50 protein-coding genes (2 of these 50 only partly in view) are annotated in these 57,131 nt (G+C 62.6%); 29 read left to right on the top strand and 21 right to left on the bottom strand.

What is annotated here, in order from left to right; translation table 11 throughout:
* Nucleotides 1–524: the 3' portion of an AraC family transcriptional regulator gene (locus KVP70_RS23620; protein ID WP_217944879.1), read on the top strand. It extends 403 nt beyond the left edge of the window; the window shows 524 of its 927 coding nt (coding positions 404–927); the start codon falls outside the window, past its left edge; it ends in the stop codon at nt 522–524.
* Here KVP70_RS23620 and KVP70_RS23625 read toward each other — a convergent pair.
* The gene (locus KVP70_RS23625) at nt 514–663 is read right to left on the bottom strand and encodes a DUF1993 family protein (RefSeq protein WP_262311776.1); all 150 of its coding nucleotides are present in this window, start codon (nt 661–663) and stop codon (nt 514–516) included. The genes KVP70_RS23620 and KVP70_RS23625 overlap by 11 nt on opposite strands.
* 89 nt (nt 664–752) lie before the next feature.
* Here KVP70_RS23625 and KVP70_RS23630 point away from each other — a divergent pair, with 89 nt between their 5' ends.
* A complete protein-coding gene (locus KVP70_RS23630) occupies nt 753–1,142 on the top strand; it encodes a BPSL0067 family protein (RefSeq protein ID WP_217944881.1) in 390 nt (129 codons plus the stop codon).
* 2 nt (nt 1,143–1,144) lie between these two features.
* A complete protein-coding gene (locus KVP70_RS23635) occupies nt 1,145–1,588 on the top strand; it encodes an STY0301 family protein (RefSeq protein WP_217944883.1) in 444 nt (147 codons plus the stop codon).
* Here the strand turns inward: KVP70_RS23635 and KVP70_RS23640 are convergent.
* Nucleotides 1,572–2,096: a DUF1993 family protein gene (locus tag KVP70_RS23640; protein WP_217944885.1), complete on the bottom strand. Its 525-nt coding sequence runs from the start codon at nt 2,094–2,096 to the stop codon at nt 1,572–1,574. The two genes, KVP70_RS23635 and KVP70_RS23640, sit on opposite strands and share 17 nt — an antisense overlap.
* Before the next feature lie 13 nt (nt 2,097–2,109).
* Complete coding sequence (locus KVP70_RS23645; protein WP_217944887.1) at nt 2,110–3,033, bottom strand: LysR family transcriptional regulator; 924 nt, start codon at nt 3,031–3,033, stop codon at nt 2,110–2,112.
* Nucleotides 3,034–3,156: 123 nt separating this feature from the next.
* Between KVP70_RS23645 and KVP70_RS23650 the strand changes: the two genes are divergently transcribed.
* Nucleotides 3,157–3,804 (top strand): NADPH-dependent F420 reductase, encoded by a 648-nt coding sequence (locus KVP70_RS23650; protein ID WP_217944889.1) that lies wholly within the window; start codon nt 3,157–3,159, stop codon nt 3,802–3,804.
* An 11-nt stretch (nt 3,805–3,815) separates the two neighbouring features.
* On the opposite strand, the gene recQ is transcribed toward KVP70_RS23650, so the two are convergent.
* The 3 genes from recQ to KVP70_RS23665 form a co-directional block, all read right to left on the bottom strand.
* Complete coding sequence (recQ, locus tag KVP70_RS23655) at nt 3,816–5,639, bottom strand: DNA helicase RecQ (protein ID WP_217944891.1); 1,824 nt, start codon at nt 5,637–5,639, stop codon at nt 3,816–3,818.
* A gap of 40 nt (nt 5,640–5,679) precedes the next feature.
* Entirely contained in the window at nt 5,680–6,516 is an 837-nt protein-coding gene (locus KVP70_RS23660) for an undecaprenyl-diphosphate phosphatase (protein WP_217944893.1), read from the bottom strand.
* A 178-nt stretch (nt 6,517–6,694) separates the two neighbouring features.
* On the bottom strand, nt 6,695–8,812 hold the full coding sequence (locus KVP70_RS23665) for a M36 family metallopeptidase (RefSeq protein WP_217944895.1): 2,118 nt from the start codon (nt 8,810–8,812) through the stop codon (nt 6,695–6,697).
* 198 nt (nt 8,813–9,010) lie between these two features.
* Here KVP70_RS23665 and KVP70_RS23670 point away from each other — a divergent pair, with 198 nt between their 5' ends.
* Nucleotides 9,011–9,346: a hypothetical protein gene (locus KVP70_RS23670; protein ID WP_217944896.1), complete on the top strand. Its 336-nt coding sequence runs from the start codon at nt 9,011–9,013 to the stop codon at nt 9,344–9,346.
* A gap of 2 nt (nt 9,347–9,348) precedes the next feature.
* Here KVP70_RS23670 and KVP70_RS23675 read toward each other — a convergent pair whose 3' ends face one another.
* Complete coding sequence (locus KVP70_RS23675; RefSeq protein WP_217944897.1) at nt 9,349–11,874, bottom strand: cation-translocating P-type ATPase; 2,526 nt, start codon at nt 11,872–11,874, stop codon at nt 9,349–9,351.
* A gap of 387 nt (nt 11,875–12,261) precedes the next feature.
* On the opposite strand from KVP70_RS23675, the gene KVP70_RS23680 reads away from it, so the two are divergent.
* Nucleotides 12,262–12,945: a hypothetical protein gene (locus tag KVP70_RS23680; RefSeq protein WP_217944898.1), complete on the top strand. Its 684-nt coding sequence runs from the start codon at nt 12,262–12,264 to the stop codon at nt 12,943–12,945.
* Nucleotides 12,946–13,026: 81 nt separating this feature from the next.
* Here the strand turns inward: KVP70_RS23680 and KVP70_RS23685 are convergent, their stop codons facing one another.
* The 3 genes from KVP70_RS23685 to KVP70_RS23695 form a co-directional block, all read right to left on the bottom strand.
* Nucleotides 13,027–15,432, bottom strand: a complete 2,406-nt coding sequence (locus tag KVP70_RS23685; RefSeq protein WP_217944899.1) for a TonB-dependent receptor — start codon at nt 15,430–15,432, stop codon at nt 13,027–13,029.
* Nucleotides 15,433–15,527: 95 nt separating this feature from the next.
* A complete protein-coding gene (locus KVP70_RS23690) occupies nt 15,528–17,693 on the bottom strand; it encodes a glycoside hydrolase family 88 protein (RefSeq protein WP_217944900.1) in 2,166 nt (721 codons plus the stop codon).
* Between the two features lie 19 nt (nt 17,694–17,712).
* Complete coding sequence (locus tag KVP70_RS23695) at nt 17,713–18,534, bottom strand: NAD-dependent epimerase/dehydratase family protein (protein ID WP_217944901.1); 822 nt, start codon at nt 18,532–18,534, stop codon at nt 17,713–17,715.
* A 156-nt stretch (nt 18,535–18,690) separates the two neighbouring features.
* Here KVP70_RS23695 and KVP70_RS23700 point away from each other — a divergent pair, with 156 nt between their 5' ends.
* The 4 genes from KVP70_RS23700 (at nt 18,691) to KVP70_RS23715 (ending at nt 25,847) form a co-directional block, all read left to right on the top strand.
* Nucleotides 18,691–19,683, top strand: coding sequence for a LacI family DNA-binding transcriptional regulator (locus tag KVP70_RS23700; protein ID WP_217944902.1), 993 nt, complete (start codon nt 18,691–18,693; stop codon nt 19,681–19,683).
* A gap of 86 nt (nt 19,684–19,769) precedes the next feature.
* The gene (locus tag KVP70_RS23705; protein ID WP_217944903.1) at nt 19,770–21,617 is read left to right on the top strand and encodes a hypothetical protein; all 1,848 of its coding nucleotides are present in this window, start codon (nt 19,770–19,772) and stop codon (nt 21,615–21,617) included.
* Nucleotides 21,618–21,720: 103 nt separating this feature from the next.
* Entirely contained in the window at nt 21,721–23,622 is a 1,902-nt protein-coding gene (locus tag KVP70_RS23710) for a glycoside hydrolase family 2 protein (RefSeq protein WP_217944904.1), read from the top strand.
* The gene (locus KVP70_RS23715) at nt 23,619–25,847 is read left to right on the top strand and encodes a glycoside hydrolase family 3 N-terminal domain-containing protein (RefSeq protein ID WP_217944905.1); all 2,229 of its coding nucleotides are present in this window, start codon (nt 23,619–23,621) and stop codon (nt 25,845–25,847) included. Before KVP70_RS23710 ends, KVP70_RS23715 begins: the two co-directional genes overlap by 4 nt.
* Nucleotides 25,848–25,878: 31 nt before the next feature.
* Here KVP70_RS23715 and KVP70_RS23720 read toward each other — a convergent pair whose 3' ends face one another.
* Together KVP70_RS23720 and KVP70_RS23725 are read right to left on the bottom strand one after the other, a co-directional pair.
* Nucleotides 25,879–26,592: a substrate-binding periplasmic protein gene (locus KVP70_RS23720; protein ID WP_217944906.1), complete on the bottom strand. Its 714-nt coding sequence runs from the start codon at nt 26,590–26,592 to the stop codon at nt 25,879–25,881.
* A 58-nt stretch (nt 26,593–26,650) separates the two neighbouring features.
* Nucleotides 26,651–27,547, bottom strand: coding sequence for a LysR substrate-binding domain-containing protein (locus tag KVP70_RS23725; RefSeq protein ID WP_217944907.1), 897 nt, complete (start codon nt 27,545–27,547; stop codon nt 26,651–26,653).
* A 152-nt stretch (nt 27,548–27,699) separates the two neighbouring features.
* Between KVP70_RS23725 and KVP70_RS34680 the strand changes: the two genes are divergently transcribed.
* Both KVP70_RS34680 and KVP70_RS23730 read left to right on the top strand, forming a co-directional pair.
* A complete protein-coding gene (locus tag KVP70_RS34680) occupies nt 27,700–27,825 on the top strand; it encodes a hypothetical protein (protein ID WP_255575861.1) in 126 nt (41 codons plus the stop codon).
* 130 nt (nt 27,826–27,955) lie between these two features.
* Nucleotides 27,956–29,569 (top strand): M64 family metallopeptidase, encoded by a 1,614-nt coding sequence (locus tag KVP70_RS23730; RefSeq protein WP_217944908.1) that lies wholly within the window; start codon nt 27,956–27,958, stop codon nt 29,567–29,569.
* 24 nt (nt 29,570–29,593) lie between these two features.
* Here the strand turns inward: KVP70_RS23730 and KVP70_RS23735 are convergent, their stop codons facing one another.
* Genes KVP70_RS23735 through KVP70_RS23750 form a run of 4 tightly spaced genes read right to left on the bottom strand, consistent with a single transcriptional unit; the run spans nt 29,594 to nt 32,650 of the window.
* Nucleotides 29,594–29,872: a YkgJ family cysteine cluster protein gene (locus KVP70_RS23735; RefSeq protein ID WP_217944909.1), complete on the bottom strand. Its 279-nt coding sequence runs from the start codon at nt 29,870–29,872 to the stop codon at nt 29,594–29,596.
* A 12-nt stretch (nt 29,873–29,884) separates the two neighbouring features.
* On the bottom strand, nt 29,885–30,649 hold the full coding sequence (locus tag KVP70_RS23740; RefSeq protein WP_217944910.1) for an alpha/beta fold hydrolase: 765 nt from the start codon (nt 30,647–30,649) through the stop codon (nt 29,885–29,887).
* Complete coding sequence (locus KVP70_RS23745; protein ID WP_217944911.1) at nt 30,646–31,662, bottom strand: M14 family zinc carboxypeptidase; 1,017 nt, start codon at nt 31,660–31,662, stop codon at nt 30,646–30,648. The genes KVP70_RS23740 and KVP70_RS23745 overlap by 4 nt, the downstream gene beginning before the upstream one ends.
* A gap of 55 nt (nt 31,663–31,717) precedes the next feature.
* Nucleotides 31,718–32,650: a LysR family transcriptional regulator gene (locus tag KVP70_RS23750; protein WP_217944912.1), complete on the bottom strand. Its 933-nt coding sequence runs from the start codon at nt 32,648–32,650 to the stop codon at nt 31,718–31,720.
* Nucleotides 32,651–32,745: 95 nt separating this feature from the next.
* Between KVP70_RS23750 and KVP70_RS23755 the strand changes: the two genes are divergently transcribed.
* Together KVP70_RS23755 and KVP70_RS23760 are read left to right on the top strand one after the other, a co-directional pair.
* Nucleotides 32,746–33,183 carry an ester cyclase gene (locus KVP70_RS23755; protein WP_217944913.1) on the top strand — a complete coding sequence of 146 codons (438 nt, stop codon included), beginning with the start codon at nt 32,746–32,748 and terminating at the stop codon, nt 33,181–33,183.
* 16 nt (nt 33,184–33,199) lie between these two features.
* On the top strand, nt 33,200–33,772 hold the full coding sequence (locus KVP70_RS23760; protein ID WP_217944914.1) for a flavodoxin family protein: 573 nt from the start codon (nt 33,200–33,202) through the stop codon (nt 33,770–33,772).
* A gap of 59 nt (nt 33,773–33,831) precedes the next feature.
* On the opposite strand, the gene KVP70_RS23765 is transcribed toward KVP70_RS23760, so the two are convergent.
* From KVP70_RS23765 to KVP70_RS23775, 3 genes are all read right to left on the bottom strand, one after another.
* Nucleotides 33,832–34,749 carry a hypothetical protein gene (locus KVP70_RS23765; RefSeq protein WP_217944915.1) on the bottom strand — a complete coding sequence of 306 codons (918 nt, stop codon included), beginning with the start codon at nt 34,747–34,749 and terminating at the stop codon, nt 33,832–33,834.
* 210 nt (nt 34,750–34,959) lie between these two features.
* Nucleotides 34,960–36,396: a sensor histidine kinase gene (locus tag KVP70_RS23770; RefSeq protein ID WP_217944916.1), complete on the bottom strand. Its 1,437-nt coding sequence runs from the start codon at nt 36,394–36,396 to the stop codon at nt 34,960–34,962.
* Nucleotides 36,393–37,202, bottom strand: a complete 810-nt coding sequence (locus tag KVP70_RS23775; RefSeq protein WP_217944917.1) for a response regulator transcription factor — start codon at nt 37,200–37,202, stop codon at nt 36,393–36,395. Before KVP70_RS23775 ends, KVP70_RS23770 begins: the two co-directional genes overlap by 4 nt.
* A 466-nt stretch (nt 37,203–37,668) precedes the next feature.
* Here KVP70_RS23775 and KVP70_RS23780 point away from each other — a divergent pair, with 466 nt between their 5' ends.
* The 14 genes from KVP70_RS23780 to KVP70_RS23845 all read left to right on the top strand — a co-directional run bounded on the left by KVP70_RS23780 (nt 37,669) and on the right by KVP70_RS23845 (nt 54,700).
* Nucleotides 37,669–41,556, top strand: coding sequence for an RHS repeat domain-containing protein (locus tag KVP70_RS23780; RefSeq protein WP_217944918.1), 3,888 nt, complete (start codon nt 37,669–37,671; stop codon nt 41,554–41,556).
* Between the two features lie 41 nt (nt 41,557–41,597).
* The gene (locus KVP70_RS23785; RefSeq protein WP_217944919.1) at nt 41,598–43,847 is read left to right on the top strand and encodes an NBR1-Ig-like domain-containing protein; all 2,250 of its coding nucleotides are present in this window, start codon (nt 41,598–41,600) and stop codon (nt 43,845–43,847) included.
* Nucleotides 43,844–44,443, top strand: coding sequence for a hypothetical protein (locus KVP70_RS23790; RefSeq protein WP_217944920.1), 600 nt, complete (start codon nt 43,844–43,846; stop codon nt 44,441–44,443). Before KVP70_RS23785 ends, KVP70_RS23790 begins: the two co-directional genes overlap by 4 nt.
* Before the next feature lie 266 nt (nt 44,444–44,709).
* Nucleotides 44,710–45,309, top strand: coding sequence for a hypothetical protein (locus tag KVP70_RS23795; RefSeq protein ID WP_217944921.1), 600 nt, complete (start codon nt 44,710–44,712; stop codon nt 45,307–45,309).
* 85 nt (nt 45,310–45,394) lie between these two features.
* A complete protein-coding gene (locus KVP70_RS23800) occupies nt 45,395–45,994 on the top strand; it encodes a hypothetical protein (protein WP_217944922.1) in 600 nt (199 codons plus the stop codon).
* A gap of 207 nt (nt 45,995–46,201) precedes the next feature.
* Entirely contained in the window at nt 46,202–47,338 is a 1,137-nt protein-coding gene (locus KVP70_RS23805) for a type II secretion system F family protein (RefSeq protein ID WP_229225055.1), read from the top strand.
* Nucleotides 47,335–49,008 carry a GspE/PulE family protein gene (locus KVP70_RS23810; RefSeq protein WP_217944924.1) on the top strand — a complete coding sequence of 558 codons (1,674 nt, stop codon included), beginning with the start codon at nt 47,335–47,337 and terminating at the stop codon, nt 49,006–49,008. Before KVP70_RS23805 ends, KVP70_RS23810 begins: the two co-directional genes overlap by 4 nt.
* Nucleotides 48,995–50,266: a hypothetical protein gene (locus KVP70_RS23815; protein ID WP_217944925.1), complete on the top strand. Its 1,272-nt coding sequence runs from the start codon at nt 48,995–48,997 to the stop codon at nt 50,264–50,266. Before KVP70_RS23810 ends, KVP70_RS23815 begins: the two co-directional genes overlap by 14 nt.
* Entirely contained in the window at nt 50,263–50,865 is a 603-nt protein-coding gene (locus KVP70_RS23820) for a hypothetical protein (RefSeq protein ID WP_217944926.1), read from the top strand. The genes KVP70_RS23815 and KVP70_RS23820 overlap by 4 nt, the downstream gene beginning before the upstream one ends.
* Nucleotides 50,862–51,398, top strand: a complete 537-nt coding sequence (locus KVP70_RS23825) for a hypothetical protein (RefSeq protein WP_217944927.1) — start codon at nt 50,862–50,864, stop codon at nt 51,396–51,398. Before KVP70_RS23820 ends, KVP70_RS23825 begins: the two co-directional genes overlap by 4 nt.
* 10 nt (nt 51,399–51,408) lie before the next feature.
* Nucleotides 51,409–53,316 carry a secretin GspD/PilQ domain-containing protein gene (locus KVP70_RS23830; RefSeq protein WP_217944928.1) on the top strand — a complete coding sequence of 636 codons (1,908 nt, stop codon included), beginning with the start codon at nt 51,409–51,411 and terminating at the stop codon, nt 53,314–53,316.
* Nucleotides 53,316–53,801 (top strand): type II secretion system protein, encoded by a 486-nt coding sequence (locus tag KVP70_RS23835; protein ID WP_217944929.1) that lies wholly within the window; start codon nt 53,316–53,318, stop codon nt 53,799–53,801. Before KVP70_RS23830 ends, KVP70_RS23835 begins: the two co-directional genes overlap by 1 nt.
* A 4-nt stretch (nt 53,802–53,805) precedes the next feature.
* Entirely contained in the window at nt 53,806–54,195 is a 390-nt protein-coding gene (locus KVP70_RS23840) for a type IV pilin protein (RefSeq protein WP_217944930.1), read from the top strand.
* On the top strand, nt 54,182–54,700 hold the full coding sequence (locus KVP70_RS23845) for a type II secretion system GspH family protein (RefSeq protein ID WP_217944931.1): 519 nt from the start codon (nt 54,182–54,184) through the stop codon (nt 54,698–54,700). Before KVP70_RS23840 ends, KVP70_RS23845 begins: the two co-directional genes overlap by 14 nt.
* Before the next feature lie 106 nt (nt 54,701–54,806).
* Here KVP70_RS23845 and KVP70_RS23850 read toward each other — a convergent pair whose 3' ends face one another.
* Together KVP70_RS23850 and KVP70_RS23855 are read right to left on the bottom strand one after the other, a co-directional pair.
* The gene (locus KVP70_RS23850; protein ID WP_217944932.1) at nt 54,807–55,697 is read right to left on the bottom strand and encodes a hypothetical protein; all 891 of its coding nucleotides are present in this window, start codon (nt 55,695–55,697) and stop codon (nt 54,807–54,809) included.
* Nucleotides 55,698–56,690, bottom strand: a complete 993-nt coding sequence (locus KVP70_RS23855; protein WP_217944933.1) for an MOSC domain-containing protein — start codon at nt 56,688–56,690, stop codon at nt 55,698–55,700.
* A 268-nt stretch (nt 56,691–56,958) separates the two neighbouring features.
* Between KVP70_RS23855 and KVP70_RS23860 the strand changes: the two genes are divergently transcribed.
* Nucleotides 56,959–57,131, top strand: partial view of a DNA adenine methylase gene (locus tag KVP70_RS23860; protein WP_217944934.1) — the beginning only. The gene runs 496 nt beyond the window's last position; 173 of the gene's 669 nt are visible here — the first part of the coding sequence; the start codon lies at nt 56,959–56,961; its stop codon lies off the right edge, out of view.

Here is a 57,131-nt window from a genome sequence, read left to right on the forward strand (position 1 = left end):
AGCCGCGCGAGATCACGCTGGCCGACCGCACCTATTTTGAAGATGAACGCATCGGCCGCCTGTGTGCGGACTTGGCGGGCATGTCGTGGGAAGGCGCGGACGGTCAACTGCGCGCCAACGAGACGGCGCACGAAACCCTGAGCCACCTGCTGCTGTCGCAATCGATGCCGCAGCACCAGCAGCGTGTGCGCGGCGGCCTGGCGCCAGTGGTGCGGCGCCGTCTGGCCGACTACATCGAAGCGAACCTGGCGCAGAATATCTCGCTGGGCATGCTGGCGCAGCTGGCGTGCATGTCGGAGTACCACCTGGCGCGGATGTTCCGGATCTCGTTCGGCATGCCGCCGTCGGCGTGGATCGCGGCGCGCCGCGTGGAGCATGCGCGCCAGCTGCTGAAGACCACCGAGCAGCCCTTGCAGCAGATCGCCGACGCCTGCGGCTACGCGGACCTGAGCCACTTCAGCCACCGCTTCCGCGACAGCGTCGGCGCGCCGCCCAGCCGCTACCGCAGCATCGTTAGGTCGTAGGCTTTTCGAACGAGAAGCCAGGCGCGTACAGGTGATAGCCGTCGAAGTCCTGCTTGCCGATGGCCGCGCCATGGCTGCGTGCGATCGTGTAGACCATGCTGAAGTGGAAGTGGCCGTGCGACCAGCGTATCGGTGCCACTGGATTCTATCTTTTTTAGCCCAAGTCAAAGCTAAGACTGTACCTCTGCGAGATAGTGTGCATTCGCCTTCTCACCACAGGATACTGCCATGTCATACGTCTATTCTAAAGTCGATGATCTCAACGGAGAGGATAAAGTTGGTACTCACCAGTGTGTCGCGCTGGTGCAGAAATATACGAACGCCGGCCCTACCAGTGGCTGGCGGCAGGGAGAAGCCGTGCTGGGTAATCAGCTGATTAGGAAAGGTACCGCTATCGCCACCTTCGTCAATGGCCGATATCCCAATCACCGGCATGGGAACCACGCCGCGTTATTTTTGCGTCAGGCGCCCAATGGTATTTACGTGATGGATCAATGGGTGGGCGGAAAACGAAAACATATAGAAGAGCACTTTTTGCCATCGCGCGGAAAGAACAAAGATGGTACGTTTAAAAATCCAAGTAACAATGCCGATGCCTATTTTGTGATCGAGTATTGACCATGAAAAGAACCGTGGCGATCGCGTTTGGCATGGCTTTCGCGTTTGATGGATGGGCTGTGGAGAGGCCTGTTCAGCAGATTGAATGTCCGGCGGCGCTTCCTGTTTCCGCTATTCAGTCCGTAGCCCCGCCTGAGGGATGGAAAGCACGGCCGACCGCCCCATTCTTGCTCAGCTCTGCAGGATTCAATGGCGGGCCGCCTGAAATGATAGCGGACTTGGTGCCGTACTCGGTTGTGGAGAAGCGCGCTCAGCAGATGGTCGAAACGTGGAAATTTGATCCTGACAGCTTTCCTGATGGTTTATGGCTAGCGTGTGGCTACGGCGGGGCAGGTGGAGAAATTACTTTGTCGAGGCAAATTGACAGTACTTTCTCCGTCTGCGTGGTGAAAAGCAGCCCAGGGAAAAAAGCCGGCTCGCGTCAAGTCGTCATCTCCTGCCGTTAATTATTCCATCCGTAGGTTTTTCGAACGAGAACCCCGGAGCGTACAGGTGGTAGCCGTCGAAATCCTGCTTGCCGATGGCCGCGCCGTGGCTGCGTGCGATGGCATAGGCCATGCTGAGGTGGAAGTAAAAATTCGGCAGGATGTACAGGTTCAGATATTCGTCGCCGGGCAGCGCGATGTCGGCGAAGCCGGCGCGGTCATGGCACAGGCGTTGTGCCGCGCCGTCGAAGCGCTGCGCATCAATCGCGGCGATGTAGGCGATGGTGTCGGCGATCTGCTTGGCCAGCGCTGCCAGGGACAGCTCCGCGCCTTCGAAACTCACCGGCGCCAGGCCCGCCAGCGGACAGCAGCCGCGCAGCGCGAAGTTGCAGCTGGCCCGCACCTGCGACGCAAACGGCAGCATTTCCGCATGCAGCCGCGCCGTGAGGATCTCCGGGTGTGGCGCCACTTTATCGACCATGCCGGCCAGCTGGCGGAGATAGCGGGTGAAAATAATTGGTGTGTGCATAGTCAAAACGAGGTTATTTGGCGGAGAGGATTTGCGGTAGATTCTGCACCCGAAACGCCTCGACAACAAAATCGATAAACACGCGCGTCTTCGCCGGCAGCAGTTTCTGGCTGGTGAAATACAGGGAGATCGCCCCGACGTCGCCGTACCAGTTTGGCAGCAGGCGCACCAGCGCACCGCTTTCCAGATGCGGCGCTGCGTGCGGCACCGGTATCAAGCCGACTCCAAGGCCCAGCACCACGGCGCGGCTGAGTGCATCCGGATCGTTGACCAGCATGATGGCCTGCTGCTTGGCCGTGACCTCGGCGCCGGCGTGATTGCGCATGACCTGCGTCCGCTGACGGCCAGTCACCGGAGAACGTATCACCACACTGGGGAACTCGGCAAGTCCAGAGGGGTCTTTGGGACGACGCTTGCCCTCCAATAGCGCCGGCGCCGCCACCGCGATCAAATGGATGCGCGCCAGTTCGCGCGCCACCATACCTGGCGGCAGCTCAAAGCCGGCGCCGATCGCCGCATCAAAGCCGCCCGCGATCAGGTCCAACGGACGGCTATCGAACACCCAGTCGGGTATCACGCCCGGATACCGTTCGAGGAACGCCGGCATCAGCGGCAACAGATAGTCCATGCCGAAGCCCGGCGCCGCGCTCAGCTTCAGCACGCCGGCCGGTTGCCCGGCATTGACCTTGATGTCGGCGATCGCTCCCTGAATGCTGTCGAGGCCGCCCTGTACCGATTGCTGAAAGCGTTCACCCGCTTCGCTCAGCGTCAGGCCACGCGTGCTGCGCATGAACAGCCGCACGCCGAGATTGCGCTCCAGTAGCGCGACGTTGCGGCTCACCGCCGCCGGCGTCAAGCCCAGCCGGCGGGCCGCTGCGGAAAAGCTCCCGCTCTCGGCGCTGCGCACGAAGGATTCCAGGTTGGCCAAGGTCTCCATGACTTTACCTTCAAGTGATGATTGAAACTGATTATAGCCGGTTGCTACTAACGCTGGAAGCTGGCTGGCCCTAGAATTCAACTCAGCAAACAGTTTATCCACTTAATCTCTAAAGGAAACATCATGACTATCGGCATCATTGGTTCGGGCGCCCTCGGCTCCAACTTCGCTCGCATTCTGGCCAAACAAGGTATCCCGGCCACCATCTCCAACAGCCGTGGGCCTGCCTCGCTGGCCGACCTGGTCAAGGAGCTGGGACCGTCCATCAAGGCTGGCACGGTGGAAGAGGCGGCAAGCGCCGACATGGTGCTGGTGGCGGTGCGCTGGGTCGATGCGGAGAAAGTGCTGGGCAGCCTGCCGGCATGGAATGGCCGCATCGTGATCGACGGTACCAATCCGGTGGAGTTCTTCGACCCCGCGACGTCGCCGGATGCGAACGACGCCAGCAATCCGCTGGCGGCCTATGGGATCAAGGCGGTCGATCTGGGTGGAAAGCACTCGAGCCAGATCATCCAGCAATTGGTGCCTGGCGCACGCTTGGTCAAGGCGTTCAACCACAACGACGTCAACGTGTTGAAGGAGCCGGAAACGGCAGGCGGCAAGCGCGTGTTGTTCTACTCGGGCGACGATGCTGCCGCCAAGGCGCAAGTGCGCGCCATCATGGAAGCCGCCGGCTTCTTCCCGGTCGACCTGGGCACGCTGGACGTTGGCGGACCGTTGGCGTCGCTGCCTTTCGGCCCGCTGTCGACGCACAACTTGGTCCGTATCTGACCGCTTGCGGCCTAGTCCATCTCGCTGATCATGGCGACGATCTCGTCGCCGTAGGAAGCGAGCTTCTTCTCGCCGACACCCGATATGCCGCGCAGGTCCGACAGCGTGGTCGGACGCGCCTTGGCGATCTCGCGCAGGGTGGCGTCGTTGAAGATGATGTAGGCCGCCACGTCGTGCGCGCGCGCCGTCTCCACCCGCCACCAGCGCAGCTTGTCGAAGATGGCCTGCTCGCGCGGCGACAGGTCGCTCTCCACATAACCCTTGGAGGCGCGGCTCGCGCTCTTCTGCTTGACCGGCTTCTGGTACTGGCGCAGCTGCACCTTCTGCCCGCCCTTGAGCACCGGCCGCGCGGCGTCGGTCAGTTTCAAGGAGCTGTATTGCTCATGGTCGACCGTCACCAACCCGAGCGCGATCACCTGGCGCAGGATGGCGCGCCATTCCTGCTCGCTGCGGTCGGCGCCGATGCCGAACACCGACAGCGAATCGTGATGCCAGGTCTTGATGCGGTCCGTCTCGACGCCGCGCAGCACTTCGATCACGTGGCCGGCGGCGAAGCGCTGGTCGACCCGGTACACCGCCGACAGCAGCTTCTGCACCGGCACCGTGCCGTCGAACGACACCGGCGGGATCAGGCAGGTGTCGCAGTTGCCGCAAGGGCCGGAGGCTTCGCCGAAATAATCGAGCAGGCGCACGCGCCGGCAGCTCAGCGTTTCGCACAGGCCCAGCATCGCGTCGAGCTTGGTGCCCAGCACGCGCTTGAAGGTCTCGTCGGCCTCCGATTCGTCGATCATCCGGCGCTGCAGCACCACGTCCTGCAGGCCGTAGGCCATCCAGGCGCTGGACGGCTCGCCGTCGCGGCCGGCGCGGCCGGTCTCCTGGTAGTAGCCCTCGATACTCTTGGGCAGGTCCAGGTGGCAGACGAAGCGCACGTTGGGTTTGTCGATGCCCATGCCGAAGGCGATGGTGGCGCACATGACGATGTTCTCTTCGCGCAGGAACTTGGCCTGGTTGGCCGAGCGCTTGGCGTGGTCCATGCCGGCGTGGTAGGCCATGGCCCGCACGCCGTTCTCGTTGAGGAATTCGGCGGTTTCCTCGACCTTCTTGCGCGACAGGCAGTAGACGATGCCGCAGTCGCCGCCATGTTCGGTGGTGATGAAGTCCAGCAGCTGCTTGCGGCCGTTGGCCTTCTCGACGATCTGGTAGCGGATGTTGGGGCGGTCGAACGAGGACACGAACTGCATCGCGTCGCCCAGTTGCAGGCGGTGGACGATCTCGGCGCGGGTCTGCTGGTCGGCGGTGGCGGTGAGCGCGATGCGCGGCACGTTGGGGAACTGCTCGTGCAGCACCGACAGCTTGATGTACTCGGGCCGGAAGTCATGCCCCCATTGCGACACGCAGTGCGCCTCGTCGATGGCGAACAGCGCGATCTTCGACGCCTGGAACAGGTTCAGGCAGCGCTCCGTCATCAGCCGTTCGGGCGCCACGTAGACCAGATCGATCTCGCCGGTGCGCACCAGCCGCTCGATGCGGTTGGCTTCCTCGTAGGTCTGGGTGGAGTTGAGGAAGGCGGCGCGCACGCCCACTTCGGCCAGCGCGTCCACCTGGTCCTGCATCAGCGCGATCAGCGGCGAGATGACCACGCCGACGCCGTCGCGCACCAGCGCGGGGATCTGGTAGCACAGCGACTTGCCGCCGCCGGTGGGCATCAGGACCAGCGCGTCGCCGCCAGCGCTGACATGGCCGACGATCTCCGCCTGCTGTCCGCGGAAGACTGGGTAGCCAAACACGGTTTGCAGCAGATGAAGGGCGCGCTCGTTATTTTCCTGATGATCCATTTCTACTACTCGATTCCGACAACAAAATGACGACTAAGGTTTAATCGGCCCAGACGATGACGCCGGTGTAACCGGTGACCAGCACCATCAGGCCGAAGGCGATGCGGTACCACGCGAACGCGGTGAAGGTGTGCGAGCTGATATAGCGCAGCAGCCAGCGCACGCACAGGAAGGCCGAGACGAAGGCCGCCACGGTGCCGATCGAGAACAGCGGCAGGTCGGTGGCCGACAGCAGCGCGCGCTCCTTGTACAGCGAATACACGGTGGCGCCCAGCAAGGTGGGGATCGCCAGGAAGAACGAGAACTCGGTCGCCACCTTGCGCGACAGACCGAAGATCATGCTGCCCATGATGGTGGCGCCGGAGCGGCTGGTGCCCGGTATCAGCGCGAACGCCTGGGCGATGCCGATCTTGAGGGCGTCCATCGGCGTGATGTCGTCCACCGAATTGATGCGCGACATGGCCGGATTTGCCTTCTCGCGCTGTTCCACCCACAGGATGACGAAGCCGCCGACGATGAAGGCCAGCGCCACCGGCACCGGCGCGAACAGCTTGGCCTTGATGGCCTTGTTGAACAGCACGCCCAGCACGGCGGCCGGCAGGAAGGCGATCAGCACGTTGAGCGCGAAGCGCCGCTGTTTCGGGTCGCCCAGGCCGGTCAGCACGGCGGCGATGCGCGCGCGGTACTCCCAGCAGACGGCAAAGATCGCGCCCGCCTGGATGACGATCTCGAACACTTTCATTTTTTCTTCCATGCCCTGGAAGCCCAGCAGGTGTTCCGCCAGAATCAGATGGCCGGTCGACGAGATCGGCAGGAATTCCGTGAAACCTTCAACCAGGCCCATGATCAGGGCTTTGAGTGCGAGAACGATATCCATGAAGTAAGTTATAAGTTGGTGGGAAGGGAGGCTCTGTCACAGCGCCGGGGTCGAAGCTTACCATGTTCGCCGCCTGCTATTCTGAATCTCACTCAAGCGTAATGCGGTTTTCGGCGGTCAAACGAAAAAACGCCCCGGAACGGGGCGTTGAAAGGAAGAATTTTCGACCGCGGAAGGCTTACCAGCTGGCCTTGAGCGTGTATTTGCCGCTGGTGGCGCCGGTGCCGCCGCCGTAGTAGATCACCTTGGCGTACAGCGTGCCGGCGCTGCCGTAGCTCAGGCTGTCGACCGCGCCGGTGCCGTTGACGCTGGACGCGACCTTGGTGCCTGCGCTGTTGTACAGCTCCAGGTCGTAGTCCGAGCTGGCGTTCGGGGCCAGGCTCAGGGCCAGCGTTTTACCCGACGGCAGCACGATCTTGTAGTAGTCGACGTCCGACGAGGCGCTCATGGTGCCGTTGACGGTGGTGCCGGCGGTGGTGATCGCTTGCGCGGTGGCGGTGGTGTTGTTGCTCTCTACTTCGCTGATGGTCGGGCCGCTGACCACCGACGACAGGATGTTCTGCGCCTCGAACTTGGCCTGGAAGGTGTTGGCGTAGCTCAGGTCAGCCGGGAACAGCGTCTTGGCCGCGTTGACGATGGCGGTGGCCATGGCCGGCATCTTGACGTTGCTGCCCAGGCCGAAGTGCGCCTCCAGGATGATCTGGTCGATATTGGCGCGCGGCTTGCCGGCGGCGATCAGCGCCACCATCGACTGATACAGCGGCGCCGACCACAATTCATCCGACTGGAACGTCACGCCGCCCTCGGTCACCGACTGGTGCGCGGCGTAGGTCTTGCTGGCGTTGTACTTGGCGTCGGTGCGGTTGAGCATGCGGCCGTCCCAGCAGGCGCCGTGGCCGTCCCAGCTGAAGGCCCACTCGGGGTGGTAGATCTTGCCGTTCGGCGTGCTGTAGGAGTAGGACGCGGCCCAGTAGTCGCCGAAGCCTTCGCCCATGGCGCCGGTGTCGCCGCCGGTCCAGCTGCTGTCGATGTTGGCCTGGATGCCGTGGCCGTATTCGTGCAGGATCACGTCGGCGTCTTCGCTGTCGTTCACGCAGCCGTGGCCGAAGGCCAGGTAGTCGGAACCGGCCGCGCCGCCGCTGTAGTGCGAGTTGTCGTCGCCGTTGACGCCGTCGGTGTCGACGTCCAGCGGACGGTTGATGATGGACTTGGTGCCGGTGAAGCCCAGCGACTGGATGTAGCGCTGGCTCTGGTCCAGGTGGAAGTAGACGTTGGTGTCGTCGAAGGCGTTGTTGCCGCGCTTGGCCGTCCACACGCCGTTGCTGGTGGTGCTGGGCGCGGTGGCCGGGGATTCGATGTTCTTGATGTTGACGAACGGGCCGCTCAGTTTGTAGACGCCGCTGGTCACCGTCAGGTCGCGCAGGGTCTTGGTTGAGTAGGCGGCGTCGAAGGCGGAGGCGGCCGAGGTGTCGGTCAGCGCGTCGGTGTTGAGCACCGTGCGTGGATCGGGATCGAAGGCGTAGCCGGAACCGTTGATGCCGGACGGCGTGACGGCGGCCACGGCGCCGCCTTGCACGGTGCGCGTGTGCGAACCCTGGCTGTCGCTGACCGCCTTGGTGGCGGCGTGGCGGTCCAGCACGGGGCCGGCCAGCTCGGCGCGGGCGTCCAGCGTGCGCTTGCCGCGGCGCGGCAGCGAGGTGGAGTAGGAACCGATGACGGCGCCGTCATGCGCGTTGAGGAATTGCACGAAGCCGCCGGTCGGCATCTGCGCTTCGATGCGCACCTTGCGCGCCAGTTGCACGCCGTCCTTGGTGGTGACCCACACCAGTTCGGAAGTCGGGGCGGCCACCAGCGGGTGCTGCACCTTCATATTGGTCCAGGCCTTGTCCAGCGCCAGGTCTTCGCTGATCTGGGCCTGGTTGTACAGCTGGTTGACGGCGCTGGCGTCGACCTTGTCGGAGATGTGGCGGGTTTCGTTGAAGATCTTTTGCAGCTGGCCGCTCTTGCTGATGGAGACGATGATCTCGGCCCGGTCCACCGGCAGGCCGCGCAGCATCTGCTGGTAGTGGTAGTGCTTGCCGGTGAGCGATTCCTGTACCTTCACCAGTCCCAGGTTGTTCAGCGATGCCGGCAGGCCGAACTGGGCCGCGTTCTGGCGCAGCGCGTCTTCGGCCGTGGTGGCGGCGGTGCTCGAGTACAGCGTCAGGTTGTCAACGGAGTAACTGCCGGCGTGCGCGGAACCCGCGTAAGCCAGGACGATCAGGGATGCAATCAGGGGACGGGCGAATTGGCGCATGCTGCATGAACTCCTATAGGTTTTGGATTATTCGGTCTGCGAGCCTTGTGGGTGCCAAACGAGTATATCCACGCTTTTTTGCCATTTGTAAAATCGGGCGTTTTTAGACAGTTTTCCGGATTCTGTTAAAAATGAGACATAGCGGCGCGGCGTGCGCGGCGCTAAGATGGACCCCAAACCACCGACGAAAGGTCAATTATGCACAGGCTGTTTTCCCTGCTCTTGCCGGTCGCGCTGGCGTCCGGCTGCGCGATGGCGCAGGCGCTCAAGCCGATCGAGGATGTGGAGCCGGAGGTGACGAAGGAAGTGGCCGCCGCCGTGGCGCACATGGCGGTCGATCCGGCGGCCGAGGCTGCGCCGCTGCTGCGCGCCTGTCCGGCCCAGGCCGCGCCGCCGCTGGAGCTGCTGCAACGCACGGTCGACGGCGAGGAGCGCAACTATCTGTACCGCACCCGCTGCGGCAAGGCGCTGCTGGTGTCGGCCACTTACGGCAAGAGCCGGGCGATCAAGCGCCTGACGGTCAAGGCGGAGTAAAACTATACACGCGAAGACCAGTGTTTGATGAGTTCGAACCAGGCGATGCTCAACGCCGTCGCCACGCCGCACGCCAGCAGTAGTCCCAAGCTGGGCCGTGAAAAGGCGAACAGCGCGCGAATGGTGTCCAGGCACAGCACGGCCGCCAGCAACAGCGTGGTCGCCAGGCTGATCCAGGCGAACGGCCGGCCCGATGCCGGCCGCCATTGCCATGACGTCTGCGACCAGCTGCGGTTGGTATGGATCAGCCCCAGGTTGGACAAGACCAAGCTCAGGAAGGTCGTGGTGCGCGCCATGTCGTCGGACTGGCCCGACCATTTGACGGCCAGATAAAAGCCGATCAGCATGGCCAGCAGGCCGCCTCCCTGCAGCAGGCCGCGCACCAGGATTTGGCGGTCGAACAGATGCATGTCCGGCCGGCGCGGCGCGCTGGTCATGGCGCCCGCTTCGATCGGCTCGGCCTCGAACACGATCGAGCAGGCGGGGTCGATCACCATTTGCAGGAACAGGATGTGCACCGGCATCAGCAGCATCGGCCAGCCCAGCAACACCGGCAGGATGGACAGGCCGACGATGGGCACGTGCACCGCGACGATGAACACGATGGCCTTGCGCAGATTGGTGAACAGGCGACGGCCGTGCCGGACCGCCAGCAGCAGCGACGAGAAGTCGTCCTTGAGCAGCACCAGCGCGGCCGCCTCGCGCGCGACGTCGGTGCCGCGCGCGCCCATCGCCACGCCGATGCTGGCCGCCTTCAAGGCCGGCGCGTCGTTGACGCCGTCGCCCGTCATGGCGACCACCTCGCCGCCGTGGCGGAACGCCTGCACCAGGCGCAGTTTCTGCTCCGGCGCGATGCGGCAAAAGACGTCGGTGTTCTTCAGCCGCAGCTGCAGCGTCGCGTCGTCCATTTCCGCCAGGTCGACGCCCGACAGCAGGCCGCCCTGGTCGCCGGTGATGCCGGCCTGGCGCGCGATCGCCAGCGCGGTGGTGGGATGGTCGCCGGTGATCATCACCACCCGCATCCCGGCCGCGTGGCATTGCGCCACCGCCTGCGGAACTTCCGGCCGCAACGGGTCCTGCAATGCGACCAGGCCGAGGAAGACAAAATCAAACACATGCTGGTTGTCCGGCAGGCTGGTCGCCGGGAAGATGGCGCTGGCGACGCCGATCACCCGCAAGCCGTCATTGGCCATCGCCGTGACCTGCTTCGCGATGGCGGCCGCGCGCGCCGGTTCCAGGTGGCACAGATCGACGATGGCTTCCGGCGCACCCTTGGCGGCGATCAGGTATTCCGAACGGTCCGGCGATTGCCAGACGCGCGACATCGCCAGCATTTGCCGCGACAGCGGGTAGTCGTCGATCAGCGCCCAGTCCGAATGCAGGTGTTCGGTGTTGGCCAGCAGACGGGCGCCGGCCTGGCCGATGGCGGACTCCATCGGATCGAACGCTTGCCGATGGCTGGCCAGGACGGCGTATTCCAGCAGGCCGTGCAGCTCCTCCTGCAAAGCGGCGGCGCCTGGCGCCTGGCAATCATAGTGCGCCTGCTCCGACCACAGCTGGACCACCGCCATGCGGTTGACGGTGAGCGTGCCGGTCTTGTCGACGCAGAGGATGGTGGTCGCCCCCAGCAGCTCGATCGCGGGGATGCTGCGCGCCAGCACTTGTTCGCGTCCCAGGCGCCACGCGCCCAGGCCGAGGAACAGCGTCAGGATGACCGGCAATTCCTCGGGCAGGATGGCCATCGCCAGCGTCAGTCCGGCCAGCAGGCCCTGCAGCCAGTCGCCGCGCTGCCACCAGTAGGCCAGCGCCAGGGCGGCGGCCAGGCACAAGCCGCCGGTGGCGACGACCTTGACCACGCGTCGTGTTTCCAGCTGGATCGGCGTCAGCTGGCCGCCCGTTGCGGCGAGCGAGGCGCCGATGCGCCCCAGCGCGCTGTTCGGCCCGGTGGCGATCACCAGGCCGCTCGCCGTTCCTTGCGTGATCAGCGTGCCGGAATACAAGCGGCGTTCCCCGGCATCGAGCGCGTCGGCGCCGTGCTTGGTCACCGGCACGGATTCTCCCGTCAGCATGGATTCGTCGACGGTCAGGTTCGATGCGGTGAGCAGGTCGATATCGGCGGGAACGCGATCGCCTTCGGCCAGCAGCACCAGGTCGCCGAGCACCAGCTCGCGGCCGGCGACGCGTTCCTGCCTGCCGTCCCGTATCACCAGCGCGCGCGGGGAGGACAGGTCGCGCAGGGCGTTCAGCGAGCGCTCGGTGCGCCGTTGCTGGAAAAACGTCATGCCGATGACGATGCCGACAAAGGCCAGCAGCATCAGCGCTTCGTTGCGATCACCCAGCACCAGGTAGATGGCGCCGCAGGCGACGAGCAGCAGGAACATCGGTTCGGCAACCACGTCCAGCAACAGGCGCCAGGCGCTCTGCGGGCGTGAGGTGGGAAGTTCATTCGGGCCGTCGGCGCGCAGTTTTTCCGCTACTTGCGCAGCTGTCAGGCCATCGCTGTTCTGCTGCGCCGCCGTGGTGTCCATGTTGTTCGCGATAGAGGGTGGGAAGACAAGGTCGTAGCAATATCGTTATCTTAAGTGACTTTGCGAAACCATGAAAAAAAAGGTTCATCGCGGATTGCCGGGATGAACTTCTTGCCGCGCCATCGGTATGTGCAGGGCGGTCCCGTTTTTTCGGCTTTTACTAAAACGCTATAACCACTACTACCCAATGCTAACCACCGATATTTCGTGCGAATCCACGATATTTTCGGAACTAAAATCCACGAATCTCCTCTAACGAATATAGGCCGAAAAAATATCGGCATTTAGCATTCAGCAAAGAATTTTTAGTAGGTGATAGCGCGCTGTAGTACTGGTCAGTAGTGGTTAGCAGCGCTTAGTAAAAACCGATTTTTGGGAGCCCCCACCATGTCCAGGTATAGCCTTCACTTCCCGATCCGCGTGCCCGACGATGTGCTGGTTGAATTGGGCGAATTCACCGGAAAATTCTGGTCGGATTCGCTGGGCCAGGAGCCCTTCGTGATTGAGGCAATTCGCAACTACATCAAGCCCGCGCCGCCGGCCCCGCAGCAGCCCGTTGAGGCGACCGAGGCGGGATACCAATGGAAGCAGGTTTTTCTTCCCGAGGGGACAAGACTGCGCGCCAGCTTCGGCCGTCAGCCCTATTTCGCCACAGTGGTGGGGGCGGAAATCAAGTACGACGGGCACGCGGTATCGCCGTCCTGCTTTGCCAATCTGCACGGCAGCGGCAACCGCAATGCCTGGAAGGCCGTCTGGCTGCGCCTTCCCGGCAGTAATGAGTGGCTGCTGGCCGACGTCTGCCGGTCGGCGCGGAAAGCGGCGATAGCGCGGTTGCACGGGGATGGCGCGCAGGCAGACAGCCAGCGTTCACGGGCGCCAGAGCGGCTACCGCAAGGTCTGGACCAGCCGCCGCCGGCGGCGCGCCAATTCGTGCCGCGCCAAACTGAAATCCGCTCGCCCAGCGTATCGGCAGCGCCGAAAGGCAATGGTGCTCAGCCCAAGTCCAGCTCTGGACGCAGCGCCCGCCGCAGGAAGCGCCGTGCGGCGAAACAATCTCCCGGAAATCCGTGAAGAACCCAAAAAAAGCCCCCGCTCTTGTTGAGCGAGGGCGAAAGAGCGACCCGATGGCAGGGTCGCGAGGAGATGCAAGCTTTAGAACGTCATGTCGAGGCGGGCGCCGAAGTAGCGCTGGAAGTCGCGCGGCGGCAGCCACTCGGTGGTGTTGACCACCAGCGGCACATTGGGCGCCTTGCTGCTCCAGTTGCTGCTGGCGTAGCCGTTGTTCAGGCCGGCCGCATAGCGCTTGTCGAACAGGTTGTTGACCAGGAAGGTGAACTTGTAGCGGTCCTGCTTGTCCTTCACGCCGAAGCTCAGGTTTGTGATGCTGAAAGCGCCCTGTACCGTCATCGGATCCTGGTTCAGCGAGAACTGCGTGCGGCTCTGGTAGCGCGTGGTGGCCGCGACGAAACCGTTAAAACTTTGCGACGGCAGCACCAGATCGTACTGCCCGCCCAGGTTAATCTTGATCTTGGGCGCGTTCGGCAAGGTCTTGCCGGCCAGGTCTTGCACATTGCTGTTGTTGTACTTCGGGCTGACCACGCAGCCAGGCCCGGTCACGGTGCCGGTGCCGGTGGCGTTGAGCACGTTGTAGCACGGGCCGTTCTCGAAGGACTGGATGGTGGCCTCGGTGTAGGCGAAGCTGCCGTTCAGCTGCAGCTCGCGCGTGACGCGGATGCTGCCTTCCGCCTCCACGCCCTGCGTGCGCAGGCCGCCGATGCTGTTCAAGCCGGTGCGGTAGGTGCCGTCGGCGTCGAAAAAGCTCGACGACTGCTGGAAGTTCGAGAAGTTGGTGCGGAACAGCGCCAGGCTGAGCATCGCGCGGTTGTCCAGCAGGCTTTGCTTGAGGCCGATTTCGTAGCTCTTCGCGGTTTCCGGCTTGACGGCCGGCAGTTTGGCGGTGGCCGCCGTGAAGCCCGACGTCAGGTCGTAGGCCACGCCCTTGTGCCCGGTCGAGGCCATGGCGTAGACCATGCTGTCCTGGTTGATGCGGTGTTCCAGGCCCAGCTTGCCGGTGTAGCTCTTGTCGTTGTCTTCCTTGTGGTAGTACTCGGTCAGCGCGTGCGCTTGCGGCGGCACCGTGTAGCGGCGGAAGTTGTAGCCGGTGTCTTCGTCGTTGTAGCGGCCGCCCAGGATCAGGCTGGTGTTCGGCACGAAGTCCCACGAGCCCTGGCCGTAGATGGCCTTGCTGATGTTCCAGGCGTCGGCGCCGTAGGAGGTGCCGTAGGCCTGGATCAGCGGCGCCTTGGTCAGCTCGCGGTTCAGCCAGTTCTTGCCGTACCACAGGCCGGCAACGTAGCGCACCGCGCCCTTGTCCGGCGAGGTCAGGCGCAGTTCCTGCGTGGTCGAGTGGACGTCGAACGAACCGTACTGGAACAGGCCGCCGTGCATGCCGGTCGGCTGGCCGTTGGGCAGCAGCAGGAAGGGCAGGATGTCGATGTCGGTGTTGTCGTTGTCCTGGTAGTCGTCCATGTGGTAGCGGCTGTAGGACGAGATCGAACTCAGCGTATGGCCGGCCAGCGGACCGTTGGGGTCGAACGCCCAGTCCAGCTTGACGCCGGTGCCGATGTCGTGGAACTTGCCGCCGGTCGGGTAATCGTTGCGCACGTCGCGGTTGCCGGGGCCGATGGCGATGCCGGCCAGTACCAGCGAGGCCGGCAGCTGCGGCGCGTTGCGGTAGATGCCGCCCGGCGACATATAGCTGTAGGCGTTGGAGCAGCAGAACTTCTCGGTGCGGTTGTAGTGCGGCGTCAGGGTCACGGTCAGCTGGTCGGTCGGGGTCCACTCCAGTTTGCCGCTGAGGTTGTCGCCCTTGCTGCCGTTCAGGTGGCCGCCGGTGCTCAGGTCGTTGAGCGTGCCCTGGTAGCTGGTCTTGCTGGCGGCCAGGCGCATGCGCAGCGTGTCCGACACGGCGCCGCCGACGCTGAAGCCGGCCCGCCATTCATGGTCGTCGGTCAGGTAGGTGCTGACGGTGGTCTTGAGCGGGCCGCCGATCGGCTTGGTGGTGATGTTCAAGGCGCCGGCGATCGAGCTCTTGCCGAACAGGGTGGACTGCGGTCCCTTCAGCACTTCGATGCGGTAGACGTCGGCCAGGTCCTTGAAGGCGCCGGCCTGCATGCCCTGCGGGATATCGTCGACGATGACCGAGACGTCGGCCTCGACGCCGATGCCCAGCGAGAAGGTGCCGATGCCGCGCATATTGATGCTGAAGTTGCCCGGCTGGCTGCCGTAGGACAGCGTCAGCGCCGGCGACAACGAGGGGATGTCTTCCAGGTCGCGCACGTTGGAGCGTTGCAGCACGGCGTCGCCCAGCACGGTGATCGAGGCCGGCACGTCTTGCAGGTTCTGGGCGCGCTTGTTGGCGGTGACGACCACCGATTCAAGCTTGCCGCTGTCGGCCGGGGCGGCCTGTTGGGCGGAGGCGGCGCCGAGGCCGAGCAGAGGTAGGGCGAGGGCGACGGCGGCCGTGATGGGCCGCAGCGCAGGGATGGCAGGTTTCATGAGGTCTCCAGTTTTTATTAATTGCTATGTGGAATCGCTTCCACTTATGGTCAAAAAAACGCCGGCGGCTTTTGGGCGGCCGGCGGTGCTACGATTTATTGCGTGGTGACGGACAGCGGCGCCTTCAGTTTTTGCGCATAGTTGCGCACGTAGGCCTGCCATGCCGCGCCGTCGGCGAAGTCGCCGCTCTTGTTCCAGCCGGCGCCGAAGTAGTAGACGAAGGGCTTGCCCGCTTGCGCCGTGCCCAGCGTCAGCTGCTGGCCGTCGGTGATGGCGTAGCCGCTGGCGCCGGCCGGCAGGATCACGCCGCAGCCGATGATGCCGTCGTCGCCGTGTTGCGGTTCCCAGTAACTGGCCCAGCCGCCTGCGGCATCGGTCACGTAGTCGCCCTGGCCGTCGCGCTGCACGATGCCCACGCCGACCGTCAGCGGGCCTTTGCCGCCAGCGCTGTAACGGCTTTCGACGCGGGTCATGTTGGAGCCGGCGTCGATCGAGAAGCGCTTCACCTCGGAGACCATGCGGCCGTTGCCCGCGTCCCACTTGCCGAAACTGAGTTCGAACACGGAGCGCAGCGGTCCGTCGGCCAGCACCTTCCAGCTCTGGTAGTTGGACGAGTTATGCAGCGCGTTGTCGGCGTAGATGGTGGTGCCGCCGCAGCCGCGGTTCTGGCCCACGTGGTAGTAGTCCAGGCCTTCGCCGGCATCCTTGTGATAGGCGCCGGTCTTGTACCACTTGTCCAGCACCGGATAGCGCACCCGCTTGACCCACACGTCCACGCCGCTGCTGACCAGGTGTTCCTGCGGGTCCTTGATGATGGCCGGCCCGTAGACGCGGTGCACGGTGCGGTCACTTTCCCACGCGAAGTCGTCCAGCCGTTCCGGCACGAAGCGCGCGTGCGTTTTCACATCGGCCGGCGGCGTGGCGGCCAGGCGTTCGGCCGGCAGCACCAGGTAGCGGCGCGTGTCGCCGGCCGGCACGTTCACGGAGAACAGCAGCTGCTTGCCCATCACCTGGGAATTGAGGATCGCCGAGGTCGCGGCATCCATCACCACCGGCGCCTTGACGCCTGGGGTGACTTCCACCAGCTCGTCGCCGCGCAGGCCGTCGGTGCCGTTGGCCACGCTGACCGTCTGCGGTTTGGCCTTGTCCAGCACCGCCATGCGATACACCTCGCTGCCGGCCAGCAGGAAGCCGCCGACGCCATAGACTTCGGTGGCGTCGTCGTCGAACGATTTGGGGTCCTGGCCGATCGGCTGCACGTGGGTCAGCTTGCCATCGGCCTGCACGTTGGCCACCAGCGCGCTCCACACCTTCCGCACGGCGGGCTTGTAGGTCTTGGCATCGAGCAGGCCCTGGTTGACACCCCATGCGAAGGCATACGCATACAGCGCCGAGCCGCTCGATTCCTTCAGCGGATAGCTGGCCGGGTCCAGCAGGCTGGCGCGCCACAGGCCGTCCGGCTGCTGCAGCGTCAACAGCCTGGCCGACATCTCCTTGTACTGCTGCTCGAAGCGCGCACGGGCAGGGTGCTTGGCCGGCAGGTATTGCAGCATGCGCACCAGGCCACCCATCACCCAGCCGTTGCCGCGTCCCCAGTAGACCTTCTGGCCATTGGCCTCGTGCTTGTCGAAGTATTTACTGTCGCGGAAGTAGAGGTGCGCTTCCTTGTCGTACAGGTAGTCGGAGGTCGCCCACCATTCGCTGACGGCGAAGTCCAGGTAGCGCTGGTCGCCGGTGACGGCCCACAGGCGCAGCCAGGTCGGAGGCCCCATGAACAGCGCGTCGCACCACGACCAGCGTTCCTGGTTGCCCGGCACCGTGAAGTCCAGCGTGCCGCTGCGGCGGTTGGCCAGGATGTCGTCGAAGCTGGCGCGCATGGCGGCGATCATCTTCGGATCGTGCAGTTGCAGATACAGCTCGGCGTAGGTCTGGCCGATGATGTGGTCATCCGCGTGGTAGTGGTTGGGGCCCAGCTTCCATTGGTTCTTGTCGCCGATGGCGAGCATGGCGTCGCGGTATTTGCGGTCGCCCGAAATGCCCACCAGGGCCATGAAGCCGGTATCGCCCACCGCCTGGGTCCAGTCGTCGGCGCGGTGGGTGCTGGGGTTGGCCAGCTGCCAGTCGGCCACGCGCTCCATCGCGTTCAATACCGCTTTCGGATTGATGGCGGCCGATGGCGCCTCGCCGGCGAAGACTGGTGTTGCGGGCAGCGCGGCCAAAAAGGCGGCCAGCACGGCGGCGTGCAGATACGTTGGTTTCATGTAGGCGTCTCGTTGAGTTTTATTTGTACATCGGTCCTGCGGTGACGAACGGGCCTCCCTGGTAGATGGTCGGCGCATCGCCGGCCGCCGGGTAGGCCGCGCTGTCGGGGAACTGGCCGGCGAACTGGCCGGAGCTGTGCTTGGGCACGTAGCCCAGGTGCGAGGCGTGCTTGTTGTCCCACCACTTGGTCGGATTGTCCGAAGTGCCGAAGGTGATGGTGTGGCCCACGCGTGGCGTGAACAGCGAGCAGCGGATCAGTTCCACCAGATCGTCGTAGGCCAGGTAGGTGACCATCATGCGGCTGTTCTTCGGCTCCGGGAAGGATGAGCCGATGCGCAGGCAGACGGTCTCGGTGCCGAAGCGGTCGTAGTAGTAGCGCGACAGCGCCTCGCCGAAGGCCTTCGATACGCCGTAGAAGCCGTCGGGGCGCAGCGGCATGCTGGCGTCGACCAGTTGCGTGGTTTCGTAGTAGCCCACCACGTGGCTGGAGCTGGCGTAGATCACGCGCTTGACGCCGCACTTGTGCACCGCCTCATACAGATGGTGCAGGCCGAGGATGTTGGCGTTCATGATGGGTTCGAACTTGTCCTCCACCGAGATGCCGCCGAAGTGCAGCACGGCGTCCACGCCTTCCATCATTTTCAGCACGCCGTCGCGGTCGCCCAGGTCGCCGATGACGATTTCCTCGCCTTCGCGCGCCGGGCCCAGGTCCTTGACGTCGTTCAGGCGCACCACATCGGCCCAGGCCTTGGCGCGCTCGCGCAGGACGGTGCCCAGGCCGCCGCCGGCGCCGGTCAGGAGGATGCGTTTGAATGGTTTTGCGCTGGAGGTAGTGGTCATTGGGTACTTTGTAGTTAAACGTTTAATCGCAAGTATATCGAATTTATTTTCGGGGTCAATCGCTTTCGTGTCATTTAGCGCATGGTGTGTGGCGGATTTGCCGTGCTAAGATCGAAGCGGATGGACCATTAAAATAAAAATCGATTGACTGGATTGATGAAAAAACCGATACCCACCATCCGCGACGTGGCCGCCGCCGCCGGTGTTTCCACCGCCACCGTGTCCAAGTTCGTCAACGGCGCGCAGCGTTTCTCGGCGGGCGTGGAGGCGACCATCACGCAAGTCATCGCCGACCTGGGCTACCGTTCCAACCCGCTGGCGGCGTCGATGATCACCGGCCGTACCAGGAGCATCGGCCTGTCGGTGCTGGACGTGGCCAATCCGCACTTCACCAGCGTGGTCAAGGGCGCCAACCGTGTGGCGCAGCAGCACGGCTACAACCTGCTGCTGGTCGACACCGATGAAAACCCGGACCGCGAACGGCCCTTGCTGGAGGCGCTGAGCCGCCGCGTGGACGGCATGTTCGTCATCTCGCGCATACCGGAATCGGAGATGGGCTGGATGATGGAGCTGGGGAAGCCGATGGTGTTTTTTGGCCATCTGGCGCAGCATGATATCCCCTGGGTGGCGGGCGACGACCGGCGCGGCGCCCGCATGCTGGCGCGGCACCTGGTCGCGCAGGGACACCGCAAGATCGCCTACCTGGGATTCTCCAAGTCGCGCCGCGACGAGGAGCGCCTGGCCGCCATCCGGGAGTGTTTGGCCGGGCACGGTCTGCCGCTGGTGGTGCATGACGCCGGGGCGCCGTCGGCGCGGGAAGGGGAGCGCGTGTGCTCGGCCATCATGCTTGGCGCCGACCATCCGGATGCGCTGATCTGCTACAACGACCTGATGGCGTTGGGCTTCATGAAAGCCGCGCAGACGCTGGGCTTCCGCCTGCCGGACGACATCTCGGTGGCCGGCTTCGACAACATCCAGTTCGGCGCCTACACCTCGCCGGCGCTGACCACCGTCGACCTGCAAAGCGAACGATTGGGCGCCGCCGCGATGGAGCTACTGATAGGCCGGATCGAAGGCAAGCCCGCCGCCACATTCAACATGATCGAGCCGCAGCTGATACTGCGCGGTTCCATCGCCAACCGCGTTTAGCCGCGGCTTTTCCACATGGCGCTTTACGTTTCCGGAAAAATCACATAACATCGGTTAAACGTTTTCCAAAAAGAGTATTCCACCTCATGATTTCATCCCGATTCCGCCTGCCTGCGATCGCACTGGCCGCCACGCTTTCTGCCGGTGGCGCAGTGGCGCAGGCGCCCACGCCGATGAACCGCGTCGTGCAGGACAACGCCTATCGGCAGCTGGATTACTTCTTCAGGAAGCTGGTGGCGGAAAAGAAGGCCATCGTCATCGACGGCTACGCGCCGTTCAAGGCCGGCGACAAATTCTTGCCGGGTAAAGTGGCGGCGGGCCTGGGCCACGTGCTGCTCAATAGCGCCAGGGACGACCCGGCGCTGCCGCAGCGGCTGCGCGATTACCGCGACATCGCCGATATGACGGTCGGCATGGACAACCACACCTGGGGCATCTACTACTACATCGGCGCGCTGGTCAAACTGAAGGATGCTGGCCTGCTGGAGCAGGCGGTCAGCCCGGCCACGCTGACGCAGCTGCGCAAACAGCTGGACTGGCGCAGCTTCGTCACCGTGCCGCAGTACGACTTGATCAACCTGCCGACCAACTACTACGGCGTGGCGTTCAGCATCGCGCGGCTGCGCATGTTGATGGGCTGGGAGGACGACAGCAGCAGCAAAATCCTGCTCGACAAAATGCTCGCGCATTACAAAAAATACTCGGGCAAGTTCGGCTTCTCCGACGAGACCGACGGCGAAGGACGCTTCGACCGCTACAGCATCCTGTTGATCGCGGAAATCTGCGAGCGCTTCCTGGAAACCGGCATGGAACCCACCCCGGAGCTGAAAGGCCTGCTGCGCAAGGCGGCCGACATCGCGCTCAACGTCGGCAACGCCGCCGGCGACGGCTTCAGTTTCGGCCGCAGCCTCGGGCCATATGGCGAGACGGCGCTGGTCGAGATCCTGTCCGTGTCCGCCTACCTGGATGTGCTGACGGCGGAAGAGAAGCAGTACGCGTATGCCTTCTCGTCGCGCGTTGCCGCCCGCTACATGGACTTCTGGTACGACCCATCGATGCATTCGGTGGACATGTGGGGCAAGGGCCGGCGCACCGACGCCTATCGCGGCAAGCACCGCATCCTGGGTGAGAACTTCTCACTGCTGCATCAGCTAATCTACACCAACGACACCTGGAACAAGGCCGGCATGAAGGACGCGCCGCCCAAGGCCGACCTGCAAGCGTGGCTGGACAAGACCCGTCCACAGTTCAGCACCACCACGTTCGCGCAGGGCGAGTACGACCGCGCGCTGACCGTTTTCCGCGACGGCAAACACGTCGTCAGCCTGAACATCATCAACGGCGGCATTGGCCAGCATGACAACAGCCCATACTACCCGCTGCCGTTCGCGCCGGGCATCGTCTCTGGCATCGCCGACAGTGGCGGTGCGCATCCGCAGCTACTGCCCAAGTTCACCATGGCCGACGGCGCGCAGTTGATCGGCACGGCGTGGATCAAGGACATCAAGACCAGCCAGGCCGGCCCGCGCCACACCGTCAGCTATCGCCAGGATGAGCTGGACCGGCTGGGCGGAAAAAGCCCGGTCAAGGACGGCCGCATCAAGCTGCAAACCACCTACACGCTGGAACACGGACAGTTGACCCGCAACGACGTCTACACGCCGGTGGGGACGCAGGAGGTGGAGACGATCACGCTGGAATTCGCGTCCTTCTCGGAACAGCCGGCCATCGACGGCGGCACCGTCTCCTTCGCCACGGGCGATGTGGACGAGTACAGTGTCTCGGGCCTCCAGCAATGCCAGGTCGCGCCGACCAACGGCAGCAAGGATTACATGGCGCCGTATGGGGCGATGAAGACGCTCGTCACATGCCGCAGCGGCAAGCTGGCGATGAGGGAACCGCTGACCATCAAGTGGACCATCAAATACCGTTGAGGACATCATGCCGCACACCCTGGCTGCGCCTCACTCTGCATATCGATGCGACACCGCCTGCTTACGAAGGCAAATTCAGTAGTTAAAAAACTTGGAGACCTGAATGCGTAGTGTATTGAAGCTGTTGTTGGTAACGGGCTGCCTGTCGGCGGCATGGGCGCAGGACGACCAGGCCCCTGGCCAGACGATGGTGGTGCCGGCCGCCGGCGCCGGCGTCGCTCCGGCGGCGGTGACGAAGCAGCCGCCCACGCTGCACAACATCTACGGCCGCACCCACCTGCTGCTGGACGGTCGCTGGAACTATATCGTCGATCCCTACGAGGCGGGCTACTACAACTACCGCCACCAACCCTTCGACCAATCCGCCACCGGCTCCGGCGGCTTCTACGACGACCGCAAGCCCAAGGACAAAACCGAAGCCGTTGAATACAGCTTCGACGGCTCGCCGACGCTGGCCATTCCCGGCGACTGGAACTCGCAGAACGCTAAGCTGGAAAACTATGAAGGCACGGTCTGGATGCGCCAGCAGTTCCAGGCCGCGCCCAAGGATGGCAAGCACTACTTCCTCTACTTCGGCGCGGTCAATTACGAGGCCCACGTCTACTTGAATGGCAAGAAGGTCGGCAGCCACAAAGGCGGCTTCACGCCGTTCCAGTTCGAAGTAACGGGCCGTCTGCTGAAGGGCCAGAACACGGTCATCGTCAAGGCCGACAACACCCGCCACCAGGACGACATCCCGACCCTGAACACCGACTGGTGGAACTACGGCGGCATCACCCGCGACGTGCTGCTGGCCGAAACGCCGGACACCTACATCGCCGACTACCAGATCCAGCTGGCCAAGGGCGACATGGGCCGCATTGAAGGCTATGTGCAGATGACCGGCGCGCAGCGCTCGCAGGATGTGACGATCACCATCCCCGAGGCGGGCGTCAAGGCCACCGTGCACACCGGCGCCGACGGCCGCGCCACGGTCGGCATCCCGCTGACGAAAAACAAGATGCGCTACTGGTCGCCGGAAGATCCCAAGCTGTACACCGTCACCATCGCGGGCGCGACCGACAAGCTCAATGACCGCATCGGCTTCCGCACCATCGAAACGCGCGGCCAGGACCTGCTGTTGAACGGGAAGTCGGTATTCCTGCGCGGAGTCTCGCTGCATGACGAGAACCCGTTGATACCGGGCCGCCTGCGCGGCGAGGGCGACATGCGCATGATGCTGCAATGGGCCAAGGAGATGAACTGCAACTATGTCCGCCTGGCGCACTACCCGCACAGCGAGGAGATGATACGGCTGGCCGACGAGATGGGCATCCTGGTCTGGGCCGAGGTGCCGGTGTACTGGACCATCTCGTGGGAGAAGCCGGAAGTCTACGCCAACGCCAGCCAGCAGTTGACGGACCTGGTCACGCGCGACCGCAACCGCGCCAGCGTCATCATCTGGTCGATCGGGAACGAGACCCCGGTCAGCGATGCGCGCAACGTCTTCATGGGCAAGCTGGCCGACACTGTGCGCTCGCTGGACCATACCCGCCTGGTCGCCGCCGCGCTGGAAGTGCACCGCAAGGGCAACGAGGTAACGGTGGAAGATCCGCTGTCCGACAAGATCGACCTCGCCAGTTTCAACGAATACGCAGGCTGGTACTGGTCCGACAACAAGGAGATGCTGAAGTTCTCGTTCAAGGTCAATTACAACAAGCCGGTGGTGATCAGCGAATTCGGCGCCGACGCGCTGGGCGGCCTGCATGCCGACGACGACACCCGCTGGAGCGAGGAGTATCAGGACCTGCTGTACAAGAACCAGTTCAAGATGCTGGACGCGATCCCCGGCCTGCGCGGCACGACGCCATGGGTGCTGACGGATTTCCGCTCGCCGCGCCGGCCGCACCCGTACTACCAGGACTTCTGGAACCGCAAGGGCCTGATCTCCGAAACCGGCAAGAAAAAGCTGGCCTTCTACACGATGAAGGCTTACTACGACCAAAAACAGCAGCAGTACAAATGAGCATGAAAAAAACCACCCTTGCCCTGGCCGCGGCTCTGCTGCCGTTGATGGCCCACGCGCAGGACGCGCAGATCGATCGCAAGGTCGCCGCGCTGATGAAGCAGATGACGGTGGCGGAGAAGGCGGGTCAGCTGCACCAGATCTCCGGCCGCCTGGTCACCGGCCCTGCCAGCAGCGATTACGCCGCAACGCTGGCCGACATCCGTCTTGGCAAAGTCGGCTCCATGCTCAACGTGAAAGGCGTGGCCGACACCCGGGAGATCCAGGCGCTGGCGCTGCAATCGCGGCTACATATTCCGCTGCTGTTCGGCCAGGACGTGATCCACGGCTACCACACCGTGTTCCCCGTGCCGCTGGGCGAATCGGCGTCGTGGGACATGGAGGCGATCGAACAGTCGGCCCACATCGCCGCGCGCGAGGCCGCCGCCGCCGGCATCCACTGGACCTTCGCGCCAATGGTGGACGTGGCGCGCGATCCGCGCTGGGGCCGTGTGATGGAAGGGGCGGGCGAAGACGCCTTCCTTGGTTCGGCCATCGCGCGCGCACGCGTGCACGGCTTCCAGGGCAAGCAGCTGGGCGCCACCGATTCCGTGATGGCCACCGCCAAGCACTTCGCGGCCTATGGCGCGGCGGTGGCGGGCCGCGACTACAACGCGGTCGACATGAGCAAGCAGCAGCTGTTCGAAGTCTACCTGCCGCCGTTCAAGGCGGCGCTGGATGCGGGCGCGGCGACGTTCATGAACTCCTTCAACACGCTCAATGGCATACCGGCCACCGGCAACGCCTTCCTGCAACGCGATATCCTCAAAGGCAGCTGGAACTTCAAGGGCTTCGTCGTCAGCGACTGGGGCTCGGTGCGCGAGATGGTGCCGCACGGTTATGCCAGCGACCTGGCCGACGCCTCCGTCAAAGCCATCAACGCCGGCAGCGACATGGACATGGAGAGCTACGCCCACATCAAGCACCTTGAGGACGCCGTCAAGTCCGGCAAGGTGCAAATGAAGACGCTGGACGATGCCGTGCGCCGCATCCTGTACAAGAAATTCGAGCTTGGCCTGTTCGACGATCCATACCGCTATTCGGTCGCCGCGCGCGAGAAGGCCGTGCTGGCCGATCCGTCGCACCGCGCCGCCGCGCTGGACGTGGCGCAGAAATCGCTGGTGCTGCTGAAGAACGAAGGCAAGGCTTTGCCGCTGTCGCGCACCGCGCAGAAGATCGCCGTCATCGGACCGTTGGCCGATGCGCGGCGCGACCTTGAAGGCGGCTGGGTGGTGGAAGGCGACCGCGCGCCCGTGGTCAACATCCTCGAAGGCATCCGCAGCCATGCCGGCAAGGCGCAGGTCAGCTACGCACCGGCTTGCGATACCCGCTGCACCGGCGCCGACGGCTTTGCCGAAGCCGTCGCCACGGCCGCCAAGGCGGACGTCGTCGTGCTGGCCGTCGGCGAGACCTGGGACTTGAGCGGCGAGGCCAAGTCCCGCACCGACATCACGCTGTCCGGTCATCAGGAACAGCTGTTCGCCGCGCTGAAGGCGACTGGCAAGCCGATCGTGGTGGTGATGCTGGCGGGCCGTCCATTGGTGTTCAACACCATCGCCGACCAGGCGGACGCCATCGTCTACGCCTGGTTCCCCGGCAGCGAGGGTGGCAACGCGGTCGCCAATGTGCTGTTCGGCGACTACAACCCGTCCGGCAAGCTGCCGATCACCTTCCCGCGCAGCGTGGGTCAGATTCCGCTGTCCTACGCGCAGTACAACACCGGCCGTCCCGTCACCGACGAGAAGAACGTGGTCTACAAATCGGCCTACATCGATTCCGTCAACACGCCGCGCTATGCCTTCGGTCATGGCCTGAGCTACACCGATTTCAAATACTCGGGCCTGAGCATCAGCGGCCAGGAGATGTCACCGTCGCAGCAGGTCACGCTGTCGTTCGACTTGGCCAACACCGGCAAGGCCGAGGGCACCGAGATCGTGCAGCTTTACCTGCGTGACATGGTCGCTTCGGTGGTGCGGCCGGTGAAGGAGCTGAAGGGATTCCAGAAGATCCATCTGCAAGCGGGTGAACAGCGCCGCGTGAGCTTCACCATCGACCGTGAGCTGCTGTCGTTCTTCAACAGCCAACTGGTGTGGGGCGCCGAGGCCGGCGACTTCAAGCTGATGGTCGGCAGCGCCTCCGACGATATCCGTCTTGAGGGGGCGGTAAAACTGCTACCATCCAGATGACCATGATGCATGAACAAACGCGCCTGGTGCGCTAGCGCAGGCGCAGCAGGCGCGCCAGTTCGCCGTTTTTCTCGATGGCGTCGATGGCGGTGTTGACCTCGTCGATGCCGGCGTTGCCCTGCTTGGCCACTGCGCACATCGACTGGTACTCGTTGATCACCAGCAGATGATAGCCGGCCGGCAGCGCGCCTTTGGCGGCTTGGCTGTCGATCATGTTGCGGGCGGCCAGAAAATAGTCGTAGCGGCCGGCCTGCCATTTGAGCAGCGTGAGGTCGGAGGAGGGCGCGTCGTCGCGGAGGAAGTCCGCGCCCAGGCGCTGTTCGACTTCCGGGTAGCGGAAGCCCAGCACCGTGCCTATGCGCTTGCCTTTCAATTCTTCCAGCGTGCGCGGCGCCGGCACCCGGCTTGACGATACCAGGACTTCCGAGGTGGGGATGAAGGGCCGGCTCCAGTACACATCGCCCTTGACCCAGGCCGGCACGTAGCCGCACAGGATGTCGCCTTCGCCGCCTTCGAGCGCGGCCAACATGCGTTTGCGCGGGAGGGAGATGAAGCGCACCGGCCGGCCCATCTGCCGCGCCAGCGCCGTGCCCAGCGCTTCCTGGAAGCGGCTCAGTTCACGTTTGTCGGGAGCGGGACGCTCTTCGCTCTTCTGCACATAGCGCAGCTCCTGTCTGCCGCCATGGGCCGCATGCGCGGCCGATGCCGGCGTCGCCAGCAGGGAAAGGGCGAGGAGTCTGGCCAATGAGTTCATAAGCGCGCCGGTTGAGGTGCATTCAAGGTAGATCAATCGGACCTCGCCGTCAATCCAGCGAGCGTTGCATCTCGTCGATCTCGTCCTTCAGCCAGGCGCGCAGGCGCGCGATCTTGGTCATGCCTTCCTTGCCTCGGCTGACCACCAGCCGGTAGCCGCGCTGGTACGGGGCGCTGAAGCAGGCGATCCGCTTCAAGGCGCCGCTGCAGAGGTCTTCATAGGCGATCGCATACGAAACGAGACTGATGCCCTGTCCCGCCAGCGCCGCCTGCGCCAGCACGGCGAAGTTGCTGTAGCTGCGGGAGAAATCGTAGTTCCCTTTGAGCGCGCTGTTCTTGCGCAGCAGCTGTATCCATTCCTCGGAGCTGTGCTCATGCAGCAGCGGGAAGCGCTGCAGGTCGGCCAGCGTCAGCTCCGTCTGGCCGGGCGCCAGCAACGACGGGCTGTAGACCGCCACCAGCCGTTCGCGGAACAGCAGTTCGGGATCGCCGTCCTCGATCGGATGGAAACGCAGCGCGGCGTCGGTGCTGCCGTCTTCCAGATCGGCCAGGCGGTCGCTGGAATCGATGCGGATGTCCAGCTCCGGGTATAGCTTGGTGAAACGGTGGATGCGCGGCACCAGCCATTTGATCGCCAGCGAATGCGTGGTGGAGATGCGCAGTATCTTTTCCTCGTCGCCGTCCTGCAGCGCCACCACCTTGGCGCGCAGCTCGCCCAGCGCGCGGGCCACGGCCGCCGCCAGTTCCTGTCCCTTGTCGGTCAGCGTGATATGGCGCGGGTGGCGTGTGAACAACTCAAACCCCAGCGTCGCTTCCAGCTGCTTGACCTGGATGCTGATCGCCGCCGGCGTCTTGTGCAGCTCCTGGGCGGCCAGCTTGAAGCTGCCCCAGCGGGCGGCGCAGTCGAAGTCGATCAGGCCGGAAAGGGAGCGCAGCGGTTTGTTCATATCTGGCTTAGGCTAAGTTTTACTTATTCATTGATCGAAAATTACTCGTTTGATCATAGGCGCAGCAGCGAGGAAAATATACCTCATACGCTGATAAAACTCCATGAGTAAGGAATTATCGATATCGGCGCCACATTCAACAGGAGGTTGCCATGTCCCAGACCCATACCATCACCCCGCCGTGCACCTGCAAACCGGCGGTCCCATGCCCGGCGCCGGCGTCCAAGTATTCAGCGGAATTGATGCGCATGCTGGCGCAGTTGGTGATGTTGCGTTGATGCATCGCAGCGGCGGCGCAACAGCCGGTGACGATGGCAGCAGGTTTGTGCAAGTTGCGCTGCATTGCACATCTGCGCCGCCGGCGACGGCGTGACAATCGGTGCTCCACCAAAAAAATACGGAGACACCATGACCTACCTACGCATCACAGCGGCGCTGGCAGCGCTGCTGGCCGCCGGCGCCGCCAGCGCCGACAATATCTCGCTGCGCCTGAGCTACGCCGACGGCCGCAGCGGCCCGGTGTTCAGCGCCCGCCACGCGGAGATCGGCGCCTTCGCCCTGACGCCGGACGTGCGCAACCAGGCGCCGGGCGCGCAATGGCGCGTGGTCGCGCGCGACGCGCAGGGCGTCATCCTGCATGAAGTCACCGTGGCCGCCGGCCAGCAGCGCCACGTCGAGGCGTTTAATCCGAAAACCGGCGCCATCGACATTGCCGAAACCGTGCGCCAGGCGAGCGGCTCGTTTGAAGTATCGCTACCGTTCGACAGCGCCACCGCCAGCGTCGAGGTATTGCCGGTGCAGGCCGGCAGCGGCAAGGGCATGAGTGCCGCCGCCGCCGCCATCGCGCCGCTGGCGCGCTTCGACCGCGCCACGCTGGCCAAGCTGGCCGCCACGTCGCGCACTGCGCGCACGGCGCGCGCCGCCGCGCTGGCGCCGGCCGCCAGCGCGACCACCATCCTCAGTACCGGTCCGGCCGCCGCGCGCATGGACTACGTGTTCATCGGCGACGGCTACACCGCCGCCGAAATGGGCAAGTGGCACACGGATGCGCAGAAAGTCATCGACGGCTTCCTGGCCGACCCGCTGTTCGCCGCCAACCGCGCCAACATGAATGTGCGGCGCGTGGACGTGGCCAGCAACCAGTCCGGCGTGGACGAACCGGACAAGGGCATCTACCGCGACACCGCGATGGACGCCGCCTTCAACTGCTACAACATCGACCGGCTGCTGTGCGTGGATGCCGACAAGGTGCACGATATCGTCGGTTCGGTGCTGGCGCCGGATGAACGCGACGTGATCGTCGTGGTCGCCAACTCCACGCGCTACGGCGGCTCCGGCGGCGACGTCGCCACGCTGTCGATGGCGCCGCAGGCGATCGAGGTCGCGCTGCACGAGATCGGCCACACCGCGTTCAAGCTGGCGGACGAATACGACTACGGCACCTGCAGCCTGGACGGCGAGCCGGGCGAGCCCGATGTGACGATGAACGCCACGCGCAGCGTCAAGTGGCGCAGCCTGATCTCGGCCAGCACGCCGGTGCCGACCGCCGCCGGCGTCTATCCGAACGGCACCGTGGGGGTGTTCCAGGGCGCGCAGTACTGCACCAGCGGCAAATACCGTCCGACCGAAAACTCGCGCATGCGCACGCTGGGCTATCCGTGGCACGCGGTCAACGAGGGCGCGGCGCGCAAGGTGTTCACGCAGTACAGCGGCGGCGCCGGCGTGACGCAGACCGGCACCATTCCGGCGGGCGGCAGCGTCTACGTGCCCAATGTGAATCCAGGCTGGATACAGGCGGCGGCCGGCAACATCAGCTTGCAGTTGACCGGCAAGGTGGGCACCAGCTATCAGCTGTATTTGTATCAGTACGGTGCGAACGGATGGGCGCAAGTGGCGGCCAGCGCGGGGGCTTCGGCGAGTCCGTCGATCTCCTACAACGCCGTTGCCGGCTACTATTATGCGGTGGCCACCAGCTCCACCGGCGGCGCGTATTCGCTGAGCTACAGCTATATCAGGCCTTAATGCGCAGGCCTTAATGCGCAAGCCTTAAGCGGGTGCTGTGGCGCGCTCCAGATCGGCCAGCCACAGCATGGCCGATTCGCGGCTGGCGCCGCACATCTCGGCCGACGGCTGCAGGCCACCGCAGAAGGCCGGGCGTTCGGGACGGCCGAAGATCTTGCAGCGGTTGTCGTCGGCCAGCTGGACGCAGCGCACGCCCGCCGGTTTGCCATCGGGCATACCGGGAATGGGGCTGGTGATCGAGGGCGCCGTGCAGCAGGCGCCGCAGTTGGGACGACAGTCCAGGGTGGGCGAGGAATTCTTCATAGGGGCGGTATTTTACGCCCCTTTTTCTTCGTCCAGCCATTTTGTGATCGACGCCGCCACCCACGGGCCGTCGTCCAGCGGCAGGTCGTGGCCTGCGCTCGGGTGCACCAGCAGCGGCGCCTGCCACGCCTGCGCCAGCCGCAGCGAGCAGCGGTGGTCGACCAGCTGGTCGCCGGCGCCGGCCAGGATCAGCAGCGGCACCGCCGGCCGCGTGGCCGGCGCGCGGAAGCGGGCGGCGGACCATAGCTGGCGCAGCGCGTTGGCGCGCGTGACGGGGAATTCGCGCTGGTAGCCCAGCCAGCGTTGCAGCAGTTGTTCGCGTTCGGCGGCCGCGCCGGTGCGGCTGGTCAGGCGCAGGATCAGGCGCTCCTGCTGTTCGACGCCGCCGCGCAGCATCAGCCCGACGATGGACGGATAGTTCTGCCAGCGCAGCCGCTGGTGGAAGCGGCTGTACGGCCGCATGCTGGTGTTGATCAGCACGCAGCGTTCCACTTCGCCGGGATAGCGGCTGGACCACTCCACCGCCGCCATGCCGCCCAAGGAGAGCGCCAGCAGCGAGTAGGGCGGTTCGATGCCGCGTGCCTGCAGGTCGCGGCGGCAGTAGTCCACCATCTGCGCCACCTGCGTGACGCTGCGCAGGGCGTGGCGCTCGCCGTTGCCGGGCAGGTCGGGCGTGACGATGGCGGCGTCCGGCAGCGCGGCGGCCAGCTGGCCGGGGAAGCGTCCCCAGTGGCGCTGTTCGCGCATCAGGCCGCGCAGCAGCACCCAGTTGCTCATGCGTCGTACCACTGCGCCAGCGCGCGCCGGTGATGGACCTTGCGCGCCATCCCTTCCGGCATCCAGCGTCCGTGGCTGTTGGCCGCGCGCATCAGGAAGTCGAACCAGATCAGGTGGCGCCGCAGCACCCGTTGCAGGCGGTGCTTGGCGGTCGGGTTGAAGATGGCGATGCGGTCGAAGATCTGGCGCGGATTCTTCTTCACCCACAGCCACGAGCCCATCTCCAGCGTCAGCGGCAGGAACACGCGGTCGTTGTAGCTGGTGCCGTTCAGGTACAGGTAGTCCCACAGGTCGCCATGGGTGCGGTACTGGCGGCTTTGCGGTTCGAACACGTAGTTGTGGTTCGGATAGCTCTGGCTGAACAGCTGCTCCAGCGCGCCGATGTCGGCCAGGTGCGGAATCGGCGCCGTGGTGTGCGCGTGCGGGAACCAGATGCGGTCGCGCAGGCCGAAGCCGGAGTGGCAGTCGAGCGCCATGCTGAACTGGCGCGACAGCAGTTCGCGTTCGACCAGCTCGCACACGGCCTGGCTTTCCGCCTCCATTGGCGCGCCGGCCTTGCCGCGGTACCACGGCAGGTGATGGCTGTAGCGCTGGCCGCCCAGCATGAAGGGCACCTTGTCGACCGCGCTCAGCGGCGCGTTGCGCATCAGGTCCACGCCTTGCGGATTGCAGCGCGTGGCCTGCCACATGCCGCCCGGATTCACCAGCGGCATGAACACCAGCCGCATCGATTCGAGTTGCTGGTGCAGGGTGCTGTCCCAGCGCAGCCGCGCCAGCAGGCTTTCCATGAACGACAGGATGATCTGGGTGCCGATGCGTTCCAGCCCGTGGATGCCGCCGAAGAAGCCCAGCGCCGGCACGTCCGGGCTGGGGTTGCCCAAGGCGATGGTGTAGACCGGGAACTGGCGGCCATCCATCGCCACGGTGCAGGAGGTGCCGACCTCCAGATGCCGTCCACCTTCGTCGATCAGGCGCTTCAGGGTGATCAGTTCAGGCAGGTTCTTCTCGGGCATGGAAGCGGACGCAGAAAGATATGATCGACAGTGTAGCCCAATTTGACGGCGCCGCTTACTGTGCGTCGCCTATGCCATACAGCTCGCGGCACACCAGCGCGATCTGCTCGCGCAGCCAGTGCTGGGCCGGATGGGCGTCGTTGCGGCGGTGCCAGTGCAGCACGAAGGGCACCGGCGCCAGGTCCAGCTCCGGCAGCGGCAGCACCGCCAGCGCGCCGGCCAGTCCGCTGGCGCGCACCACGCCCTCCATCAGCGTGGCCAGCAGGTCGCTGCCGGCGATGATGGCCGGTGCCGCGTACATCTGCGGCAGCGTGATGGCGATCTGGCGCCGGCGCTGCAACTGCGCCAGCTTGACGTCGACGTGGCCGACGCCATCGCCCTCCGGCGACACCAGCAGGTGCTGGCAGCTTAAAAATCGCGTCAACGTCATTTTCTTTTTCGCCAGCGGATGGCCTTTGCGCGCCACGCAGACAAAGCGTTCCTCGAACAGTGGCAAGGTCGGGATGCGCGGCGTGCTGCCGCCAGGTACGCCGACCGCCGCATCGGCCTCGCCGGCGTCGAGCAAGGCCAGCGCATCCTCGCGCGCGCTGTAGGCCTTGATCCGCAAGGTGACGCCGGGCGCCTGCCGCGCCAGCCGCGCCAGCAAGGCCGGCAGCATGACGAAGGCCGGATGATCGGACAGCGCCAGCGTGAAGCGCACCGTCGCGCGCGCCGGATCGAAGGCTTGCGTGAACTCCAGCGTGCGCTGGATGCTGGCCAGCGCCTCGCTGAGCGGGCCGGCCAGTTCCAGCGCGCGCGGCGTCGGCTGCAGGCCGCTGGCGCTGCGCACGAACAAGTCATCCTTCAGCAGCAGGCGCAGGCGCGCCAGCGCCGCGCTCATCGCGGGCTGGGTGCGGCCGACGCGCACGCCGGCGCGCGTCACGTTGCGCTCGCAGACCAGGGCGTCGAAGGCGACCAGCAGGTTGAGGTCTATTCCATGTAAATCCATGCCGTGGATGATACTGCATATCCATTATCGATTGGACTTGCGTTGGTGCGGGTTGCTACAGTGGCCGGGTCATTCACCGATATAGAAGGCCCCTCATGACCATGCACCACAACGGCCTGACCACGGCCCAGCAGCAAGCCATCGAAACGTTGTACCGCGCCTTCAACGAGCGCAACCCCGACCTGCTCGACCAGGCACTGACGCCGGACTGGCAGGATACGCCGCTCGGGCCCAGCCAGCAACCCGGCCTGGCCGGCATGAAGCCGGTGGTCGCGATGTTCGGCGCCGCCTTCCCGGATGTGCACATCGCCATCCTCGACCTGTTCGGCCGCGACGGCCGCGCCGCCGTGCGCGCGCAGATCACCGGCACCCATCGCGGCGAGTTTTTCGGCATCGCCCCGACCAACAAGGCTATTGCAATTGCCATTCATGAGTTTCATTATCTGGGGGCGGACCGCATTACCCATACCTGGCACCTGGAAGACTGGTTCGGCATGCTGAACCAGGTCGGCGCCTGGCCCCCTGTTGATTAATTTTTCAAGGAATTCCATGACCACTATTGCGATCGTCTATTTCAGCGGCTACGGCCACACCGTCAAACAGGCCGAGGCCGTGCAGCAGGGCGCCGCCGGCGTTGCCGGCGCGGAGGTGCAGGTGTTCCGGATCGACCAGGACGGCGACCTGTCGGAGGATGCGCTGGCCGCCATCGGCAAGGCCGACGCCATCATCTACGGCAGCCCGACTTACATGGGCGGCCCGGCATGGCAGTTCAAGAAGTTCGCCGACAAGTCGTCCGCTTCGTGGTTCGGCCAGGATTGGAAGAACAAGGTGGCCGCCGGCTTCACCAATTCGGCTTCGGTCAACGGCGACAAGTTCTCCACCATCCAGTATTTCTGGACGCTGGCCATGCAGCACAGCCAGATCTGGGTCGGCACCGGCTTGATGCCGTCGAATAAAAAGGAACACGGCCCGGCCGACGTCAACTGGACCGCCGGCTTCGGCGGCGCGCTGGCGATCTCGCCGTCCGACGCCTCGCCGGACGAAGCGCCACGCAGCGGCGACCTGGAAACCGCCCGCCTGCTGGGCAAGCGGGTGGCGGAACTGGCGGCGCGCCTGGCGTGAGGCCTGTCGTCGCGGGACATGGTATTCCTTCACGGCCAACCTTGGTTGCGCCGCGGCGGTTACGCGGAGTCTGTCGTCGTTGGCGAGGCCGCATCCCAATGTATCACCCGCACGGGGCCGGCGCTCTGGCCCTTTTTTAGTACATATTCGGTCGCGGCCTGCATGTCAGCATCAAATTCGAAGGCAATACGTTCGATGCGCAACAGCAGGCGCAACCATAACATGGCGTTGATAACCGGAGCGCGCGAGGCCAGCGTAAACATCAGGACACCCGGAAGTCGTTTATAGCGTCGCGTTCGCCATACCTCCCCGAACAAGGACGCGGCATCGAGCCCCCAAAGGCCATGGCGCCTGCACCACCGATGTCCAAGGCGCAAAAGATGATCGCGGCGGGCATCGGTCATGGCCTTGACGTTATATAAACGCCCACGCCATCGTTTCCACTCGCCGTTGAGATAGTCGTCGTGGCTTGGGGTCCAGACGACGCCGTCGGTGGAGTAGATGTCGATCCGTTGTTCGCGTGCGATACGTATCGGATAGACTCGTATGGACTCATAAGTCGCAAACAGGCCATCCTTGCGGATCGACAGGTCTTGTAATGGCAGTCCAATCAGCGGCAAGCGCGCCAGGCACCCTGGCCGCAAGCGGTATGCCGCCAGCGGGACCTGGTATGAAACGCTGCCAAGCCGCGCCTCGACACAAAAATGGAGTTCGTCTATGAGTGTCGTTCCTGTATTCCGGACCCAAATCGACTGTTCGGGATTGCCGTCCTGATCAAAGCTCGACCGGGTCATCAGTTTGTACTCCACGTTCGCGGCCAGTTCGACCCATCGACGCTGCCAGTTGCGCAGCGCGAGGTGGTAATCGTTCGCCTGTCGATAAATCGGTTCCACCGTCCACGCGCCTGCCCAGCCGACTAATTTGCGCCAAACCCAAATAACGGGCTTGCGCAGCGTCCAAATGATGCTTGCGTCCATTTCATTCTCCCGGTTAGCCGATATGTATTGTCAACTCGTCCATTATCAAGAGTTGTTACGTCGGAAAAGAAACTTGAATATGGCTCCTTTGAAATCAAAGGTTTATTGCGCTCACTGGCATGCGAACGAGGCCTAAATCCTTGAACAGCCATTCTTCTTGGCGTCTTTTTGATGCGCAATTTTAATAGATTATTGAATGCACCGACCCACTTAGTCGGCTACTGATGGCGCATCGCCGATACTCATCTCCGGTAATGCGATCCGGACGATCAATCCACTCTGTGCCACGCGGTTACGGGCCTCAATGTGGCCTCCATGTTGGTTTACTACGTCGGCGGCGATGGCCAAGCCCAGGCCGGTGCCGGTCTTGCCCAGTACGTCCGATTGACTGGCGCGAAAGAATGGTTGAAATAACCGTTCGAGGTCGGCATCGGCCACACCAGGGCCGTCGTCGCCGATCTCGGCGACGACACCGGAAGCGTCACGCCATGCCACGACTTCAATGGTGGAACCAAACGGCGCATAGCGCAGCGCGTTGCGTACGACGTTTTCCAGCACGCTACGCAACAGCAGTGGCACCCCCAGTACCGGTAGTGGATAGTCCGGCCGTCGCCAGTTAATTTTGCGCTCCTGGTTGGCTGCTTCGAAGCGGGCGTCAGCCACTACTTGCTGCACCACATCGCGTAAATCGAGCGGCTCCGGCAGCTCGGGTGGGGCATTGCGCAGCCGGGCCAACTGCAGCAGCTGTCCGATCATCGTGTCCATGTGGCTGCACTCCCGTTCGATTCGATCGAAGTGGGCGTCGGCGTGTGGCGTTTTGCGCCGTGCTAGTTCAAGCGCCAGTCGCAGACGCGTCAACGGCGAACGTAATTCATGCGATACATCGCCCAGCAGGCGCTCTCGCGACTGCAGCTGGTCGGTAATCTTGTCCGCCATGCGCCGGAAGGTGCGCGCAAGGAAACCGCATCCGTCGTTACGTTGGAGCAGGCGGGCGTCTGTGCAGGCCGGGTGGTAGCCGTCGCCCAACGCCTGCGCGTCCAATGCCAACTGCCGCATAGGATGATCGATGTATCTTGCTAGCAGCCAACAGACTGGTGCGCTCAACGCGATTGCAAGCAGCAACAGCAACGACCGCATGCTGGAGTCGCGTAACACATCCATGTATGACGAGTCACATGGCAGGAACGTGAGCATATAACGAGCGCCGTCTGGTGCGGTCAGATCATGGACGTCCCGCCATGACGCCCTGTACCCGGCAAGCGCCGTCGTCGTTAGCGCATCGCTTTGTATGTTCGTGTGTTTGCGTTGCGTGACGTGGGCACGGATGCGGTCGCAGATTCGGGTTTGGGTTCGACGTCCAGCCATCCTGATGCAATCGCGGTCGACTACGTACACCTTCATGGCATGGTTGTCGTGGATTTCTTCGGCCCACGGGCGCAAGGCCGGCAGTCCACCCTGATGCAGCAGCGCAGCCGCTTGCAGCGCCAGCGTTGCAGGGCCGACGCCGTCGGGGAAGTTGCGGCGCGCCGTGGCTGTGAGGCTGGTCAGCGCTATGACGATCGCGGTGATGAGCCCCATCGCGACCCAGAAACAAGCCAGGATGCGCAAAAAAAGGGTCTTTTCGAATACGGCGATCAGCTTTCTCACGCGGGCGCGCCGCAGGTCGCGGTGAGCAAGTATCCGAGCCCGCGCACGCTGCGTAGCATCGGCAGTCCCAATGTATTCCCCGTCAGACCGAGCTTGCGCCGCAGGTTGCTCACATGCGTGTCGAGACTTCGATCCTGCGGCTGGTGTTTTCGCCCGAGCGCCCAAAGCGTTAGTTGTTCGCGTCCAATCATATGGCCGGCCGAGCGCATCAGTATTTTCAACAGGCGCGCTTCGACGTCGGTCAGGCGCACGATGCTGGGTCCGACGCGGACCTCCAAGCTATCGCGGGTGGAGATCAACCCGCCCACCTGGAATACATCTGGCGTCGGTGCCGCGTCCGGGCTTGGCGACGGCGCTTTCTGGATCGCAGGCCCACCGTTTCGGCGCAAGACGGCACGCATGCGTGCCAGCAGTTCGCGCGGGCTGAATGGCTTCGGCAGGTAGTCGTCGGCCCCGAGTTCGAGTCCGGTGATGCGATCAGCTTCACTGGCGCGGCCGGTCGTCATTATGACTGGCAGCGCAGAGTTGCGGCGCAGCCGCTGCAGGATGTCGAAGCCGCTTTGGCCAGGCAGCATAACGTCTAATAGCAACAGGTCGAAGCCGTGATCAGGCGTACGCAACAACTCATGGGCAATCCAGCCATCCTGCACCGTCTGCAGCTGGATCATTTCGCCGGCCAGGTACTCGGTGAGCAGCTGTCGGATGCCAACATCGTCATCGACCAGCAGCACCGAGGTAGTCGCCGTGCGGATATTTCCAGGCGGTGCGCCGTCCTTTGTACGCGCTAATGTTCGGTGGGGATTCATCGGTAATTTCCTACTATGCCAGTTTTAAAAAGCGTGGGCCCGCGGCGGCAGACTCCTGCCGGACACACGCTGCGCTGCAGTCAGAGTAGATTGCATCAGAAGCAATCTTGCCCGATTGTAAGTTATTTTTTCCTGTCGTCAAAACGGCTGTGGCAATCGTGTGCGCCCCCTTGTGGCGGCCGTCCAAGCTTCGGCAGATGATATGGCGGCATCGTAAGAGGAAGGGCAATTGATAGGGGGGGGGCTTTTCATAAGAATTGTCAAGTTACCCCCTTTTATTCTCATCGCATTGTATTTTTCGCCATTGCATTGATGCTTGGGTGAAACGGTTGGCGACCCGGGGCAGCACATGAGGCGCGCGCTGCCCTGTCACGCAGCGCTATGAACAATTGCGGTACCTACGTCAAGTACGGTTTTTTGAGCCGTTCGTCGAGACTGGACAGGCGGGATATTTTTAAGGTGAGTGATGATTTCTTCAAAAAGACACTGGTCGGCGAATGCTGGCGTACGCAGCGGTTGGCCTTGCTGGCTGATATGCCTGATCACGTATCAGGCATATGCATCTGAAACCCCGAACGGGCAGCCGTTTGAAATGGTAAAGGATTTGCCTCGTCTCGAACGCAACCAGAATGTGCATGATATTGACAAAATTGATACCTATAGTGGAGCACTAAGGATCAGCTTGGAGGACGTGCGCTTGCGCGGAAACGGCGGACTGGACATTGTCGTCAATCGCAATTATGCGCCCAACATGAGCTATCGCGTCCAAGCTGATAGCAGCGAGGATATTCTTCTTAAGAACAAGCCGCACCTGTTTGCAGAAATGGGATTGGGAGGGGGGTGGTCGTTTGCCGTTGCCCCGAAGGTAATCATGCGTGGCAATACTAACAAGACGACATTGGCAGACCGTCTCTGTACCGGTAAGGATTGGTTCCGCAACGGGTTGAAGTATGGCGTGCGTGCCGATGGCACCACCTTGATCTACCACACCGATATGGAAACATACGACTGGAGCACGTTTGATGAGGTCACGTCGTATATCTTGGAACATGTAAATGGGCAATTGGAAACGCTGGTGCCGACAGCTACCGGCGAGGTCCGTACTGCCAGCGGTTGGAAGCTGACCTGTAGTGCTGGCAACTACCTGCTGCACGCACCCGACGGTGTTAAATACGAGATGAATCAGCGCGCTGAGGAGCGCCTGACGCATGAGGGCGCTGTCGGCCAGGGCTCTTTGTGGTGGCAACAACACGCCAGCCGTATTGTGGACCCGAATGGCAATTGGATCAAGATCGAGTATGTCGACGAGAACTACCCAAGCCGAATCACGTCGAGCGATGCCGGGGTATTTCTCAATTTTATTTATGATACGAGCGAGAACATTGGCAAGCCCAACCGCGTTCTAAAGGAAATTCACGACAACGGCGGGCGAACCTGGACGTATCTGGTGCAAGACGATGTTCCGGCTAAGGACGACCCCGGCTTTTTGTATCGAGTGGTCCAAAATAATGAAAACGCGCCGTTATGGTCCAAGACCGTGGTGCGCCTGAAGTCGGTAACATTGCCGGACGGAACGCAATGGAAGTACGACTATTGGGATCGCTACAGCAACACTGACGGTGCTGCATACTTCGCTGAATGTGCCGGTTATCGCATCCGGAATTTCGTCTTGCCGGGGGAACCAATTCCTCCTGAGCCGGCCGTGGATAATACCTCGCAAAAATGTGTGGACGGTGCACGCTCGGGCCTACTGAAATCGCAGCAATATCCGACCGGCGGCACCATCAGCTACGACTATCAGTATTCGATCGGTCACCATACCAACGCATGGCCCTGGGAATATTTCTATAACCCGAGCTTGGCGTGGGACGTAGAGATCGAAGGCAATGCATTGCCTGCTCGATTCGCCTACGCCAGCCGGGTGAAAAATCGTGTCATGTCAACCGGACCGCAGTGGACGTACCAGTACGAGTTGTCGCGCACCAGCGGCGTCTACGACAAGACCACGATCACGACTCCAAACGGCGTGCAAACATACAAGCACATCGGCGATGGCTACGTTGCCAATTCCAACTGGGTCGAGGACGCCAAGAAGACCACCTGGCCCTATTCTGATCGCGGCGCCTGGCGCATTGGTTTGCTCGCAGAGAAGTCCATCGGCGACAGCTACACGGAATACAATGAGTGGACCCCTCTAGTATTGAGCAGCTTTGCCGCCAACGTCTACACGGGCGCCACCTTGCTGGCGGATCCAAACCAGACCTTGATGCCGGCGCTGCAAAAGCGTCGCATCGTCATGAATGGAGCGACCTATCTGCGCGAGCAGTCGGGCTTTGACGCCTATGGCGCGCCTACGACGGTGACCGAGAGCGGACCGAATGGCGGCAACCGCACGACCACCTACACCTATCTGAACGATACGGCGAAGTGGATACTGAGTCGTCCAAAAAACGAAACCTTCGCTGGCGGCAGTACGATCCGCGAATTCGATGGCAACGGCAATCTGCAATCGCAAAGTGAAGGCGGCGTAGTCACCAGTTACACCTATGATGCCCAAGGCAATATCGCGACCAAGACACTGCCGCGCGGGTTGGTGCATACCTACGCCAACTACAAGCGCGGCATCGCCCAGACCGAGACGCAGCCGGAAGGCGTATCCATTACGCGCGTGGTGGACGGCAACGGTAATCTGGAATCGGAAACCAATGGCGAAGGCAAGACCACCCGGTTCGCCTATGACAGCATGAACCGCATGACATCGGCGAAATACCCGGTGGGTAATGCGCGCGCGGTGAGCTACACCGCGACCAGCAAAACTGATACCCGCGGCGCCCTGGTGGAGGAAACACAGCTGGATGGTTTTGGCCGCATTGCCAGTGTCACACGCGGTGGGCTGCTGTATCGCTACACTTACGACGGCTTTGGCCATATGACGTTCGCCTCCTATCCATCGAGGATTTTGGGTACAGGCTACCAATATGACGAGCTTGGTCGGCTCACCCGCATCGAAAATGGCGACGGTAGCCTGCAGCACTTCAAGTACGGCGCGGCGACCAAGATGGTGACCGATACGCGCGGCAAGACCACGACCTATACCATGCGCTCGTACAGCGATCCGACTCAGCAGTTCGTGATGAACATCGCGACACCCGAACCTGCAACCGACATGGCGTTCACCCGCAATGCCCGCGACCAGGTGAGCACGATCACCCAGGCGGGACTGACGCGCACCTACGGCTACAACGACAATTATTATCTTACCTCGGTCGTCAACCCGGAAACTGGCACGACGATCTATGGCCGCGATATGGCAGGCAATATGACTACCCGCCAGGTGGGCGCCGCCGCAGCCACGATATACACCTACGACGGACAGAACCGCGAAAAAACCGTCACCTACCCCGGCGCTACCCCGGCCGTCAGCCATACCTACAACAAGCTGGGCATGAAGCTGACCAGCAGTGCCGCAGGCGGCAACCGCAGCTACGGTTACGACGACAACGGCAACCTGATCAGCGAAACGCTGGCGCTCGACGGCCTGACCTTGACGGCGGGGTTCGGCTACGATGGCAATGACCAACTCAGCACGATCACCTACCCGCGCTCCGGGCGGGTGGTGAGCTATGCGCCGGATGCATTGGGCCGGCCGACTCAGGTGTCCGGCTATGCCAGTGGCGTGAGCTATTGGGATTCTGGCTTGGTTCGCCACATTGACTACGTCAATGGCACTTACAGTGACTATACCGAGGACAGCCGTATGCGGCCGCGTGCTTTTGAGGTGAAAAACGCCACCGGCGGTGCGGTCTTCGCATCGTACGTAACACAATACGATGGCATGAACAATATCGTCAGCCTGACCGATACGCTGAACGGCAGCAACAGCCGGGTGATGGACTACGACGGCGGCAATCGTCTGGTGACGAGCACCGGTCCTTGGGGCCAGGGCAGTATCGGCTACAACGGCAGCGGCGACATCACCAGCCAGGTGCTCGGCACATGGAATCAATACTATGCGTACAGCGGCGGGCGCCTCAGCAGCGTGTCAGGCAGCCGGGCCGCCTCCTACGCTTATGATGACGAAGGCAATATCGTCAGCGCGGCGGGCAATGCCTACACCTACGACAGCGTGCCGAACCTGCGCTGCGTTAATTGCAATCTGCCCGCCAGCAAAATCGAGTACCAGTATGACGCCACCAATCACCGCAGCAAGATCGTCAAGGCGGGCGTCAGCAGCTACGAAATGTACGCGGCCAACGGCACCTTGCTGGTCGAGTTCACGCCAGGGCAGCCGAGCAAGCTGGTCGAGTACATCTATCTGGGCGACAAGCGCATCGCGCAGCGTGTGACCCAATGATGCGCAACGTCTCCCTTACCTCGAATTCGTCGATACTCACCATGCTGACACTCATTCAGTTTTACCTGCTGGCGCCGCTGATGCACGCGGCTGCTGTAGCCCGGCACTTGTCGCGCGATCTGTTGCGCTGCTGGCCGTTGCTGGCGGGGTTGCTGTTTGGCGCCTGCGCGCCGGCCCAGGCGCAGGTCAATGATGCCAAGTTCATCTCGCACAGCCTGCCCGCGACGATGTATGTTGGGAAGGGTTACCCAGCCTCGGTGACGCTGCAAAACACGGGAACCTCGACGTGGCAAATGGCCACCCACTCGCTCGGTTCGCAGAATCCAACTGACAATGCCGTGTGGGGCATGGGCCGGGTCCCGTTGGACTTGGCGACCGTCGCACCCGGGCAGCAGTATACCTTCCAGTTTACCGCCTTTGCACCCGACACGCCGGGCAGCTATAACTTTCAGTGGAAGATGGTGCAGGATGGGCTCGAATGGTTTGGCGAACAATCGCCCAATCTGACGGTCAGTGTCGGCTTGCCGCCGCCGGTCAACGATGCCGCCTTCGTTGAGCAAAACACGCCTGCAACGATGGTGGCGGGCCAGACCTACAATCTGTACATCAAGATGCGGAACACCGGCACCACCACCTGGAGCGCCGGCGAACAATACCTGCTTGGTGCGCCTAACCCGCAGGACAATACAAGCTGGCTCCCGCAGCGGGTGATGCTGACAGCTTCGGTCAAGCCGACTGGAGAAGGATTCTTCTACTTTCCGGTGACGGCGCCATCCGTACCTGGTACTTACGATGTCCAGTGGCGCATGCTGCGCGAATTTCATGAATGGTTTGGTGCTTACTCGACCAATGTGCCGGTCGTCGTGACCGCGCCGCCGACGGTCAATGCCGCCGAATTTGTCGGCCAGACCGTGACGGCGAATATGAGTCCGGGGCAGGAGTACACCGTATCGGTGACCATGCGCAATACCGGTAATACCACCTGGACGACGGCCGGCAACTACCGGCTGGGAGCGCAGAATCCACAGGACAACCAGACCTGGGGCACGGACCGGATGCAACTGGCGTCGGCCGTGGCACCAGGTCAGCAGGGGGTGTTCAGCTTCCAGGCCAAGGCGCCGTCTGCTGCCGGCGTCTACAACTTCCAATGGCGGATGGTGCAGGACTTCGTCGAATGGTTTGGCTCGGCCACGCCGAATCTGAGCGTGACGGTAGGCACGACCTTGACCGTCAGCCGCACGCCGTCGCCGATGGTGGCCGGGCGCCCCTACACCGTCACTTGGTCATCGCCGACGGCGACTGCGGTGTCCTACCAATGTACTGCGAGCGGTACCGGCTACGCCGGTAGCAGCGCCACACTGGCGCCCTCCGGAGAGGCGAATGGTACGGCGCTCCAGGCATGGGTCGGTAACCCGTCCACCTGCACCTGGACCGCCACCGGTCCCGGCGGCACGAAAACCGTCACCGAGACGATGACCACCAGTAGCACTCAGGAGGCCATCACCTATTTTCATAATGACACGTCCGGCACACCGGTGGTGGCCACCGATGCCAGCGGCTCCATGGTCTGGAAGGAAACATACCGTCCCTATGGCGAAAAAATAGATCGCTGGCCTGGTAGCGGCGATAATAAAATTGGCTACCATGGCAAACCGTTCGACGACAACACCGGCTTGTCTTACATGGGCGCGCGCTACTACGATCCGGTGTTGGGGCGATTTACCGGCATCGATCCCGCGGCGGTTGACGAAGCGAATATCCACTCCTTCAACCGTTACGCCTTCGCCAACAACAATCCGTACAAGTTTACCGATCCCGACGGCAGAAACCCGGTCGCGATCATCGTGGTGGGTGCGCGCCTGATGGGCGTGGGATTGGCCGCCAATGAGATGGTCACCGGTGACGTGCCGGTCGTGGGCGGCACGGCGGCCAAGGCCGGCTTGAGCGCGGCGGAGCGCCTGGCCGCCAACCGGGTCAGTGGCAAAGTGGGCGAGGCGGGCACGAGAGCGGACCTGGGGAACACCGCAATCGGCGAGCAGATTACTGTGATTCTGAGTAATAATAAGCGCGCGGTCGTTGATTTCTTCACGCGCATCAACGGCAAACTAGGCGTAGTAGAAACCAAAGTCGGCGGTGCCCGTCTGTCGAAAAATCAGGCGCAGTTGGAACAGGATATTGCCAATAAGGTACAGGTCACGCCTGTGGGGAAAAAGGCGGATGACGCTGGCCTGATACCAGGACAACCGGTAACGGTCGAAACATTTAAGATTGATAGAAGGACGACGAAATGAGTGTGCGCCCAACAGTAAAGTCCGTTAGAAAAGCTTGTCTGGACGCCTTGGCGGCGGTGGGCATCCCCAGAAAATACGATCGAGGTGTGCTTCAACTCAGCGATGGCTTTTTCGCATGGATTGGGCTCAATACGGGGACGCATTCCGATTTTATTCGGATTAATCCATTTGTGGGGGTTCATGCCACCGAGGTGATGAAAGTCTTCTGCGCCGTGGCCGGCATGAAGTGGCGGCCAGGGGAGTGGGCGACTTATGCGGTTCACTTGGGCGAGCTGTGCCCGGATGTGCAGCAATTTATCTTTGCGACGGAAGCCGATGTGCCGGGCGAGGCAGCGCGGTTAGCGCAGACGATTGCGGAGTTCGGCATGCCCTACGCCAAGACGCTGTGCAGCTACGACACGCTCTTGCCGTTGCTGAAGGCGCGCGTCCCAGGCTTGGGCGGCGCGCCACAGATGTATGCTGTGACGCTGGCACTCAATGGTGAGCTGGCAGCTGCACAGGCGTTCCTGGAGGCGGAGATCGGGCGCTGCCGTGCCGCGTCCGATCTGCAATTGCTTTCGGAGTTGGAATCGATTCTGGCCTGGCTGCCGGTCTGATTTGGTCGCACTTACACTGGTCATGGCAAGACAGCCAGCCGGTGAGCCTCCTTTCGTCCTTTAAAGACTTCTATGTCATTTTTACTCCAACGCCGCGGGCGCCCGGCCACGTGTCGGGGGCCTGCGCCATGAACCAAGATAGAGCCACGGCGCCAGGCAGGGCGCGCTTGCGCCTGTGTGGCCGTGACGTTGACGGTCGCGCGCAAACGATGGAGTTCGCCGGCCTGACGGGCGCTCACATTTAAGATTGATAGAAGGACTTCGAAATGAGCGGACGCCCAGCGGTGGAGACCGTTACCAAAACTTGCATTGACGCGTTGGCGGCTGTGGGAATCGATAGAAAATACAAGGTAGGCGTATTAAAGCTCAGCGACAATTTTTCCGCATGGGTCGGTCTCAATAGGGGCACGCATTCCGACTTTATTCGTATTAACCCCTTCGTGGGTATCCATGCCACTGAGGTGATGAAGGTCTTCTGCGCCGTGGGCGGCATGAAATACCGACCAGGTGAGTTGCCAACCTATGGGGTCCACCTCGGTGAGCTGTGCCCGAAGGTTCCGCAGTTTATTTTCGCCACGGAAGCCGATGTGCAGGGCGAGGCCACCCGGCTGGCGCGGACGATTGCGGAGTTTGGCATCCCCTACGCTAAGACGTTGTGCAGCTACGACGCCCTATTGCCACAGTTGAAGGCGAGCGTAGCTAGCTTGGGCGGCGCACCGCAGATGTATGCGGTGACCTTGGCACTCAATGGCGAACGGGACGCCGCGCAAGCCTTCCTTGAGTCGCACATTGTGCAATACCGCGCCAAGCAATATTTTGAACTGGTTGCGGAGTTGGAACGAATCTTGGCTTGGCTGCCGACATGATCTCGTTGCAGCGGCGCTGGTCGCATGTCCGCTACTGCCCCCCAATCAAAATAGAAATGTTCAGTGTGGAGAGAAGGACGACGAAATGAGTGTACGGCCGGCGGTGAAGACCGTTGCTAAAACTTGTAATGATGCGTTGGCGGCGGTGGGAATCCGTAGCAAATACGATATAGGCATGCTTGAGATCAACGACGATTTTTTCGCATGGGTTGGCCTCAATAGAGGAACCCATCCCGATTTTATTCGCATCAACGCATTCGTGGGCATCCATGCCGCCGAGGTAATGAAGGTTACGTGTGAGGTGGCCGGCAAGAAGTATCGCCCGGGAGAGTTTGCAACCTTTGCGGTCCACCTTGGCGAGCTGTGTCCGAAGGTTCCGCAGTTTATCTTCGCCACGGAAGCCGATGTGCCGGGCGAGGCGGCACGACTGGCGCAGATGATTGCGGAGTTCGGCATCCCCTATGCCAATACGTTGTGCAGCTATGACGCGTTGTTGCCTTTGCTTAAGGCCAGTGTGCCCAACCTGGGCGGTATGCCACAGCGCTATGCCGTGGCCCTTGCGCTCAATGGCGAACGGGACGCCGCGCAAGCCTTCCTTGAGTCGCACATTGTGCAATACCGTGCCAAGCAATATCTTGAACTGGTTGCCCAGTTGGAAGCGATTCTGGCTTGGCTGCCCGCTTGATTCTGCAGCGGTTGCGGTTGCCGCAGCAGTTGGCAAGCTTCCGATCTTCCTTTCATTCATAAAGAATTTCATGTCATTTTTCCTCCAACGCGCTGAGCGCCGGCCGGCGCGCCGGTTGTCTGCGCCATGAGTCACGAAACCGCAACGGCGCCTGGCAGGGCGCGTTTACGCTTGCGCGGCCGCGACGCTGACGGTCGCGTGCAAACGATGGAGTTCACCGACCTGACGCGCGCCGAGGCGTTGCGACGGGCCGCCGTGCGCGGCTTGCGGGTCGACGCCGTCGACGCGCTAGGCGCGCCCGCTCCGGCTCGCGTCCGCGCGCCATTCCCGCTGGTGTTGTTCAGCCAGGAGCTGCTGGCGCTGCTCAATGCCGGCCTGAACCTGACGGAGGCGCTCTCCGCCCTGCACGCCAAGGAGACCCAGGCAGGCGCCGCGCTGGTGCTATCCCAGATTCTGCAGAGCCTGCGCGAGGGCCGGCATTTTTCGGATGTACTGGGGGCGTTGCCGCGCCACTTTCCCGATGTGTATGTGGCCACCGTTCGCGCCTCCGAGCGCACCGGCGATCTGCGGCAGGCATTGGGGCGATATATCGCTTACCAGGGGCAGTTCGATACCATACGTAAGAAACTGATTTCGACCGCCATCTATCCGGTCATGCTGCTGATCGTCGGCGCTGGCGTGAGCCTCTTCCTGCTCGGCTATGTGGTCCCGCGCTTCTCGATCGTCTACGCGGCGTCCGGGCGTGACATGCCCTGGCTGTCTGCGTTGCTGCTGACGTTCGGCCAGCTCATTTATACGCACTGGCCACTGGCGCTGACGGCGCTGACGACGACCTGCGCTGCGCTGGCGTGGGGATTGAGCCGGCCTGCCGGGCGCGCCGCACTGCTGGAGTGGCTGCTGCGCCTGCCATGGCTGGCGGCGCGCGCCAATCAATTCCGGCTGGCGCGCTTTTACCGCGCCGTCAGCCTGCTGCTGGCGGCCGGCATTGCGCTGCCACGCGCGATGGGCATGGTCGTTGGGCTGTTGAGTCCGGCCTATCAGGTCAGGCTGGCACGGTGCCGTCTCGATATCGAGCGCGGCCAAAGTCTGTCGAGCGCGCTGGTGGCGGCCGGCCTGGCCAGCGCCATTGCCGAATCCCTGATCAAGGTCGGCGAGCGCTCCGGCCAGTTGGGGGAGATGCTTGAGCGTGCGGCCAGCTTCGCCGACGAGGAGCTGGCACGGTGGCTCGACTGGGCCTCGCGCTTGCTTGAACCCATACTGATGTTGATTATAGGCCTAGTGATTGGAACGATAGTGGTGCTGATGTATATGCCGATTTTTGAGTTGGCCGGGAGTTTCCAATGAGCGCTGTGGGATTGACGCCGCAGCTGATTGGTCAGGCGCGCCAGCTGGCCGCTGGCGGCGAGACCGGACTGATGAACGCGTTGCAGCAGTTGCTCGATGTTGCCGCACCGCGTTTGATGGAGATGTTGAGCGAGCGCTTCGGCTGTCCTGCGTTCGATCTGGCTGCCTTGCAGAGCCTGGAGCCTGATTTCGGTCCGGTCAGTTACACCGATGGCGCACAGCGCGGCGTACAGTATGCCCGTGACTCAGCCGGTATGTCCCACTTGCTGCTATCCGATCCGTTCGACAGCGCCGCCGAGGAATGGGCGTTGCGCCGGATTGGTGCGGCATGGCCGCCGCCGGACATAGCGCTGGTACATCCTGACGACTTTCGAGCCTGGATGGCGCAGCAGGAACTCAAGCTGCGTGCCATGGACGGGGTCGTGGCTGACGGCGCCAGCGGCCACGACGAGGAGGTCGCCGCGGTCATTACGCTGGCCAGTATCGGCGAAGATACCAGCGCCGTTGTTAGGCTGGTCAATTCCACTATCTACGACGCGCTCAAGCTCAAGGCCAGCGACATCCATCTGGAGTGCGATGCCGGCTGTCTGCACGTGATGTACCGCATCGACGGGGTGCTGGTGCCCATCACGCAGGTGGCGGGGCAGGACATGGCTGAGCAAGTCATCTCGCGCGTCAAGGTGATGGCCGAACTGGACATCGCCGAGCGTCGCGTGCCCCAGGACGGCCGCTTCAAGGTCAGGGTCAATGCCGCCGACGTCGACTTCCGGGTCTCGATCATGCCCAACATCTTCGGCGAGGACGCGGTGCTGCGCTTGCTGGACCGGCAATCGCTGACCCAGTCGGCGCATCGCCTGCGTCTCGACGACCTGGGCCTGAACGACCATGCGATGGCCGCCATCCGCAAACTTGCCGCGAAACCGCACGGCATGCTGCTGGTCACCGGCCCGACCGGATCGGGCAAGACCACCACCCTGTACGCCGCCATCAGCGAAATCCACACCGGTCGCGACAAGATCGTCACGATCGAAGACCCGGTGGAGTACCGGCTGCCGCGCGTTCTGCAGATTCCGGTCAACGAGAAAAAGGGGCTGACCTTCGCGCGCGGACTGCGTTCCATCCTGCGCCATGACCCCGACAAGATCATGGTCGGCGAAATCCGCGACGATGAAACCGCCCAGATCGCGGTACAGGCCGCGCTGACCGGGCACCTGGTGCTGACGACGATCCACGCCAACAATGTGTTCGATGTGCTGGGCCGTTTTCTGCACATGGGCGTGGACGCCTATAGTTTTGCCGCTGCATTGAACGGTATCGTTGCGCAGCGCTTGCTGCGACTCACTTGCCCGCAATGTGCGGTGGCGATCACGCCCGACGACGCGGCGCTGGCCGCCGCCGGCCTGACCCGCGCCGGGGTGGTGGGCTGGCATTTCAAGGCTGGTGCCGGCTGTAGCCATTGCCGCGGCGTCGGTTATCGTGGCCGCCACGCTGTCGCCGAGGTGCTGGTGTTGGACGACGCCTTGCGCGAGATGATCGTCGGCCGGGCGCCGATTTCCACGCTCAAGGAGCGCGCGGCCCAGGGCGGCTTGCGGACCTTGCAGGCCAGTGCGCTGCAATGGGTGGCGCGGGGCGACACCACGCTGGAGGAGTTCACCCGTGTTGCCGGTTAAGCCCGAGGCCGTGCTGTACCTGGTGGTGGGCGCCGAGCAGGTCGAGTGCGGTGTGCTGGCCGGCGGCGCCTGGGTCGACGGCAGCGTGCGTCAGCTGCCCTGCGGCCAAGCCTCCCGTCTGGCCGGCGTGCTCGACGACATTGCCGCCTCGCTGGCGGAGGTGGCAATGCCGCGCACGCGTCGCGTGCAGGCGATCGTGGCTGACATCTGGCTGGCATCGCTGACGATGCCTTGGAGCGTGGAGCAGCGAGGAGCTGGCGCCCGGGGCTACGCCTTGGCCCAGCTGGTCGATGGCGGCGCCGCGGTCGAGGACGCGGATCTGGTCAGAATTGACGCCGCGCCGCCTGGGCAGGCCCGGCTGGTGTTCGGGTATCCCGCCGCACTGATCGACGGCCTGGAACGCCTGGCAGAGCGGGCCGGCGCGCCGCTGGCGTCGGTGCTTCCCTATAGTGTCGCGGCCTGGATCGCCGAGCGCGGCCCGCAGCAAGGTGCGGCACGCGTGCTTGGCCTGTGCGACCAGCGGATGCTACTGGTCTGCCATGGCACGACGCGGCTGGACGCGGTGACGGCGCGGACATCGGCAGCCGGCATTGAGGGGCTGCACGGTCTGTGGGATCGGATGCAGTTGTGCGAGCCGCATTTGGCAAAGCTGCCGGCATTATCTTGTCTCGACCTGTCGGCAACCGCGCCGCTGTGCCGATTGCAACTGGCGGCCTCCGTGCCGCGCCGCGCCAGCGCATTGGACGCGGTGATGGATCGTCCACAGCCGGCTGTACTACGCTGGGCGCTTGCGATCGCCGCACTGGGTTGTGCTGCGGTGGTGGTGGCGCAAGCGGCTCAGCAGGTGAGCGCCACGCGGGTCCTGCAGCAGCAATGGGCGGCCAGGCCGGTGCGCGCCAGCGTCGCCCCCGCCGGGAGGATATGGCAGCGAGATGAGCTCGACAAGGTGCGATCGGTCAATCGTGCGGTTGCCACGCTGAATCTCCCGGTCGCGGCCATGCTGCTCGCCTTGCGCCCGCCAGCCGATATCGGTGTGGTGTTGCTCAGTGTCGAGCTGGCCGGCGGTGCCGATCAGGAACGGCCTGCGCCCGTCACCATACGGGCACAGGCCGGAAGCGGGGCTGAGATGGCGCGCTATGTGGCTTTTGTTGGCGAGCAAAAACCATTTCACAGCGCTGTTCTGCTGGAGCACGAACTAAACAACTTGGGGCCGGAGCGGGTCTATCGCTTTACGCTGGAGGCGCAATGGAGCGAATGAGCGATTCCGGCGGCGCGGGTGGCTCGTGGACGATCACGCTACGCGAGCTAGCCTGGCGGGCCGGGGGCGGCGCCCGGGCGTGGCATCAACGCTTGGGCTGGTCCGGGCTGGTCGTGCTGGTCGCGCTGGCCCTTGCGGCCGCCGCCTTGGCTATCGAGCGTGAACAGCGCCGAGCGGGCGCCGTGCTGCGTCGGCAGCTGGCTGTACCCTCCGCGGCCGCGGCAGTCCCGGCACAAGACCGGGAGCGGCAAGCGTTGGCTGCTTTCGAGCGCCAGTTGCTGCCGTACGAAGAGATTCCGGTCGTTGTGCAGGAGCTGATGGTGATGGCCGAACGGCGCGGGGTGACGTTAGCGCGCGGTGAGTACCGGCTGCAGCCTGATGTGCCGGGTGGTTTCTTGCGGTATCGCATTCGGCTGCCGCTGAAGGGCAAGATGTCGGTAGTCTATGGTTTCATTCAGGACGCGCTTCAGGCGCAGCCGGCGCTGGCCCTCGAGCGTGTGCAGTTCAAACGCGAGCGTTCCGATGCGCTGGAGGTGGAAGCCGGCAGCGAATGGGCATTGCTGGTGCGTAGGCCTGCCCATGGCGAGGTGGCGCCGTGACGCCAGGCCTGCGTCGTGGCGTGTTGGGCCTGGCCCTGGCGGCAACGCTACTGGCGATCTATTTTGCGCCGCCTGAAGCGTCCGCGCCGGCCAGCAAGGCGCTTGCCGCGCAGCGCTCCGCGGCGGGGCCCGTGTCGGCACCGGCCGTGTTGGCGATACGGCCACGCGCCCAGCCGAACGACAGCGCCGAGCAGGACGATAGCGCCGAGCTGCGCGACAGTGAGGTGGCAGCCTTGTTCGAGCCGGCCGTTGTCGCCCCGGCGCCGGCTGCTAAGCCAGCGCTTGCCGCACCGGTTGCGGCCACCATCGCGCCGCCGCTGGCGCCGCCATTGCCTTTCCGGGCGTTGGGCCGTTATGTCGACGGCGGCAATACCGCCGTTTTTTTGCTGCACAACGAGCGGGTAGTGATGGTGCGCGTGGGCGACGTCATCGCCGATACCTATCTGGTGGAAAGCCTCACCGGCACGACGCTGGCATTGCGCTACACCCCACTCAATCAGCGGCAGACCTTGCAAGTCGGCGGTAATAATTAAGAGATCAAAGATGACTAAAAACAGGTTTATAGATGGCCTTGCTATGTTGGGACTGGTGGCTGTGCTCGGTGGCTGCGGCGGCAGCCAGGCGTACCGCCAGGGGCAGGCCTTGCTGGCCCAAGGCAAGGAGCAGCAGGGACTGGCTAAACTCAATGAGGCGACCGTGCTGGATCCCGCCAATCCGGAATACCGCATCGCTTATGCGAGCCGGCGCAACGCCATCGTTAACCGGCTGATTGCGAATGCGGAGGCCGAACGGCGCGATGAGCATGCCGCCAATGCCGACATCCTTTATCGCCGGGTCCTGGAAGTTGACGGCAGCAATGTGATGGCGCGCCAAGGACTGGAAACGCTGGCCGTGCAGCGGCGCCATCGACAGGTGGTGAGCGAGGCACAAGCGCTGTTCGCCAATGGCACGCCGGGCGACCTGCCTGCTGTGTTGGAGATGTTACGTCCGGTGCTGTCTGAGGATCCTGCCCAGAAGGGCGCGCTGGCGCTAAAGCAGCGGGTCGATGCCTTGCGCGCCAGTACGCAGCGGCCGGAAGCCAAGCTCGCAGTCGCACATCAAAAGCCGATCACGCTGGAATTTCGCGATATGCCGCTCAAATTGGTATTCGACGCCATCGCCCAAGCGTCGGGATTGAATTTTTTCTTCGATAGCGATGTACGGCAAGATCAACGCATTACGGTGTTGGCCAAAAATACTTCCATTGATGACGCCATACACCTGCTGCTGACCACCAACCAGCTGCGTCAGAAAGTCTTGAACGGCAATTCCTTGCTGATTTATCCGAGTCTGCCGCAGAAGATCAAGGACTATCAGCCCATGGTGGTACGCAGTTTTTTTCTGGCCAATGTCGACGCGAAGACTGCCGCCAATGCGATTAAGACCATCGTCAAGACCCAGGATATTGTAGTGGATGAGCGTTTAGGCACCATCGTCATTCGTGACACGCCCGAGGCCGTGCGCATGGCTGAGCGTATCGTGGCGTTGCAGGACATGAGCGATCCTGAAGTGATGTTGGAAGTCGAAGTGATGGAAATTCAGCGTTCGAGGCTGCTGGAACTGGGCGTCAAGTGGCCCAGCCAGTTGAGTCTGGCCCCGTCGGCGGCAGCCGATTCCGCAAGCTTGACCTTGGCTGAATTGCGGCGGGTGAATAGCTCGACGTTGCTGGCCACGGTTGGCCCGACGATCATCAACGCGCGCAAGGAGGACCAGGATGGCAGTGTGCTGGCCAACCCACGCATCCGGGTGCGCAACAAGGAGAAGGCCAAGATTATGATAGGCGACCGGGTGCCGGCCATTACCACCACCTCGACCTCGCTCTCGGTGACTGAATCGGTCAACTACCTCGATGTGGGCTTGAAACTGGAAGTCGAACCGACGATTTATCTCGACGATGAAGTCGCCATCAAAGTCAATCTGGAAGTGTCCAATATCGTGCGTCAACTGGTCAGCAAAAGCGGCACGACGTCGTACCAGATCGGATCGCGCAGCGCCAGCACAGTGCTGCGGCTGAAGAATGGTGAAACGGAAATCCTTGCCGGGCTCATCAGTGACGAAGATCGTTCGACTGCCAACAAGGTTCCCGGTATCGGTGAGTTGCCCATTGTCGGGCGTCTGTTTGGCAGCAAGAACGATGACAGCCAGCGCAGCGAAATCCTGCTATCAATTACGCCGCGCGTGGTGCGGTCATTGCGCCGGCCGGACCTGATGTCGGCCGAGTTTGAAGCGGGCACCGATTCAAGTATGGGGGCAAGGCCATTGACCCTGAGTACGCCTGTGGTACCTACCGCGCACCCGGCTGCGCCTCCAGCGCCACTGCCGATGGTGCCGCCGACGCCGATTCCTGTTGCCCCAGCCGGCGCGCCGACATTGGCGGCGCCGGCACCATCTGCATCGGATTCTACACAGTGATGGCGCGTCGTAACGCACCGCTGGCTGGAGGCTTCACCTTTATCGAACTGTTGGTGACGCTCGCTATTATGGGCGTGCTGGCATTGATGACCGTTCCGATGGCGCAAATTGCTTTGCAGCGAAAAAAGGAACGTGACTTGCGCATAGCCTTGATACAGATACGCGCTGCGCTCGACGCCTACAAGCACGCTGCGGAGCAGGGCCGGATCCGGCTGAGGATAGGCGATAGCGGCTATCCGCATGCATTGGGCGAGTTGGCTGACGGCGTGGTCGACCAGCGCAGCCCGACTGGACAAAAGCTGTACTTTCTGCGGCGCTTGCCCGCCGATCCGATGCAGGAGGACTCTTCCAGACCGGCCGATACTTGGGGGACGCGCAGTTATGCTTCGGCACCGGATACCGAAGCAACGGGGAGCGATGTGTTCGACATCTACTCCCGATCGGGACGCATCGGGCTGAACGGCGTACCGTATCGGAAATGGTGAGCGCATGAATCAGACCACGTCACGAGGGCAGGCCGCTTTCACCCTGATTGAGTTACTGGTTGTGATGGCCATTGTTGGTTTGTTGTTGAGTATTGGGGTGCCACGCTATTTGGTTTCGCTGGAAAAATCGCGGGATACGATACTGAAGGAGAATGTGCGCGTTTTGCGTACCACGCTGGACCGCTTTTATTCTGATAAGGGGCGGTTTCCGGATGCATTGGATGAGTTGGTGCAGCAAAAATACTTGCGCGAAGTGCCGATTGATCCAGTTGTCGAGTCCAGTCAGCGCTGGGTGCTGTTACCCTCATCGGATAGGGATAAAAGCGGCATTGCCGACGTGAAAAGCGGTGCGCCTGGCACTGCGGCCGATGGGACTCCATATGCGTCCTACTAAGCAACTGCGCCGCACTGGTGGTTGGACCTACTTGTGTCTGCTGATGGTGGTAGCTATGATCGGTCTGGGACTGACGGCGGTAGTGGAAATGGACGCCACGATGACGCGGCGTGAGAAGGAGGCCGAGTTATTAGCCATAGGCCATCAGTTCAGAGAAGCAATCCGGCGATATCGTCAAGTGCCGGGCATGGAGCAAGCCTATCCGGCGGCGCTGGAGAATTTGCTCACGGATAACCGGACCAGCCCGCCCACTCGTCATTTGCGCAAAATTTTTGTCGACCCCATGACCGTCAAGGCGGAATGGGGGCTGGTTATTGCGAATGGCGGTATTGTTGGCGTGCATTCACTGTCGCAAATGACGCCGATCAAGCAAGACGGATTCGACATTGATGATGCCAGTTTTTATGGTCAGCAGAGCTATATGCGCTGGATTTTTGGCGAGGTAGGGCCTACGCCGAGAGGCGCTCGACCCGTGTCGCGCCTAGCGGATGCCATCTTAAAATAGTCTTCGCTGAAAGTCGCGGATGCGGACGGGGAGAGCCAAAGAGGACTGCAGATCAGCGCTCCGCTTTTTGGAAAAATGGAGCGCTTCGGCAGAGACGGCGCATTGATTACTTGCGGTCAGCGGTAGGTGCGATTGGCACTGCTTCGTCGGGCTGCCGTAAGGTCGGTGCCAATTTCTCACGGTAGTCTCCGGAGAAGCTAAATGTTACCTTTGCCCTAGCCCGCGATAGCGGTTCAGGATGGATAAGAGATCGTTTGCCTTGCTTAGTTTGCGCTGTCCATTTGTCGCGCTTTGCTTGGTTGTCGCCAAGATCATCATCCATATGTGCCAGATGCGAGGCTGGTAATCCGGTACAGCCTTTCGGCGTGGGGGCACGATTTTCTGCGGGAGGCGACGGGCGAATCACCAAGGCAATGAACGGGGCCTTAGCGAACTGCCGAGTAAATGGCATAGGCTCGAACGGCGCTACACCTATCGCCCAAGATTCAAAGGAATTGTCAGGTGCTATCCAGCGCAAGCCAATGTGTATGGAATCGCCTTGTTCGCCCTCAAGCCAGCCAGTGTCTTCGCAACTCCACCGTGGATGAGAGCCAAGCAAGGTCACAATCCGCAATGCTTCCTCCGCTGTGCCGTCACCGGGCAGTAGGATTTGCAGCCCTTCCGTACCCATGTCGAAATGAGCATCAACCACGGCGGTCAGCACGTCAGCATCCCACGCATCTTCGATCACCGCCGAATACCATTTCGCTTCCTCCCATTTGCGCGCTAAGCTTACGGCAAACAGGCATGCAATTTGATTCGTCTTGTACCATTCGAAAAGAAGCTCCGGCCAGAGCTCTCTGTGTCCCTGTCTAATCGCTTCTACGCTTTCGGCATGGCCTTGCGCAACCGCCCAGGCAGCCAAGCTGTCAAACGATGGGAACGTAAGGGAGCTGTCGCCAATCTTTCTGACAACATCACGCTCGGCGCGTTGCAGTTGCTTCTCCGGTTTATTCAATTAGCTCAACCAGCTATCGTAGTCATCTGGGAGTGCGCAAGCCACCGTAGGGTAGGGCTTCGGCTCGGCTTCTGGTGTCGTATCACCTTTAAGCATCCGGCCTTTCGTAAACAGCACTTTTGCCCCAGCAAGTTGAAGAACTTGGGTTTGCTTCATGTCTCCTTGGCTCAGTATGCTAACGATCTGCTCTTTTAAATTATTTTGTGCGACAGTGGTCATGTTTTTTCCGCGGAGTGAAGAAGGATTGACGTTCTTTGGGGGGCGAGGCAGGAGCAACGTTTCTACGCTCGCATGGTCCGAAAGTGGCAGCTCAAACAGCGATGCTCCCAGCCACCTGGATTTGGGTGTCTTGCTTTGTACCGATACGGCTTTGTTGAAATAGGTCTTGCCAAATTCCCTGGTGACGCGCGGGAAGACTCGGCAGTAACTAGACGGCACACCTGCCACTCGGGCAAGTTGCTTGTACTCGATCACGTCGGTCGACGGGACGGCGTCAAGCACCATACGCACTCGCTTCCGCCAATCGTCCGACCACCTGGGCAACAACTGCCCCAAGTTCCGCACAGCGTCACCAGCTCGGATCAAGCCCCCATTGACGACACGAGCCAATACGCCTCGACGCGTACCGATGACCTTGGACAGGCCATCATGATGTGAGTTCAGATGCCCGCATGCTTCACACTGGAACGTCAACCATAGCAGTACGTCTTGGCCAACGCGCAACACCGTGCCTGAGCTTAAGCTTGATGTGTCGAAATCGAGAAGAATATTTTCGCGCAGAGTCAGTGGCGGCAAGCCCAGATCTTCGTAGGCGCCTTGCCCGACCAGCAGAATCTGGCGCAGAGACAGTGGATCTGAGTGCACGTCCTTGGACAAACCGAGGCCAGTAATCGCTTCAGCAACAGCTACCGTGCTGGGCGGTTCTTGACGGGATCGCCGGACAGCCAATGCTTTCACGTGGCCGATATCGACGCTGCAGCGGGAGGTCAGCATACTGTCGTCATGATAAGTTGGCAGAAGAAAAATGTTTGGGCAATCTGCGGATTATAACAGGCGATGCTTAGTTAATACTCACGCAATGTAACCCAAGCGATGTAAAACGTCATACGTACACACCGACGATTCAGTATAGACACTTATTGCGTGAACAACAAATAGGAGTATTCTGGAATTACATTCCGTATCAAAACAGCCTCGGATTTGTAGCCAGCCGGCGGCGAAATCGCTTGCAATCATCGTCAAAATTGACGATGATGTAGGTATGAGATATCCCGGCGGAAAAGGAAAGTGCTTTCATCAGTTGATCAACCTAATGCCTCCCCATGAGACCTATATCGAGGCGTTTCTGGGGGGCGGGTCGGTCCTGCGGAACAAAAAACGAGCGCAGCGGACCATAGGAATCGATATCGATCCGGCTGTGATCACGGCATGGCA

This window comes from Duganella violaceipulchra (genome assembly GCF_019166075.1).
GTDB lineage: Bacteria > Pseudomonadota > Gammaproteobacteria > Burkholderiales > Burkholderiaceae_D > Rugamonas > Rugamonas violaceipulchra.

What these genes read in the sequence shown, in the direction of transcription:
- KVP70_RS23630 (WP_217944881.1), top strand. Translation starts at nt 753, where the DNA reads ATGTCATACGTCTATTCTAAAGTCGATGATCTCAACGGAGAGGATAAA.
- KVP70_RS23635 (WP_217944883.1), top strand. Translation starts at nt 1,145, where the DNA reads ATGAAAAGAACCGTGGCGATCGCGTTTGGCATGGCTTTCGCGTTTGAT.
- KVP70_RS23640 (WP_217944885.1), bottom strand. Translation starts at nt 2,096, where the DNA reads ATGCACACACCAATTATTTTCACCCGCTATCTCCGCCAGCTGGCCGGC.
- KVP70_RS23645 (WP_217944887.1), bottom strand. Translation starts at nt 3,033, where the DNA reads ATGGAGACCTTGGCCAACCTGGAATCCTTCGTGCGCAGCGCCGAGAGC.
- KVP70_RS23650 (WP_217944889.1), top strand. Translation starts at nt 3,157, where the DNA reads ATGACTATCGGCATCATTGGTTCGGGCGCCCTCGGCTCCAACTTCGCT.
- recQ (WP_217944891.1), bottom strand. Translation starts at nt 5,639, where the DNA reads ATGGATCATCAGGAAAATAACGAGCGCGCCCTTCATCTGCTGCAAACC.
- KVP70_RS23660 (WP_217944893.1), bottom strand. Translation starts at nt 6,516, where the DNA reads ATGGATATCGTTCTCGCACTCAAAGCCCTGATCATGGGCCTGGTTGAA.
- KVP70_RS23665 (WP_217944895.1), bottom strand. Translation starts at nt 8,812, where the DNA reads ATGCGCCAATTCGCCCGTCCCCTGATTGCATCCCTGATCGTCCTGGCT.
- KVP70_RS23670 (WP_217944896.1), top strand. Translation starts at nt 9,011, where the DNA reads ATGCACAGGCTGTTTTCCCTGCTCTTGCCGGTCGCGCTGGCGTCCGGC.
- KVP70_RS23675 (WP_217944897.1), bottom strand. Translation starts at nt 11,874, where the DNA reads ATGGACACCACGGCGGCGCAGCAGAACAGCGATGGCCTGACAGCTGCG.
- KVP70_RS23680 (WP_217944898.1), top strand. Translation starts at nt 12,262, where the DNA reads ATGTCCAGGTATAGCCTTCACTTCCCGATCCGCGTGCCCGACGATGTG.
- KVP70_RS23685 (WP_217944899.1), bottom strand. Translation starts at nt 15,432, where the DNA reads ATGAAACCTGCCATCCCTGCGCTGCGGCCCATCACGGCCGCCGTCGCC.
- KVP70_RS23690 (WP_217944900.1), bottom strand. Translation starts at nt 17,693, where the DNA reads ATGAAACCAACGTATCTGCACGCCGCCGTGCTGGCCGCCTTTTTGGCC.
- KVP70_RS23695 (WP_217944901.1), bottom strand. Translation starts at nt 18,534, where the DNA reads ATGACCACTACCTCCAGCGCAAAACCATTCAAACGCATCCTCCTGACC.
- KVP70_RS23700 (WP_217944902.1), top strand. Translation starts at nt 18,691, where the DNA reads ATGAAAAAACCGATACCCACCATCCGCGACGTGGCCGCCGCCGCCGGT.
- KVP70_RS23705 (WP_217944903.1), top strand. Translation starts at nt 19,770, where the DNA reads ATGATTTCATCCCGATTCCGCCTGCCTGCGATCGCACTGGCCGCCACG.
- KVP70_RS23710 (WP_217944904.1), top strand. Translation starts at nt 21,721, where the DNA reads ATGCGTAGTGTATTGAAGCTGTTGTTGGTAACGGGCTGCCTGTCGGCG.
- KVP70_RS23715 (WP_217944905.1), top strand. Translation starts at nt 23,619, where the DNA reads ATGAGCATGAAAAAAACCACCCTTGCCCTGGCCGCGGCTCTGCTGCCG.
- KVP70_RS23725 (WP_217944907.1), bottom strand. Translation starts at nt 27,547, where the DNA reads ATGAACAAACCGCTGCGCTCCCTTTCCGGCCTGATCGACTTCGACTGC.
- KVP70_RS34680 (WP_255575861.1), top strand. Translation starts at nt 27,700, where the DNA reads ATGTCCCAGACCCATACCATCACCCCGCCGTGCACCTGCAAACCGGCG.
- KVP70_RS23730 (WP_217944908.1), top strand. Translation starts at nt 27,956, where the DNA reads ATGACCTACCTACGCATCACAGCGGCGCTGGCAGCGCTGCTGGCCGCC.
- KVP70_RS23735 (WP_217944909.1), bottom strand. Translation starts at nt 29,872, where the DNA reads ATGAAGAATTCCTCGCCCACCCTGGACTGTCGTCCCAACTGCGGCGCC.
- KVP70_RS23740 (WP_217944910.1), bottom strand. Translation starts at nt 30,649, where the DNA reads ATGAGCAACTGGGTGCTGCTGCGCGGCCTGATGCGCGAACAGCGCCAC.
- KVP70_RS23745 (WP_217944911.1), bottom strand. Translation starts at nt 31,662, where the DNA reads ATGCCCGAGAAGAACCTGCCTGAACTGATCACCCTGAAGCGCCTGATC.
- KVP70_RS23750 (WP_217944912.1), bottom strand. Translation starts at nt 32,650, where the DNA reads ATGGATTTACATGGAATAGACCTCAACCTGCTGGTCGCCTTCGACGCC.
- KVP70_RS23755 (WP_217944913.1), top strand. Translation starts at nt 32,746, where the DNA reads ATGACCATGCACCACAACGGCCTGACCACGGCCCAGCAGCAAGCCATC.
- KVP70_RS23760 (WP_217944914.1), top strand. Translation starts at nt 33,200, where the DNA reads ATGACCACTATTGCGATCGTCTATTTCAGCGGCTACGGCCACACCGTC.
- KVP70_RS23765 (WP_217944915.1), bottom strand. Translation starts at nt 34,749, where the DNA reads ATGGACGCAAGCATCATTTGGACGCTGCGCAAGCCCGTTATTTGGGTT.
- KVP70_RS23775 (WP_217944917.1), bottom strand. Translation starts at nt 37,202, where the DNA reads ATGAATCCCCACCGAACATTAGCGCGTACAAAGGACGGCGCACCGCCT.
- KVP70_RS23780 (WP_217944918.1), top strand. Translation starts at nt 37,669, where the DNA reads ATGATTTCTTCAAAAAGACACTGGTCGGCGAATGCTGGCGTACGCAGC.
- KVP70_RS23785 (WP_217944919.1), top strand. Translation starts at nt 41,598, where the DNA reads ATGCTGACACTCATTCAGTTTTACCTGCTGGCGCCGCTGATGCACGCG.
- KVP70_RS23790 (WP_217944920.1), top strand. Translation starts at nt 43,844, where the DNA reads ATGAGTGTGCGCCCAACAGTAAAGTCCGTTAGAAAAGCTTGTCTGGAC.
- KVP70_RS23795 (WP_217944921.1), top strand. Translation starts at nt 44,710, where the DNA reads ATGAGCGGACGCCCAGCGGTGGAGACCGTTACCAAAACTTGCATTGAC.
- KVP70_RS23800 (WP_217944922.1), top strand. Translation starts at nt 45,395, where the DNA reads ATGAGTGTACGGCCGGCGGTGAAGACCGTTGCTAAAACTTGTAATGAT.
- KVP70_RS23805 (WP_229225055.1), top strand. Translation starts at nt 46,202, where the DNA reads ATGGAGTTCACCGACCTGACGCGCGCCGAGGCGTTGCGACGGGCCGCC.
- KVP70_RS23810 (WP_217944924.1), top strand. Translation starts at nt 47,335, where the DNA reads ATGAGCGCTGTGGGATTGACGCCGCAGCTGATTGGTCAGGCGCGCCAG.
- KVP70_RS23820 (WP_217944926.1), top strand. Translation starts at nt 50,263, where the DNA reads ATGAGCGATTCCGGCGGCGCGGGTGGCTCGTGGACGATCACGCTACGC.
- KVP70_RS23830 (WP_217944928.1), top strand. Translation starts at nt 51,409, where the DNA reads ATGACTAAAAACAGGTTTATAGATGGCCTTGCTATGTTGGGACTGGTG.
- KVP70_RS23835 (WP_217944929.1), top strand. Translation starts at nt 53,316, where the DNA reads ATGGCGCGTCGTAACGCACCGCTGGCTGGAGGCTTCACCTTTATCGAA.
- KVP70_RS23840 (WP_217944930.1), top strand. Translation starts at nt 53,806, where the DNA reads ATGAATCAGACCACGTCACGAGGGCAGGCCGCTTTCACCCTGATTGAG.
- KVP70_RS23845 (WP_217944931.1), top strand. Translation starts at nt 54,182, where the DNA reads ATGCGTCCTACTAAGCAACTGCGCCGCACTGGTGGTTGGACCTACTTG.
- KVP70_RS23855 (WP_217944933.1), bottom strand. Translation starts at nt 56,690, where the DNA reads ATGCTGACCTCCCGCTGCAGCGTCGATATCGGCCACGTGAAAGCATTG.